General features: G+C 59.7%; 50 protein-coding genes and 1 pseudogene (2 of these 51 running past the window's edge). 25 read left to right on the top strand and 26 right to left on the bottom strand.

The window, feature by feature from the left end; all coding sequences use genetic code 11:
- Positions 1–820, bottom strand: the 5' portion of a protein-coding gene (locus ACM6IQ_RS19915; RefSeq protein WP_414879611.1) for a DUF748 domain-containing protein. It extends 257 nt beyond the left edge of the window; only the first 820 of its 1,077 coding nucleotides appear in the window; it begins with the start codon at positions 818–820; its stop codon lies beyond the left edge, outside the window.
- Between the two features lie 127 nt (positions 821–947).
- Between ACM6IQ_RS19915 and cysK the strand changes: the two genes are divergently transcribed.
- From cysK to ACM6IQ_RS19935, 4 genes are all read left to right on the top strand, one after another.
- On the top strand, positions 948–1,922 hold the full coding sequence (gene cysK / locus ACM6IQ_RS19920) for a cysteine synthase A (protein ID WP_017337010.1): 975 nt from the start codon (positions 948–950) through the stop codon (positions 1,920–1,922).
- Between the two features lie 220 nt (positions 1,923–2,142).
- The gene (locus ACM6IQ_RS19925; RefSeq protein ID WP_017337011.1) at positions 2,143–3,081 is read left to right on the top strand and encodes an aspartyl/asparaginyl beta-hydroxylase domain-containing protein; all 939 of its coding nucleotides are present in this window, start codon (positions 2,143–2,145) and stop codon (positions 3,079–3,081) included.
- Between the two features lie 212 nt (positions 3,082–3,293).
- Positions 3,294–3,458: a hypothetical protein gene (locus ACM6IQ_RS19930; protein ID WP_193393006.1), complete on the top strand. Its 165-nt coding sequence runs from the start codon at positions 3,294–3,296 to the stop codon at positions 3,456–3,458.
- Between the two features lie 100 nt (positions 3,459–3,558).
- Positions 3,559–4,422: a DMT family transporter gene (locus ACM6IQ_RS19935; protein WP_017337012.1), complete on the top strand. Its 864-nt coding sequence runs from the start codon at positions 3,559–3,561 to the stop codon at positions 4,420–4,422.
- A 405-nt stretch (positions 4,423–4,827) separates the two neighbouring features.
- On the opposite strand, the gene ACM6IQ_RS19940 is transcribed toward ACM6IQ_RS19935, so the two are convergent.
- From ACM6IQ_RS19940 to ACM6IQ_RS19955, 4 genes are all read right to left on the bottom strand, one after another.
- Positions 4,828–5,769 (bottom strand): LysR family transcriptional regulator, encoded by a 942-nt coding sequence (locus ACM6IQ_RS19940; RefSeq protein WP_017337013.1) that lies wholly within the window; start codon positions 5,767–5,769, stop codon positions 4,828–4,830.
- 69 nt (positions 5,770–5,838) lie between these two features.
- Entirely contained in the window at positions 5,839–7,368 is a 1,530-nt protein-coding gene (locus ACM6IQ_RS19945; RefSeq protein WP_414879612.1) for a tripartite tricarboxylate transporter permease, read from the bottom strand.
- Positions 7,365–7,898, bottom strand: coding sequence for a tripartite tricarboxylate transporter TctB family protein (locus tag ACM6IQ_RS19950; RefSeq protein WP_017337015.1), 534 nt, complete (start codon positions 7,896–7,898; stop codon positions 7,365–7,367). Before ACM6IQ_RS19950 ends, ACM6IQ_RS19945 begins: the two co-directional genes overlap by 4 nt.
- A gap of 52 nt (positions 7,899–7,950) precedes the next feature.
- Positions 7,951–8,967 carry a Bug family tripartite tricarboxylate transporter substrate binding protein gene (locus tag ACM6IQ_RS19955; RefSeq protein WP_017337016.1) on the bottom strand — a complete coding sequence of 339 codons (1,017 nt, stop codon included), beginning with the start codon at positions 8,965–8,967 and terminating at the stop codon, positions 7,951–7,953.
- Positions 8,968–9,346: 379 nt separating this feature from the next.
- On the opposite strand from ACM6IQ_RS19955, the gene ACM6IQ_RS19960 reads away from it, so the two are divergent.
- The 6 genes from ACM6IQ_RS19960 to ACM6IQ_RS19985 all read left to right on the top strand — a co-directional run bounded on the left by ACM6IQ_RS19960 (position 9,347) and on the right by ACM6IQ_RS19985 (position 16,780).
- Positions 9,347–10,687: an MFS transporter gene (locus ACM6IQ_RS19960; protein ID WP_414879613.1), complete on the top strand. Its 1,341-nt coding sequence runs from the start codon at positions 9,347–9,349 to the stop codon at positions 10,685–10,687.
- Positions 10,680–11,636: an amidohydrolase family protein gene (locus tag ACM6IQ_RS19965; protein ID WP_017337018.1), complete on the top strand. Its 957-nt coding sequence runs from the start codon at positions 10,680–10,682 to the stop codon at positions 11,634–11,636. Before ACM6IQ_RS19960 ends, ACM6IQ_RS19965 begins: the two co-directional genes overlap by 8 nt.
- On the top strand, positions 11,633–12,637 hold the full coding sequence (locus ACM6IQ_RS19970) for a 4-hydroxythreonine-4-phosphate dehydrogenase PdxA (RefSeq protein WP_414879614.1): 1,005 nt from the start codon (positions 11,633–11,635) through the stop codon (positions 12,635–12,637). The genes ACM6IQ_RS19965 and ACM6IQ_RS19970 overlap by 4 nt, the downstream gene beginning before the upstream one ends.
- 317 nt (positions 12,638–12,954) lie before the next feature.
- Positions 12,955–14,130, top strand: a complete 1,176-nt coding sequence (locus tag ACM6IQ_RS19975) for an L-rhamnonate dehydratase (RefSeq protein ID WP_414879615.1) — start codon at positions 12,955–12,957, stop codon at positions 14,128–14,130.
- Positions 14,131–14,160: 30 nt separating this feature from the next.
- Positions 14,161–15,156 carry an AraD1 family protein gene (gene araD1 / locus ACM6IQ_RS19980; RefSeq protein WP_414879616.1) on the top strand — a complete coding sequence of 332 codons (996 nt, stop codon included), beginning with the start codon at positions 14,161–14,163 and terminating at the stop codon, positions 15,154–15,156.
- 43 nt (positions 15,157–15,199) lie between these two features.
- Positions 15,200–16,780, top strand: a complete 1,581-nt coding sequence (locus ACM6IQ_RS19985) for an aldehyde dehydrogenase (NADP(+)) (RefSeq protein ID WP_414879617.1) — start codon at positions 15,200–15,202, stop codon at positions 16,778–16,780.
- A 59-nt stretch (positions 16,781–16,839) separates the two neighbouring features.
- On the opposite strand, the gene ACM6IQ_RS19990 is transcribed toward ACM6IQ_RS19985, so the two are convergent.
- The gene (locus ACM6IQ_RS19990) at positions 16,840–17,748 is read right to left on the bottom strand and encodes a DMT family transporter (protein ID WP_017337023.1); all 909 of its coding nucleotides are present in this window, start codon (positions 17,746–17,748) and stop codon (positions 16,840–16,842) included.
- A 175-nt stretch (positions 17,749–17,923) separates the two neighbouring features.
- Entirely contained in the window at positions 17,924–19,549 is a 1,626-nt protein-coding gene (locus ACM6IQ_RS19995; RefSeq protein ID WP_414879618.1) for a methyl-accepting chemotaxis protein, read from the bottom strand.
- 411 nt (positions 19,550–19,960) lie between these two features.
- On the opposite strand from ACM6IQ_RS19995, the gene aceK reads away from it, so the two are divergent.
- The 3 genes from aceK to ACM6IQ_RS20010 all read left to right on the top strand — a co-directional run bounded on the left by aceK (position 19,961) and on the right by ACM6IQ_RS20010 (position 27,279).
- Positions 19,961–21,679 (top strand): bifunctional isocitrate dehydrogenase kinase/phosphatase, encoded by a 1,719-nt coding sequence (gene aceK, locus ACM6IQ_RS20000; RefSeq protein WP_414879619.1) that lies wholly within the window; start codon positions 19,961–19,963, stop codon positions 21,677–21,679.
- Positions 21,680–21,867: 188 nt separating this feature from the next.
- Entirely contained in the window at positions 21,868–25,779 is a 3,912-nt protein-coding gene (hrpA, locus tag ACM6IQ_RS20005; RefSeq protein WP_414879620.1) for an ATP-dependent RNA helicase HrpA, read from the top strand.
- A 378-nt stretch (positions 25,780–26,157) separates the two neighbouring features.
- Positions 26,158–27,279, top strand: coding sequence for a beta-ketoacyl-ACP synthase III (locus ACM6IQ_RS20010; protein ID WP_017337027.1), 1,122 nt, complete (start codon positions 26,158–26,160; stop codon positions 27,277–27,279).
- Positions 27,280–27,475: 196 nt separating this feature from the next.
- Here the strand turns inward: ACM6IQ_RS20010 and ACM6IQ_RS20015 are convergent, their stop codons facing one another.
- A complete protein-coding gene (locus ACM6IQ_RS20015; RefSeq protein WP_017337028.1) occupies positions 27,476–28,792 on the bottom strand; it encodes a putative porin in 1,317 nt (438 codons plus the stop codon).
- A gap of 285 nt (positions 28,793–29,077) precedes the next feature.
- On the opposite strand from ACM6IQ_RS20015, the gene ACM6IQ_RS20020 reads away from it, so the two are divergent.
- Positions 29,078–30,202: a GNAT family N-acetyltransferase gene (locus ACM6IQ_RS20020; RefSeq protein ID WP_414879621.1), complete on the top strand. Its 1,125-nt coding sequence runs from the start codon at positions 29,078–29,080 to the stop codon at positions 30,200–30,202.
- Between the two features lie 16 nt (positions 30,203–30,218).
- Here the strand turns inward: ACM6IQ_RS20020 and aqpZ are convergent, their stop codons facing one another.
- The 5 genes and pseudogenes from aqpZ to ACM6IQ_RS20045 form a co-directional block, all read right to left on the bottom strand.
- Positions 30,219–30,914, bottom strand: coding sequence for an aquaporin Z (aqpZ, locus tag ACM6IQ_RS20025; RefSeq protein ID WP_414879622.1), 696 nt, complete (start codon positions 30,912–30,914; stop codon positions 30,219–30,221).
- 238 nt (positions 30,915–31,152) lie between these two features.
- A complete protein-coding gene (locus ACM6IQ_RS20030; protein WP_017337031.1) occupies positions 31,153–32,985 on the bottom strand; it encodes an ABC transporter ATP-binding protein in 1,833 nt (610 codons plus the stop codon).
- A gap of 91 nt (positions 32,986–33,076) precedes the next feature.
- Positions 33,077–33,634, bottom strand: a complete 558-nt coding sequence (locus ACM6IQ_RS20035; protein WP_017337032.1) for a peptidylprolyl isomerase A — start codon at positions 33,632–33,634, stop codon at positions 33,077–33,079.
- 3 nt (positions 33,635–33,637) lie between these two features.
- A pseudogene (locus ACM6IQ_RS20040) lies at positions 33,638–34,443 on the bottom strand (alpha/beta fold hydrolase).
- A gap of 14 nt (positions 34,444–34,457) precedes the next feature.
- Positions 34,458–35,381, bottom strand: a complete 924-nt coding sequence (locus tag ACM6IQ_RS20045) for a LysR family transcriptional regulator (RefSeq protein WP_017337034.1) — start codon at positions 35,379–35,381, stop codon at positions 34,458–34,460.
- Between the two features lie 49 nt (positions 35,382–35,430).
- Here ACM6IQ_RS20045 and ACM6IQ_RS20050 point away from each other — a divergent pair, with 49 nt between their 5' ends.
- From ACM6IQ_RS20050 to ACM6IQ_RS20060, 3 genes are all read left to right on the top strand, one after another.
- The gene (locus ACM6IQ_RS20050; RefSeq protein ID WP_017337035.1) at positions 35,431–35,745 is read left to right on the top strand and encodes a hypothetical protein; all 315 of its coding nucleotides are present in this window, start codon (positions 35,431–35,433) and stop codon (positions 35,743–35,745) included.
- Between the two features lie 164 nt (positions 35,746–35,909).
- Complete coding sequence (locus ACM6IQ_RS20055; RefSeq protein WP_414879623.1) at positions 35,910–36,509, top strand: FMN-dependent NADH-azoreductase; 600 nt, start codon at positions 35,910–35,912, stop codon at positions 36,507–36,509.
- A 264-nt stretch (positions 36,510–36,773) separates the two neighbouring features.
- Positions 36,774–37,640: a carboxylate/amino acid/amine transporter gene (locus ACM6IQ_RS20060; protein ID WP_017337037.1), complete on the top strand. Its 867-nt coding sequence runs from the start codon at positions 36,774–36,776 to the stop codon at positions 37,638–37,640.
- Positions 37,641–37,688: 48 nt separating this feature from the next.
- Here the strand turns inward: ACM6IQ_RS20060 and ACM6IQ_RS20065 are convergent, their stop codons facing one another.
- Positions 37,689–38,987: a mechanosensitive ion channel family protein gene (locus tag ACM6IQ_RS20065; protein ID WP_414879624.1), complete on the bottom strand. Its 1,299-nt coding sequence runs from the start codon at positions 38,985–38,987 to the stop codon at positions 37,689–37,691.
- A gap of 192 nt (positions 38,988–39,179) precedes the next feature.
- On the opposite strand from ACM6IQ_RS20065, the gene ACM6IQ_RS20070 reads away from it, so the two are divergent.
- Positions 39,180–40,526, top strand: coding sequence for a DEAD/DEAH box helicase (locus tag ACM6IQ_RS20070; protein ID WP_084323398.1), 1,347 nt, complete (start codon positions 39,180–39,182; stop codon positions 40,524–40,526).
- A 162-nt stretch (positions 40,527–40,688) separates the two neighbouring features.
- On the opposite strand, the gene ACM6IQ_RS20075 is transcribed toward ACM6IQ_RS20070, so the two are convergent.
- Positions 40,689–40,964 carry a hypothetical protein gene (locus ACM6IQ_RS20075; RefSeq protein WP_017337090.1) on the bottom strand — a complete coding sequence of 92 codons (276 nt, stop codon included), beginning with the start codon at positions 40,962–40,964 and terminating at the stop codon, positions 40,689–40,691.
- Between the two features lie 188 nt (positions 40,965–41,152).
- Between ACM6IQ_RS20075 and ACM6IQ_RS20080 the strand changes: the two genes are divergently transcribed.
- The gene (locus ACM6IQ_RS20080) at positions 41,153–41,581 is read left to right on the top strand and encodes an Sbal_3080 family lipoprotein (protein ID WP_414879625.1); all 429 of its coding nucleotides are present in this window, start codon (positions 41,153–41,155) and stop codon (positions 41,579–41,581) included.
- 8 nt (positions 41,582–41,589) lie between these two features.
- Positions 41,590–42,009, top strand: coding sequence for a DUF2846 domain-containing protein (locus ACM6IQ_RS20085; protein WP_414879626.1), 420 nt, complete (start codon positions 41,590–41,592; stop codon positions 42,007–42,009).
- 156 nt (positions 42,010–42,165) lie between these two features.
- On the opposite strand, the gene ACM6IQ_RS20090 is transcribed toward ACM6IQ_RS20085, so the two are convergent.
- A complete protein-coding gene (locus ACM6IQ_RS20090) occupies positions 42,166–42,900 on the bottom strand; it encodes a DUF899 domain-containing protein (protein ID WP_017337093.1) in 735 nt (244 codons plus the stop codon).
- Positions 42,901–43,077: 177 nt separating this feature from the next.
- Here ACM6IQ_RS20090 and ACM6IQ_RS20095 point away from each other — a divergent pair, with 177 nt between their 5' ends.
- On the top strand, positions 43,078–43,467 hold the full coding sequence (locus ACM6IQ_RS20095; RefSeq protein ID WP_414879627.1) for a transcriptional regulator: 390 nt from the start codon (positions 43,078–43,080) through the stop codon (positions 43,465–43,467).
- 96 nt (positions 43,468–43,563) lie between these two features.
- On the opposite strand, the gene ACM6IQ_RS20100 is transcribed toward ACM6IQ_RS20095, so the two are convergent.
- The 3 genes from ACM6IQ_RS20100 to ACM6IQ_RS20110 form a co-directional block, all read right to left on the bottom strand.
- Positions 43,564–44,433: a DUF6279 family lipoprotein gene (locus ACM6IQ_RS20100; protein WP_017337095.1), complete on the bottom strand. Its 870-nt coding sequence runs from the start codon at positions 44,431–44,433 to the stop codon at positions 43,564–43,566.
- Between the two features lie 65 nt (positions 44,434–44,498).
- Positions 44,499–45,215, bottom strand: coding sequence for a TorF family putative porin (locus ACM6IQ_RS20105; RefSeq protein ID WP_017337096.1), 717 nt, complete (start codon positions 45,213–45,215; stop codon positions 44,499–44,501).
- A gap of 218 nt (positions 45,216–45,433) precedes the next feature.
- Complete coding sequence (locus ACM6IQ_RS20110) at positions 45,434–45,622, bottom strand: hypothetical protein (RefSeq protein WP_017337097.1); 189 nt, start codon at positions 45,620–45,622, stop codon at positions 45,434–45,436.
- A 352-nt stretch (positions 45,623–45,974) separates the two neighbouring features.
- On the opposite strand from ACM6IQ_RS20110, the gene ACM6IQ_RS20115 reads away from it, so the two are divergent.
- Positions 45,975–46,811 carry a S1 RNA-binding domain-containing protein gene (locus ACM6IQ_RS20115; RefSeq protein ID WP_084323383.1) on the top strand — a complete coding sequence of 279 codons (837 nt, stop codon included), beginning with the start codon at positions 45,975–45,977 and terminating at the stop codon, positions 46,809–46,811.
- Between the two features lie 65 nt (positions 46,812–46,876).
- The gene (locus ACM6IQ_RS20120) at positions 46,877–47,809 is read left to right on the top strand and encodes a DMT family transporter (protein WP_017337099.1); all 933 of its coding nucleotides are present in this window, start codon (positions 46,877–46,879) and stop codon (positions 47,807–47,809) included.
- On the opposite strand, the gene ACM6IQ_RS20125 is transcribed toward ACM6IQ_RS20120, so the two are convergent.
- Complete coding sequence (locus ACM6IQ_RS20125; RefSeq protein ID WP_017337100.1) at positions 47,754–48,935, bottom strand: MFS transporter; 1,182 nt, start codon at positions 48,933–48,935, stop codon at positions 47,754–47,756. The two genes, ACM6IQ_RS20120 and ACM6IQ_RS20125, sit on opposite strands and share 56 nt — an antisense overlap.
- A 103-nt stretch (positions 48,936–49,038) precedes the next feature.
- Here ACM6IQ_RS20125 and ptrR point away from each other — a divergent pair, with 103 nt between their 5' ends.
- Complete coding sequence (gene ptrR / locus ACM6IQ_RS20130) at positions 49,039–49,932, top strand: putrescine utilization regulator PtrR (RefSeq protein WP_414879628.1); 894 nt, start codon at positions 49,039–49,041, stop codon at positions 49,930–49,932.
- A gap of 139 nt (positions 49,933–50,071) precedes the next feature.
- Positions 50,072–50,200: a PA1414 family protein gene (locus ACM6IQ_RS20135; RefSeq protein WP_003184145.1), complete on the top strand. Its 129-nt coding sequence runs from the start codon at positions 50,072–50,074 to the stop codon at positions 50,198–50,200.
- 190 nt (positions 50,201–50,390) lie between these two features.
- On the opposite strand, the gene ACM6IQ_RS20140 is transcribed toward ACM6IQ_RS20135, so the two are convergent.
- From ACM6IQ_RS20140 to speB, 6 genes are all read right to left on the bottom strand, one after another.
- The gene (locus ACM6IQ_RS20140) at positions 50,391–50,642 is read right to left on the bottom strand and encodes a phosphopantetheine-binding protein (RefSeq protein ID WP_017337102.1); all 252 of its coding nucleotides are present in this window, start codon (positions 50,640–50,642) and stop codon (positions 50,391–50,393) included.
- A gap of 55 nt (positions 50,643–50,697) precedes the next feature.
- Entirely contained in the window at positions 50,698–51,423 is a 726-nt protein-coding gene (locus ACM6IQ_RS20145; protein ID WP_414879629.1) for an MBL fold metallo-hydrolase, read from the bottom strand.
- An 85-nt stretch (positions 51,424–51,508) separates the two neighbouring features.
- A complete protein-coding gene (locus ACM6IQ_RS20150; RefSeq protein WP_017337104.1) occupies positions 51,509–52,888 on the bottom strand; it encodes a sodium:solute symporter in 1,380 nt (459 codons plus the stop codon).
- Positions 52,889–53,015: 127 nt separating this feature from the next.
- Positions 53,016–54,527, bottom strand: a complete 1,512-nt coding sequence (locus tag ACM6IQ_RS20155; protein ID WP_414879630.1) for a purine-cytosine permease family protein — start codon at positions 54,525–54,527, stop codon at positions 53,016–53,018.
- Positions 54,528–54,581: 54 nt separating this feature from the next.
- Positions 54,582–55,004 (bottom strand): YybH family protein, encoded by a 423-nt coding sequence (locus tag ACM6IQ_RS20160; RefSeq protein ID WP_414879631.1) that lies wholly within the window; start codon positions 55,002–55,004, stop codon positions 54,582–54,584.
- 9 nt (positions 55,005–55,013) lie between these two features.
- Positions 55,014–55,953 carry the 3' portion of an agmatinase gene (gene speB, locus ACM6IQ_RS20165; RefSeq protein WP_017337107.1) on the bottom strand. 11 nt of this gene lie beyond the right edge of the window, so only the last 940 of its 951 coding nucleotides appear in the window; its start codon lies beyond the right edge, outside the window; its stop codon occupies positions 55,014–55,016.

Raw genomic sequence — 55,953 nt, forward strand, 5'->3', positions numbered from 1 at the left:
CAACATCCTTCAGGAGCGGTTTGATGTAGCCGGTCAATTGGGCCTTTTTCGCTTGCGCTTCAATCACCACATCACCGTGCCCGGCATTGAAATCGAACTTGCCATAGGCCGAGGCGAAGTCGTTCATGCGTTTGAGTTCAATGTCCCTGGCGCGCAGGCGGAACTGGAAGTCTTCGAAATTGCTCAGCGGGTCGAAGGTCGCGGTGGTTTCCAATGGGGCGTGACCCAGCAGCAGCGCTTTGCCATCGAAGCGTGCGTCGCGCTTGCCTTCCTTGTCGACGACGTTGGTCAGGTTGTAAATGCTGGCGTTGACCTGGGTCGCATTCATGTTGACGGGGGGCTTTGAATTGAAATTTCTGAAGCTGATCTTGCCGTCGAAGATACGAACTTCGTCCAGGGTGATGGGGGCCAGTTTGCTCAATTGCGCGCGCCAGTCGGTGCCCTGGCCGGTCTGCGAGTTTTGCTTGTTGGCGCCACCATCGACGAAGTTCACCTCGGGGTTGAAGAACTGCACCTTGGCCACCACCGCGTGGTCGTACAGGAGCGAGTGCCAGCTCACGGCAAGGTCGATCAACGGCGCATTGACGAAGGGCACCGGGACCTTGCCATCGACCTTGACGATTTTCAGCCCGTTGATTTTGTAGGCGCCGCGCCACAGTGCCAGGTCAACGTCGGTGATCTGTCCACGGTAGTCGCCCATGTCGGCGAGCTTGTCATTCAGGTAGTCGCGCACCATGTAGGGCAGGGCCACATGCAAGGTAATCAGTAGCACAACGAGGCCGACGAGGATCCACAAGGGCCAGCTGTATCGACGTTTCATGATGGCAAATCTCCGGCGATGTAAGACCATTGACTGCGGTGGTCACCGGACGTTCGACCCGACTGGACGACCACGGGCAACAGGCATACCGTGAAGGGCTAATTCAACGCTGCATAAGGACCCAGCCATGAGCCGTATTTTTGCTGACAACGCCCATTCCATCGGCAATACGCCGCTGGTGCAGATCAACCGCATCGCACCGCGTGGCGTGACCATCCTGGCCAAGATCGAGGGGCGCAATCCAGGTTATTCGGTCAAGTGCCGGATCGGGGCGAACATGATCTGGGACGCCGAAAGCACCGGCAAACTCAAGCCTGGCATGACCATCGTCGAGCCCACCTCTGGCAATACCGGCATTGGTCTGGCGTTTGTTGCCGCTGCACGGGGCTACAAGCTGATGTTGACCATGCCGGCGTCCATGAGCATTGAGCGTCGCAAAGTGCTCAAGGCACTCGGCGCCGAACTGGTGCTGACCGAACCGGCCAAGGGCATGAAAGGCGCGATCGAAAAGGCTGCTGAAATTGTTGCCAGCGACCCGTCCACCTATTTCATGCCCGCACAATTCGAGAATCCGGCCAACCCGGCCATTCACGAGAAAACCACCGGTCCGGAAATCTGGAACGACACCGACGGCGCGGTCGATGTGCTGGTGGCGGGCGTAGGAACGGGTGGAACCATTACCGGCGTTTCGCGGTATATAAAGAATACCCAGGGCAAACCGATTCTTTCCGTGGCGGTTGAACCGGTGGTTTCGCCGGTGATTACGCAGAAGCTGGCCGGGGAAGAAATCAAACCGAGCCCGCACAAGATCCAGGGCATCGGCGCCGGTTTTGTACCGAAGAACCTGGACCTGTCGATGGTGGACCGTGTCGAGCTGGTGACCGACGATGAATCCAAGGCCATGGCCCTGCGCTTGATGCAGGAAGAGGGCATTTTGTGCGGCATCTCTTGCGGAGCTGCCATGGCTGTGGCGGTACGCCTGGCGGAAACCCCGGAAATGCAGGGCAAGACGATCGTGGTGATCCTGCCCGATTCTGGCGAGCGCTACCTGTCGAGCATGCTGTTCAGTGACCTGTTTACCGAACAGGAGAATCAGCAATAGACGTTGCCGAAGCCGTGATTATTTGATCGTGGGGTGGGGGGTTGATTCAGATCAGCCCCCGTTCAGGAACGCTATGGTAAGAAGTGCTTTATTGCATAATTCTTAACAGTGAATGTTGAGTTAGACGGGTTTTTCCCGTGGCCGGTAATGTTTATCATGGCCGGTCGCAACGTCGGGTAAATGGCGTTGTGCAGAGTTGTTTTTTCTCAAGGAGTTGTTGATGACCTTTTCCTTTGCCGCGAAGGCGTCGCTGTTGCTGCTGTTCCTGGGCAGTACTCTTTATGTGCATTTGCGCGGCAAGGCGCGTTTGCCGGCCTTGCGTCAGTTCGTCAACCACTCCGCGCTCTTCGCGCCTTATAACGCCTTGATGTACCTGTTCTCCAGCGTGCCGTCCAAACCTTATCTGGACCGCAGCAAGTTCCCGGAGCTGGATGTGCTCAAGGACAACTGGGAAGTCATCCGCGACGAAGCGATGCACCTGTTCGACGAGGGCTACATCCGCGCCGCCGAAAAAAACAACGACGCCGGTTTTGGTTCGTTCTTCAAGAAAGGCTGGAAGCGTTTCTACCTCAAGTGGTACGACAAACCCCTGCCATCGGCCGAAGCGCTGTGTCCGAAAACCGTGGCCCTGGTCAGCAGTATTCCCAACGTCAAAGGCGCCATGTTCGCGCTACTGCCGGGCGGCAGCCACCTCAACCCGCACCGCGATCCGTTTGCCGGTTCCCTGCGTTATCACCTGGGTCTGTCGACCCCGAACTCCGATGATTGCCGCATTTTCGTCGACGGTCAGGTGTATGCCTGGCGCGACGGTGAAGATGTGATGTTCGATGAGACGTATGTGCACTGGGTGAAGAACGAAACCGAGAAAACCCGGGTCATTTTGTTCTGCGACATCGAACGTCCGCTGAGCAACCGCGTCATGACCCGCCTCAACCGTTGGGTCAGTGGCTTGCTCGGTCGCGCAACGGCGCCGCAGAATCTCGACGACGAACGGGTTGGCGGAATCAACAAGGCTTACGCCTGGAGCAAGAAGTCCAGTGACAGGGTCAGCGGTGTGGTCAAGCAGTGGAAGCGTCGCAACCCCAAGGCTTACCGCGTGTTGCGGCCGGTGCTGGCGGTGGTGGTGTTGACGTTGTTGGGGTATTGGTTGTTTGGGTGATTCCGGGCAAGAAATGAAAAACCGCTCATTGAAGCGGTTTTTTTTTCGCCGATGTAAGGGTCGCCCGACATTTATCTCGAAGGTAGTTTCGGCGCGACAGCTTTCGTTACTGGCCCTTTGTCCAAGTCATTGCAATCCAGGTCGCCCGCTGGTTATAGTCGGCGCTCGGTGTTATCCAACCCACCGTCCACTTCATCAAAAAAGATCAGCCCATGCCTGCATCCCTCATCAACGCGGTAGTCGATTCAGCGGTCAACGCTGGCGTCGTGCCGTGCGGGAATCAGCAGCCTGCGCAGATCAGTCATTACCCCCCACCTGTCCGTAGCACGCCGGTGTACGCAGTCGTATCACCGCCGGGCGTTGGCGTTTCGGGCTGATCAGTTTCTAGCTAGTTGCTGTTACCCGCGCCTGCCTGAAAAAACTACTGGATTTCAGCTTCGGCTGAGTTGGCTTTTTGCCTGACTACAGGTGGTCTTCATGTTTGTCCTTTCGAAAAAATCCGCGCTCGCGGCGGCGTCCACGAGCCTGTTCGTTCTGCTGTGGAGCAGCGGGGCGATCTTCTCCAAATGGGGCCTGGCCCATGCGTCACCCTTCGCTTTTCTGCTGATCCGCTTTGCTATCGCTCTGTGTGGGTTGGTACTGCTGGTGCCGTTGCTCAAGTTGAAACGGCCCAAGGGCGGTAAGCCGATGTTGTATGCGATGGCCACGGGCGTGGTGTTGCTGGGGGCTTATCAGATTTTCTATCTGCTGGCCCTGGACCTGAAAGTCACGCCGGGTGTGATGGCCACAATCATGGGCGTGCAGCCGATTCTCACGGTAGTGATCATGGAGCGGCAGCGTTCAGCCAGCCGAATGTTCGGGCTGACCCTGGGCCTGGTCGGTCTGGTCATGGTGGTTTACCAGGGCATCGGTCTGGCGGGTATGTCGCTGGCGGGGATGCTCTTCGGTTTGCTGGCGTTGGCGAGCATGACGTTCGGTTCGATCATGCAGAAGCGCATTACCGATAATCCCCTTGGCACGTTGCCGGTGCAGTACCTCGCGGGGTTGTTGCTGTGCGGGATCTTTGTGCCGTTCCAGCCGTTTCATTTCGAACACAGCAGCGGTTTTATCGTGCCGGTGTTGTGGATGGGGCTGGTGGTGTCGGTGCTGGCGACGCTGTTGCTTTATCGGCTTATCGCTCGGGGTAATTTGGTGAACGTCACCAGTTTGTTTTACCTGGTGCCGGCGGTGACCGCGGTGATGGATTACCTGTTTTTCGGCAACAGACTGGCGGGGTTGAGCATGCTTGGGATGGTGCTGATTATTGTTGGTTTGGGGTTTGTGTTTCGTAAGACAGGGTGACGCGGTTGGGAACCTATCCGTTTCTGCGGTAATGGCTTCTGGCGGTTTCGCTTTTACAGCGAGTCACTTGGAAAAGCCCCGAGTGAACAACCTACAGAGAGATCACAGCTAGCCTGCTAGCGATGGACTTCAACGATAACGCGTGCTGTCTGAATGAACGTGTTGTCCGGACTTCCATCGCTAGCAGGCTAGCTCCCACAGGGGGGGAGGGGGACATGACATTGGTGTTCAGCGCCGATGATCCTGACGGACTTCAGGCAGGCTCTCAGGTCGCCTCGCCTTGGCTTTTGATCTTGATCTGCCCCGTCGGAAGGCCGTACGTCAGGGGCGTCAGGGCGGAACCAATAGTCGCCGTTACCCAAGAAACGGATATACACCAAAAAACCAGACCTCCATCCGGCCCTGTTACTTGGTCAACGCATGCTCCGCCCGCACCGAATTCATAAACGCCTGCATCGCCGACGATTGAATTCGATGACGCCGGGTAATCAACCCATACGGCGGCAGCCGCGCTTCAAACTTGATCGGCAACACCGCCAGCAAATCCCGCCCCGGATAATCCTCGACCACCGACACCGGCGTAACGCCAAGCATGTCAGTCTGCTGGATCAACGAGAGCAAGGTCATGATCGAGGTGGTTTCAACGATGCTGCTGGGGATGTCGACCCGTGCATTGTGGAACACCTGATTGATGATCGCGCGCATCGGGCTCGGTTGCTGTTGCAGCACCCAGGTCATGTTCTGCAATTCCGCCCAGCTCAGGTGTTTCTCCTGCGCCAACGGATTCTGCGCGCCGGCAATGACGCACAACGCCTCTTCGCCGAGGCTGTCGAACAGCAGTTCTTCGGCCCTCGCACCGGCCGGAATCCGCCCCAGCACGATGTCGAGTTGATCCTGCAGCAGTGCCTGTACCAAAACGTCACTGGTATCGACCTGAATGCTCATCGACAACCGTGGATGGCTTTGCTTCAAGGTGGCGATGGTGCGGGTCAACAACCCCGAGGCCAACGCCGGAATCGCGCCGACGGCGACCCGCCCGAGGTTGCCGGATTCCAGTGCGACCAGTTCTTCACGCATGCCGCTGAGTTCGGCAAACACCATGCGCGCATAGTAGATGACGGTTTCCCCGAACGGGGTCGAGCGCATGCCACGGGGCAGGCGTTCGAACAGCTCGACGCCGAGCAAGTCCTCGGCCTCATGGAGCATCTTGGTCGCTGCCGGTTGGGTCATGCCGATGTGATCGGCGGCGCGACGCAGCGAGCCGAATTCCTGCAATGCCAGCATCAACCGCAATTGGCGCAGACGCAGTCGACTGTGGATTACATTGGCATCAGGAATTCGGGTCATGGGCCGCGCTCGCAGAAAAGACTGCGGCAAGCCTGACAACAAATGTCAGGCGTTGCCAGCATTGCTGTGTCACAGCACCGATTTGGTCTTGGCGACGGTCGGTTTGCGCAGGCCCGTCAGGGCGCCCAGTGCCTTGGAAATCAGCGGCCAGAACAGCATCAGCAGCGCTGCCGTAGTCAGGCAACCCACCAACGGGTTGGACCAGAAAATCCCCAACTGCCCGTCAGAAAACAGCATCGATTGACGGAACGCATCTTCAGCCTTGTCCCCTAGGACCGCGGCCAATACCAGTGGTGCAATCGGGTAACCGAGCTTCTTGAACAGGTAACCCAGCGCGCCGAAGCCCAGCATCAGCACCACGTCGAAGAACGAGTTGTGCACCGAGTACGCACCGATGGCGCAGACCATGATGATGATTGGCGCAATGATCGAGAACGGAATGCGCAGGATCGAGGCGAACAGCGGCACGGTGGCCAACACCACAATCAGACTCACCACGTTGCCCAGGTACATGCTCGCAATCAGGCCCCAGACAAAATCGTGTTGCTCGACAAACAGCGTCGGGCCAGGGTGCAAGCCCCAGATCATCAACCCGCCGAGCATCACTGCCGCCGTGGCAGAACCGGGAATCCCGAGGGTCAGCATCGGCAGCAGGGCGCTGGTGCCGGCGGCGTGGTCAGCGGTTTCCGGGGCGATCACGCCTTCGAGTTCACCCTTGCCGAAGTTCTCGCGATTCTTCGAGAAACGCCGCGCCAGGCTGTAGCTCATGAACGAGGCCGCCGTCGGGCCGCCGGGCGTGATGCCCATCCAGCAACCGACCAGGGTGCTGCGCACGATCGTCCACCAGTAACGCGGCAACTTGGCCCAGGTGCGCAGAATTACCATCGGCGTAATGCGTGCATGTTCGCCACGGAACACCAGGCCTTCCTCGACGGTGCAGAGGATCTCGCCGATACCGAACAGCCCGATGACTGCCACTTCAAAACTGATCCCGGTCATCAGGATCGGCTGGTCGAAGGTCAGGCGCAGGTTGCCGGACACGGTGTCCATGCCAACCGCTGCCATGGCGAAACCGATCATCATCGCCACCACGGTTTTCAGTGGTGGGTTCTTGCTCATGCCGATGAAGGTGCAGAACGCCAACAGGTACACCGCAAAGAACTCCGGTGAGCTGAACGACATGGCAAATGCGGCGATCTTGGTCGACAGGAAGGTCAGCAACAACACCCCGGCCAGTGCGCCGATCAATGCCGAGCTGAACGCCGCTGTCAGGGCTTCGGCGGCGCGGCCTTCGCGGGCCATCGGGTAGCCGTCAAACGTCGTCGCCACCGATGAGGGTTCGCCGGGTATGTTGAACAGGATCGAGGTGATCGAGCCGCCAAACAGCGCGCCCCAATACATGCACGACAGCAGGATGATCGCCGACACCGGCGACATGGTGAACGTCAGCGGCAGCAGCAACGCCACGCCATTGGGGGCGCCGAGGCCGGGCAATACGCCGACCAGAATGCCCAGCAGCACGCCGATCACCATCAGGCCGATATGGCCCGGGGTCAGGATCAGGTTCATGCCTTGCAGCAGGGAATCGAACTCACTCATTTGAAATTTCTCCCGGCCAGGGCAATCCAGTCGCCCATCGGACCGGCATCCAGCGGGACCTTGAACCACAGCGCGAAAATCAGGTAACTGGCAAGCACCGCGCCGAGGGATACGCTGGCGATCATCAATTTGCCGTAAGGCTTGGTGCGGACCTTGTCACGCCACATGAACCAGGCGATGAAACAGGCTGACGCCACATAGATGCCGGTGAACGGCATGGCGCCAACGAACAGCGCAATCGGAATGAACACTGACAGCACCTGTTTGAACGCGCTGCGGCTGACGAATGAAAGGCTCAGGGCTTTCCAGCGCACCATCGTCCATACGCCGTTGGCCACGCTCGCGGCGCTCAGCATCAGGCCTATGTAGAAGGGGAAATAACCCGGCTCAGGGCCGGAATCGCCCCAGCCGATACCTTGTTCGACACTGCCGAACATCACCACCACGCCGATCAGCGCGGTGAAGACAGCCAGACCGAGTTCGACCCAGCGGGTACCGACCAGCGCCGGTGAATCCGAAGAATGGGACATGAAGACACCTCCAGAGGTGACGGCCGTGCGCAGGCGGACGGCCGTCGGCAACTCAGTTTTTCAGCCAGCCGGCTTCTTTGAACACCGGGGTGACGCGGGCGGTGTCTTTCTCAATGTAGGCAGTCAGCGGCTCGCCTTCGAGGAAGGTCGGCACCAGCGCGTTCTGCTTGACGTAGGCCTTGAACTCCGGGGTCTCGGTGACTTTACGCATCAGTTCGACATAGAACGCCCGCTGCTCGGCGGTGACTTCGCCGGGCATGAACACCGTGCGCGGAAAGCGATACTGATCTATGCCCAGGCCTTGCTCGTGGCAGGTCGGCACATCGGCCCAGGATTTTTCGCCGGCGACCTTGTCGGTATAGCTCATGCGCTCCTTGCTGAACACGCAGAGTGGCTCGACCTGATCACCGCGCCATTGGCTGATGCTTTCGCTGGGGTTGTTGACGTTGGCGGCGATGTGTTTGCCGGCCAGTTGGGTCGCGGCTTCACTGCCGCTCTTGAACGGGATGTACACCAGTTTGCTGTTGTTGGTCTGGTTCAGCAGCAGGGTCAGGGTCTGGTCGACATCCTTGGACTGGCTGCCGCCCATGCGCAGTTTAGACGGATCAGCCTTGGCAGCTTCGTAGAAGCCTTTGGCGTCTTTCCAGGGGGCATCCTTGTAACTCCAGAGGATAAAGTCGTCCTCGGCCACGGCCGCCACGGGAGTCAGCTCCTGCCATTGATAACCGAGCTTGGACACCAGTGGCAGCAGGTAAATGTTGTTGGTGCCAATCACCAGTTTTTCCGGATCGCCCTTGTTCATTTTCAGGTCGAGGAAGGCTTCGGCACCATTGCCGCCACCCTTGTTGAGGACGATGGTATTCACATCGAGAAACTTGTGGGTGGTGATGATCGACTGGATCAGGCGGCCGAGTTGATCGGTGCCGCCACCAGGGCCGCCAGCGACGACGATTTCGACGTTCTTGTCCGGTTGCCAGGCGGCGTGAGCGAGAGTGGGAAGGGTTCCGGCGGCGATCAGCGTGCAGCCAAGAAACAGACGGGATGTGCGACGGAGGAATGCATTTCGCATGATGGAAGGCCTCGTTTTTGTAGTTGTTATGAGTGACTTGTCGGTGTTCAAAAGCTGCAAGCCTGGCCTGAGTGTGGGAAGCCTCCGTCCTCGCGTCTAGTCAAAACAATACATACACCGATAGCCTGCGGTTATAGGTCTGAAGGGCCAATATCGCCATGATCGCCAAGGCCGTTGCGCCAGAGCGGTTTGATAGGAAAGTCAGGCAGGTACTGCCTATTGAAAGCCCACTGAAAGCATGGCGTGACATAACCCGAGGCTATCGCCGTATTTCAAGTTTTGATTAGACGGTTATCACTGGGCCTTCGATAGTGCTCACCAACGCCGCCTGAAGCGGCAATGCTGCATCTCACAAAAATAATAAATCGAGGTACGCACCATGGCTCGTCCCAGTGCTTCCCTGCAGCTGCCCGACGCAGTTGCCCAGCCTGTCGCAGCGGCCACTCCGCTGACCGGCACGAACAAGGCCAGCAGTGTGCGCTGGCGGATCTTCGCGATCATCTTCGCGCTGACCATGGTCAACCTGATCGATCGGGTGTCGCTGTCGATAGCGATGCCAACCATCGCCCATGAATTTTCCCTGTCGCCGAGCATGCAAGGGCTGATCCTCAGCAGCTTTTTCTGGGCTTATGCATTGCTGCAGATTCCTGGCGGCTGGATGATCGATCGCTTCGGGCCGCACCGGGTCATCAGTTGGTCCACCGGGTTGTGGGGCACGTTTCAAGTGCTGGCGGCGTTTGCCACCGGCGGGTTGTCGTTACTGTTCGCCCGGGTTGCGCTGGGCGCTGCCGAGGCGCCGTTGTTCCCTTCGGGCGGCAAGCTGATTTCCCTGTGGCTGGCGCCGAGCGAGCGCAGTCGCGGCGCCGTGCTGATGGACAGTGGCAGCCCGTTGGGCGTGGCGCTCGGCGGGTTGATCATTGCCTACCTGATTGCTTCGCTGGACTCCTGGCGCCTGGCATTCGTGATCGCCGGTATCGCGACGCTGGTACTGGCCTGGCTGGCGCGGCGTTATCTGCGCGATGACCCGGCCAGTCACCCGCAAGTGAATGCCGAAGAACTGGAGAAGATCAACGCCGGGCGCGCGACGCCTGCTGCCGAAGCGGCGCGAGTGCCGGTCAAGGGCCTCGGCATCGCCGCCCGTTCCCTGAGTGGTTTGCTCATCGGACGCGCCAGTTGGGCGATGGTGTATTTCGGGTTGCTGACCTGGGGCCCCAGTTATCTGGCGCAGGCCCGAGGCTTCGATATCAAAGGCATTGGCGCGGCGACGTTCGTGATTTTCGTCTGCGGCGCGCTGGGTTCGTTGACCGGTGGTTTCCTCTGCGACGGGTTGATCCGCAAAGGCGTCAGTCGCGGTGTCGCGGTCAAGAGCCTGCTGGCATTTTCCGGTGTGATCGCCCTCGGCGCGTTCCTGTTGCTGCCGACCCTGACTGACCCGTTTGCCGCCGTGGCGCTGTTGGCCATGACTGCGTTTTTCCTGATGTGGGGCAGCCTCTACTGGAGCTTCCCGGCATTGCTGGCGGCACCGGCACGGGTCGGGTTGATCGGCGGGGTGATGAACATGGCCGGCAGCACCGGCGGGATTGCAGTCCCGATCCTGGTCGGCGTGATCCTGCAAATGGCCGGTGGCTTTGCGCCGGTGCTGGGGTTCTTCGCCGCCTGTTCGGCCGTCTTCGTGCTGGCCACATTGTTCATCAGTCTCGACGAGGTGCGGCATGACTAAGGTGTATGACGGTCCGATCATCGACGCCCATCACCACTTCTGGGATCCGACGATCAATCACCATCCATGGCTGGCACCCGAAGCCGACATCCCGTTTCGCTACGGCGATTACAGCGCGATCAAGCGGCGCTATTTTCCCGATGACTACTTCGCCGATGCCGGCTCGCATAACGTCGTGCAAACGGTGTACATCGAGACCGAATGGGACCCGCAAGACCCGATCGGCGAAACCCGCTTCATCGAAAGTCTGGCCGCGCGTTACGGCGTCCCCAATGCCATCGTCGCCCAGGCCTGGCTGGATCATCCGGATGCCATCGCGGTGCTCACCGAACAGGCGAGTTTCAAGGGGGTACGCAGCGTGCGCCACAAACCCGGCGGACCGACCTCGACCGCACAGGTCGGGCATCTGCGCAGTCTGATGAGCGATGAACATTGGCGGCGCAGTTACGCCGCGCTGCAAGGGTTGGGGCTGCATTTCGATTTGCAGACACCCTGGTGGAACCTGTTCGAAGCCGAGCGGCTGGCCCGGGACTTTCCCGGCACCACCCTGATTCTCAACCACGCCGGTTTGCCCAATGACCGCAGTGCCGAAGGCCTGGCCGGCTGGCGTCTGGCAATGGCGCGGCTGGCCGAGTGGCCGAACGTGCAGGTGAAGATTTCCGGCCTGGGCGTGGCGGGGCGGGCATGGCGTGCAAAGGACAACGCGTGGATCGTGCGCGAAGTGATCGCCATGTTCGGCACCCATCGAGTGATGTTCGCCAGCAACTTCCCCGTGGACAGCCTGTGCGGCTCGTTCGACGACATCTACAGCGGTTTCAAATCCATCGTTGCTGATCTGCCTGGCGCCGATCAGCAGCGACTGTTCTACGGCAACGCGCAGCGGGTCTATCGCTGCGAGCCTTGCGCCATTGACCGGACACGGCCCGAACCCTTGAGGAGTGAAGCATGAACAAGACAACCATCGCCATGGTCCTGGGCGACCCGGCGGGCATCGGCCCGGAACTGATCGCACGCCTGCTCGCGGAACCTCAGGTCCGCAGCCAGGCCAACGTGATCCTGATTGCCGACGAGGCGGAAATGCGTCGCGGCATGCGCATCGCCGGGGTGGATTTTCCTTACCGTCGTGTGGAGTCGTTGGAGCAGCTGTCGTTTGTCGATGACACGCCGCTGTTCTATGACTTTCGCGGCGACACCCTCGGTGAATTCCCGCGCAGCGAAGCCAGTGTCATTGGCGGTCGCTACAGCCTCGACACCTTGGAAAAAGCCCTGCGCCTGACTGAGGCCGGCATCACCGATGCCATTCTGTTCGGGCCACTGAACAAGACCTCGCTGCACATGGCCGGCATGGCCCACAACGATGAGCTGCACTGGTTCGCCGAACTGCTGGATTTCCATGGGCCGTTCTGCGAGTTCAACGTGCTCGACAATCTATGGACGTCTCGAGTGACGTCCCACGTGGCACTGGCCGAGGTGCCGGGCATGTTGACTCAAGCGCGGGTGGTGGAAGCGATCCAGCTGATCGACACCGCGCTCAAGCGCAATGGCCTGGAAAAGCCGCGCATCGGCGTCTGTGGCTTGAACCCCCACAACGGCGACAACGGCTCGTTCGGGCGCGAAGAACTCGACATCATCGGGCCGGCGGTGCGCTCGGCTCAAACGTTGGGGATTGCGGCAGAAGGTCCGTACCCGGGCGACACGATTTTCCTCAAGGTTCAGGGGGATGCCAGCGCCTTCGACGCGGTGGTGACCATGTACCACGACCAGGGACAGATCGCGATCAAGTTGATGGGCTTCTCCCGTGGGGTGACGGTGCAGGGCGGCTTGCCGATTCCGATTACCACGCCGGCCCACGGCACCGCGTTTGATATCTCGGGCCAGGGCAAGGCCAACGTCGGCGCGATCCGCCAGGCCTTCGAGATCGCGTGCCGGATGGGCGGCAACACCTACTGACTCACCGCAATACCCCTGTGGGAGCGCGCCTGCTCGCGATGACGGCATGACAGACACCCTTGAAGTGACTGTCAGATCGCTATCGCGAGCAGGCTCGCTCCCACCTTTTTTTTGTGATGGCTGATAACCCGATCTAACGGATATCCGCTTTTTCCTATCACCCCAGGTTATCGACGGATGTGCATAAGTGATTATCCGCCGCCCCCAAGCGCTGGCTAAAGTCGCTCCATCGAATGACCAGCGCCGATCACCCGAACGGCTCTGCGCACACGACTCAAACAACTACAAAAAGCCGGCAGCGCAAGGAATCCGTACCCATGAAAATCAAAGCAATCCGTACCCGCGTTTTCGAGTGGAAAGGTAAAGTCGTCCCGCCTCAAGCGCACTTCTGCACCAACGCCAGCGACATCCTGTTCGAGCGCGGTGACGCCATGGGCTCGTTCCGTTTCCACGGCTGGCTGGTGGTGGAAGTCGAGACCGACACCGGTCTCGTCGGTATCGGCAACTGTGCGCTGGCGCCACGTGTGGCCAAGGAAATCATCGACACTTACCTGGCGCCGATCGCCATCGGTGAAGACCCGTTCGACAACGAATACATCTGGCAGAAGATGTACCGCCAGAGCCACGCCTGGGGCCGCAAAGGCATCGGCATGGCGGCGATCTCGGCGATCGACATCGCGATCTGGGACATCATGGGCAAAGCGGTCAACAAGCCAGTGTTCAAGCTGCTTGGCGGGCGGACCAAGGAAAAGATCTGGACCTACGCTTCCAAGCTCTACGCCAACGACAACCTCGACCTGTTTCTCGAAGAAGCCCAGGGTTATCTGAACCAGGGTTTCACCGCGCTGAAAATGCGTTTCGGCTACGGCCCGAAAGACGGCCCGGCGGGCATGCGCAAGAACATTGAACAAGTGCGCGCCCTGCGTGAACTGGCCGGCCCGGACATCGACATCATGCTCGAATGCTACATGGGCTGGACCCTCGAATATGCGCGTCGCATGTTGCCGAAACTGGCCGAGTTCGAACCGCGATGGCTGGAAGAGCCGGTGATTGCCGACGACATCGAGGGCTACATCGAGCTGAAAAAAATGGGGATCATGCCGATCTCCGGCGGCGAGCATGAGTTCACTTCCTACGGCTTCAAAGACTTGCTCGAACGCCGCGCCGTCGACGTGATCCAGTACGACACCAACCGCGTCGGCGGCATCACCGCCGCGCGCAAGATCAACGCCATGGCCGAAGCCTGGTCGGTGCCGGTGATCCCCCACGCCGGGCAGATGCACAACTATCACCTGACCATGTCCACCACTGCCTCGCCGATGGCCGAGTTCTTCCCGGTGTTCGATGTCGAGGTCGGCAACGAACTTTTCTACTACGTGTTCAAGGGCGAGCCGCAACCGGTCAACGGCTACATCCAGCTCGACGACAACACGCCAGGTTTGGGCCTGGAAATCTCCGATGAATTTTTGAGCGACTTCAACATCATCGAGTGACCCCAATCCCCGACTTTATGGAGGGCCGTCATGCGCCTGATTCAATTTGAAAATTCTGTCGGTGAGCGCCAGGTCGGCGTTGTCGAAGGCTCACAGGTCCAGGTGCTGAAAGGCACCTGCAGCACCCGTGAACTGGCACTCGCGGCGATCCGCGCCCAACGCAGCCTGCAAGAAGAAGTCGCTTCACGCGGCACCGAGCCTGGCCCGGATTACGCGCAGCTGTTGCAGCAGGGCCAGGTCCTGCCGCCGCTGGACCACGAAGACCCGGCCCATTGCCTGATCAGCGGCACCGGCCTGACCCATCTGGGCAGCGCCTCGGCACGGGACAAGATGCACCAGCAGGACGGCGCCGTTGAAGCCGGCATGACCGATACCATGCGCATTTTCAAGTGGGGCCTGGAGGGCGGAAAACCTGCCGCCGGCCAGGTCGGCGCGCAACCGGAATGGTTCTACAAAGGCGACGGCAGCATCGTCGTGCGCCCCGGCGCGGACTTCCCGGTGCCGCCGTTTGCCGAAGACGCCGGAGAGGAACCTGAGCTGACCGGCCTCTACGTGATCGGCGACGACGGCCTGCCATATCGCGTCGGTTATGCGCTGGGCAACGAGTTTTCCGACCATGTCATGGAGCGGCGCAATTACCTCTACCTCGCGCACTCGAAATTGCGTTTCTGCGCCTACGGTCCGGAACTGCGCGTCGGTGAATTGCCCCGGCATCTGGCGGGCACCAGTCGCATCATCCGCAACGGCGAAACCCTCTGGGAAAAAGAGTTTCTCAGCGGCGAAGACAACATGTGCCACAGCCTTGCCAACCTCGAATTCCATCACTTCAAGTACGCGCAGTTTCTGCGGCCCGGCGATGTCCACGTGCATTACTTCGGCACCGCCACACTGTCATTTGCCGACGGGGTGAAAACCCAACCGGGCGATCGCTTCCAGATCAGCCTCGATGCGTTCGGCGCACCGCTGGAAAACGGCATCGGCGAAAGCGCCCGGCCGTTGGCCATCGGCCAGGTTCGTTCGCTTTAAGCTTTCAACCTCCGGCGCTTGTCAGCCGGCCAAGGAATCACTCATGACCACACTTACAGGACACAACTACATCGGCGGTCGTCGCAGCGCCAACGGTACGTTGCAGCTGCAAAGTCTCGACGCGACCACCGGTGAACCGTTGCCCGGCCGCTTCTTCCAGGCCACTGAAGCCGAAGTGGATGCCGCCGCCAAAGCCGCCGCCGCGGCGTACCCGGTCTACCGCAACCTGAGCGCGGAAAAACGCGCGACCTTCCTCGACGCCATCGCCGATGAAATCGATGCGCTGGGTGATGAGTTCGTCGCCACTGTCTGCCGTGAAACCGCATTGCCGGCCGGTCGTATTCAGGGTGAGCGCGGACGTACCAGCGGTCAGATGCGGTTGTTCGCCAAAGTCCTGCGGCGCGGCGATTTCTACGGCGCACGGATTGACCGCGCATTGCCGGATCGTCAGCCGTTGCCGCGTCCGGATCTGCGCCAGTACCGCATCGCCATCGGCCCGGTTGCGGTGTTTGGCGCCAGCAACTTCCCGCTCGCATTCTCGACGGCGGGCGGCGACACCGCCTCGGCGCTGGCCGCCGGTTGCCCGGTGGTGTTCAAGGCGCACAGCGGGCACATGGCGACCGCCGAGTGGGTGGCGGACGCGATCATCCGCGCAGCCGAGCGCACCGAAATGCCGGCCGGGGTGTTCAACATGATTTATGGCGGTGGTGTCGGTGAGTGGCTGGTCAAGCACCCGGCGATCCAGGCGGTGGGCTTCACCGGTTCGCTCAAGGGCGGCAATGCCCTGAGCCACATGGCCGCGACCCGGCCGCAACCGATCCCGGTGTTTGCCGAGATGTCGAGCATCAACCCGGTGTTCCTGTTGCCTGAAGCCCTCAAGGTGCGTGGCGAGCAGATCGCTGCGCAACTCGCCGGTTCGGTGACGCTGGGTTGTGGCCAGTTCTGCACCAATCCGGGTCTGGTCATCGGTTTGCGCTCGCCGCAGTTCAGCACTTTCCTCGAAACGTTGTGCGCCAGCATGAACCAGCAACCGGCGCAAACCATGCTCAACGCCGGCGCACTCGTCAGCTACAGCAAAGGCCTGGGCGAACTGCACGAACATCCGGGACTGACGCACCTGGCGGGCAAACCGCAGCAGGGCAATCAGGCGCAGCCACAGGTGTTCAGGGCGGATGTCAGCCTGTTGCTCAAGGGCGATGAACTGCTTCAGGAAGAGGTGTTCGGGCCGACCACCATCGTCATTGAAGTCGAAGACCAGGCGCAACTCGCGGCCGCGCTGCACGGTTTGCGCGGGCAACTGACGGCAACGCTGATCGGCGAGGCCGAGGAGCTGCTGGAATACCGCTGGCTGGCCGAGTCGCTGCAGGAAAAGGTCGGGCGGATTTTGCTCAATGGCTATCCGACCGGGGTCGAGGTGTGTGAGGCGATGGTGCATGGCGGGCCGTATCCGGCGACGTCGGATTCGCGGGGCACGTCGGTGGGGACGCTGGCGATTGATCGATTCCTGCGGCCGGTGTGCTTCCAGAATTATCCGGATGCGTTGTTGCCCGAGGCGTTGCAAAACGCGAATACGCTGGGGATTCGGCGGCTGGTGGATGGGGAGGTGAGTCAGTCAGCTTTGTAGTGCCTGAGCAGGCGCCTTCGCGGGCAAGCCCGCGATGGCGTCATCAGCATCACCACAAATCACTTGGCAGCCACCGCCGCAACCTTCTTCACCGAAGTCTTCAACACCAACCACAACGCTGCAGCAATCAAAACTCCGCCATAAATGTGCGCCATCGACAGCGGCTCATCCAGCAACAACGCCCCCCATAACACCCCGAACGGCGGAATCAGGAAGGTCGTGGTCATCGACTTTACCGGCCCGACCGAGCTGAGCAGGCGGAAGTAAATAATGTACGCCAACGCGGTACATACCAGCCCCAACCCCAGCAACGACAGCCAGACACTCCAGCCGCCCCAGCTCGCCGGCGGCTGGCTGATCACGCTGTAACCGAACAGCGGCAACAGGAATAATGTCGCGCCAAGCATACTGCCCACTGCCGAAAGACGACTGTCGAGACCACCCGCCTGATCGAGCCAGCGGCGGGCAAGGAAGCCGGCGAAGCCATAACAGGTGGTGGCGAGCAGGCAGGCGAGGGCGCCCATCAGCAGTTGCAGGTCGAACGCCACCGGGCCTGCACGGGTCAGGATGCCGACGCCGAACAGACCGAGGAACACCCCGCCCAGCTTGGCGGCGGTGAGTCGTTCACTGAAGAACAGACCGCCAATCAATACGCCCATCAATGGCGTGGTGGCGTTGAAGATGGCCGAGTAACCGGCCGGAAGCACCTGGGCCGCCACGGAATAGAGGGTCGCCGGGATCCCGGAGTTGATCACCCCGAGCAGCATCACCGTTTTCAACTTGCCCTTGAAATCCCAGCTGATACGCATCAACCCGAGAATCACCAGCAACCCCGCCGCCGCAATCGACACGCGAAAAAACGCCGTGGGAATCGAGCCGATCACCGGGGCAATGATGCGCATGAACAGGAAACTCGCGCCCCAGATGGCCGCCAGCGACAGTAAACGAACGATATCGACAGGGCTCACGACGCACTCCTTCCTTGATGGGGACGAGAGTGTTGCCGAGAGCCTTGCCTATGGCAACCGAAAAACCGGCACTCAATTCTTGTGGCGAGGGAGCTTGCTCCCGCCGGGCCGCGCAACGGCTCCGCAAACCGGTGAGCGCTGTGCACTCAAGCGCGAGCAAGCTCCCTCGCCACCGTTATAGTTGAAAGCGAGTGACCAGCCCGTTGAGGTCGACTGCCAGCCGCGACAGTTCCTGGCTGGCGGCGGAAGTCTGGGTGGCACCTGCGGCGGTCTGGGTCGAGAGGTCGCGAATGTTCACCAGGTTCTGATCGACTTCCCGGGCCACCAGCGCCTGCTGCTCGGCCGCGCTGGCGATGACCAGGTTGCGCTCGTTGATCTGCGAGATCGACGCGGTGATTTTCTCCAGGGCCTGGCCCGCGCCGTTGGCCCGGCGCAAGGTCTGGCTGGCATGTTCGGCGCTGCTTTGCAACGCGATGACCGTGGCCCCGGTACCTTGCTGGATATTGTTGATCATCAGCTCGATTTCTTCGGTGGAGTTCTGAGTGCGTTGCGCCAGCGAACGCACTTCATCGGCCACCACCGCAAAGCCCCGTCCGGCTTCACCGGCGCGAGCGGCTTCGATGGCCGCGTTGAGCGCCAGCAGGTTGGTCTGCCCGGCGATTGCGCGAATCACTTCCAGGACTTTACTGATGTCCTGCGCCTGAACCGCCAACCCCTCGGCTTGTTCCGACGCGCTGAGCACTTCGCTGACCAGTCCCTGAATCGAGTTGATGGTTTCACTGACCTGCACGTGCCCGTGCTTGCTGTCCTCGTTCGACGCCTGGGAAGCTTCGGCGCTGGACACGGCGTTCGCGGCGACTTCGTCCACCGCAGTGCTCATCTCGGTGACCGCGGTGGCGGCCATCTCGATCTGGTCGTTCTGTTGTTGCAGGCCTCGGGTACTTTCCTCCATCACCGAGCTCATTTCCTCGGCAGCCGACGCCAGTTGCCGCGCCGAGTCGCTGATGCCGCGAATGGTGGTGCGCAGGTTGCCTTGCATCTCGTCGAGGGCGTTGAGCAATTGCGCGGCTTCGTCCTTGCCGCTGATGTCTATCGGTGCGCTGAGGTCGCCCGAGGCAATCCGGCGTGCAACGTTCAGGGCCTGGTTGATCGGCGCGGTGATGCTGCGCGTCAGCAGCCAGGCCAGGAGCAATGTGGCGAACAGCGCGGCGACGATGATTGCGCCGACGACCCATTGCGCACGCTGGTACATCAACGCGGCTGCGTCCGCGGCGGTATCGGCGCCTTGCTGATTGAAACTGATCATCGCCTCCAGGGATTTATCCAGCACGCTGCCCTGCGGGGCCAGTTCATTGTTGAGGCGGGCGTAGGCCTGGTCATTCTGGCCCGCATCGATCTGCGCGAGGATCTGGTCGAGGATCGCCAGGTACTTGGCCACGGCCGCGTTCAGACTGTCGAGCATCACCCGTTCCTGATCACTGGACAGCATCGTCTTGTGGTCATCGAGGCGCTTGAGCAGCTCCTGGCGTTGGGCGCTGAGAATGCCTTTACTCTTTTCCCGCACGGCGCTCTGGCTGTTGGCGATCAGCCGCAACGATTCGAGACGGAGGGTGGCGATGTTGGCCGCGCTGTCATGGATGCTCTCGATGCTCGGCATCCACGACTCCTCGATGACCGCCGCACTTTCGCGCAGGGTCGCCATCTGGCCCAGTCCGAACAGCCCGACCAGTACCAGAAGACTGGCCAATACGGCAAAACTCAAGCTCGCGCGCAAACCTATGCGCATGTTCCTTATCGGCATCTAAAGTGCTCCTTGGGCATTTTGGGAGGTAGCCCTCGTGGACCGAGGATCTTGTTTTTAGGCGGGTGAGAGCGAGCTATATATCAAAGTGCCATCATTTTGGTAAGACCAATCCGCATGCGTTTTTCGATTGGCTGGCTTCAGGGAAAAAGCAGGATACCCGGCGTCTGGCGATTGGCCTGAGCGTGGATTGGATCCGAACGCCTGATAATCAGAGGGCTGTAGGTGAATCGATTAAGTGCAGAGAGGATGACTATAAAGATTGATTACTGACCGAACGGTCAATTAAAAAATGTCTGAAAAAACTGTGCTCCCGAGTGATTCATTCGTTGTCGGACCGAAATTAGGCTTCTCCTGCACCCGGTTCACTGGCTAAGCTCAGGCCTTCCGAATTCCCGCAGAGGTCTCACCATGCCGCAGCAATGGCCAGCCGCCGACATCGCCCGAATGATCCTCGATGGCTTTGACGATTACCGCGAGCATTTCCGGCAAATCACCGATGGTGCCCGAGCGCGCTTCGAGCAGGCCAAGTGGCAGGAGGCGCAAGTCGCCTCGGCGGCGCGGATCAACCTCTACGAAGAGAAAGTCAGCGAAACGGTCGAGCGCCTGCACGTCGCGTTCGACGCCGACACGCTGGATGTCAGCTGCTGGCCATTGGTCAAAAGCGCCTACATCAGCCTGATCGACCTGCGCTTCGACGATGAGCTGTCGGAGACCTGGTACAACTCGATCTTCTGCGGGCTGTTCAGTCATGACCTGATCAGCGACGGCTGCATGTTCATCCACACCACCCGGCCGAGCCTGCGGCGGGCACGCGCCGCACAGACCCGTACCTACAAGCCCCAGGGCAAGCTGTCCGACATGCTGGCGAGCATTTTTGCCGACTACCGCTTCAGCGAGGATTACGCCGACCTGGCGGGCGATCTGCATCGTCTCGAAGCGCAACTGCGCGAGAACCTGCCGGACTGGGTGTGCAAAGACCCGGAACTGAGCGTCGAACTGTTTTCCTCGGTGCTTTACCGCAACAAGGGCGCGTACCTGGTGGGGCGCATCTACACCCGGGACGAGCAGTGGCCGCTGGTGATTCCGCTGCTGCACCGCGAAGGGCGGGGGATTCAGATCGATGCGTTGATCACCGATGAAGCCGATGTGTCGATCATCTTCTCGTTCACCCGTTCGTACTTCATGGTCGACGTGCCGGTACCGGCGGAGTTCATCGGTTTCCTGAGGCGCATTCTGCCGGGCAAACACATCGCCGAGCTGTACACCTCGATCGGTTTCTACAAGCACGGTAAATCCGAGTTCTATCGGGCGCTGATCAACCACCTGGCCAACACCGACGACCAGTTCATCATGGCCCCCGGTGTGCGCGGCATGGTCATGAGCGTGTTCACCCTGCCGGGGTTCAACACCGTATTCAAAATCATCAAGGACCGTTTCTCACCGTCGAAAAACGTCGACCGCGCGACGGTGATCGAGAAGTACCGACTGGTTAAAAGTGTCGACCGCGTCGGGCGCATGGCCGATACCCAGGAGTTTGCCGATTTCCGTTTCCCGCTGAGCAAGTTCGACCCGGCGTGCCTGGAAGAATTGCTGGAGGTGGCCGCGTCCACCGTTTCGTTGGAGGGCGACACGGTGTTGATCCGCCACTGCTGGACCGAGCGGCGGATGACGCCGTTGAACCTCTACCTGGAAAACGCCAACGAGGCGCAGGTGCGCGAAGCGCTGGAAGATTACGGTCTGGCGATCAAGCAACTGGCGGCGGCGAACATCTTTCCCGGCGACATGCTGCTGAAAAACTTCGGCGTCACCCGTCACGGTCGCGTGGTGTTTTATGACTACGACGAGATCTGCTTCCTGACCGAAGCCAACTTCCGCCACATCCCGCAACCGCGCACGCCGGAAGATGAGATGGCGTCCGAACCCTGGTATTCGATCGGGCCGCTGGATGTGTTCCCCGAGGAGTTTCCGCCGTTTCTTTTCGCCGATGCCGGGCAGCGCAAGTTGTTCGATCAGTTGCATGGCGAGTTGTACAACGCCGATTACTGGAAGAGCCTGCAAGAGGCGATTCGTGGCGGCAAAATAATCGATGTGTTCCCGTATCGGCGCAAGGGCCTGGATAACGAGTAGTTCTCTGCGTCCGCTGCGCAGCCGAATCGCGAGCAGGCTCGCTCCCACTTTTGAACGCGGTGCCGCCGATTCTGGGGGCGCCGCAGAGCCCGTGTGGGAGCGAGCCTGCTCGCGATTCGGCCGCGCAGCGGTCGTAAAATCTGCGACAATCCGCCCCCTGCGCCACTAGACGACTTATTGCGTACCTGATGACTGACGAATCGCCTTCCATCGACAAACTGCTGAAAAACCTCGATCACGCCATGCTCGCCGACCGCCACCGGCTGCGGCGGCAGTTGCTTGAGCTGCGCAAGAAGCCCGACGAGGCCAAGCTGGCCCAGTGGGTGACGCGTATGCAGGCGTCCTGTGATCAGGTGCTGGCGCGGCGTGCCAGCCTGCCGGTGATTCGTTACGACGACAGCCTGCCGATCGCCGCCAAGCGCGACGAAATCAAGGAAGCGTTGCTCAAGCATCAGGTGCTGATCATTGCCGGCGAAACCGGTTCGGGTAAAACCACCCAGTTGCCGAAAATCTGCCTGGAAATCGGTCGCGGTCAACATGGCCTGATCGGCCACACCCAACCGCGTCGAATCGCCGCCCGCAGCGTCGCGAGCCGGGTTGCTGAAGAATTGGCGACGCCGCTGGGTGCACTGGTCGGCTATCAGGTACGGTTCGAGGATCAGAGCGATTCCAATACCCTGATCAAACTGATGACCGACGGCATCCTGCTGGCGGAAACCCAGAACGACCGTTACCTCGAGCGCTACGACACGATCATCGTCGACGAAGCCCACGAGCGCAGCCTCAACATCGACTTCCTGCTCGGTTACCTGAAAACCCTGCTGCCCCGTCGTCCGGACCTGAAGGTCATTATCACGTCGGCGACCATCGACCTGGAGCGCTTCTCCAAGCACTTCGACGATGCACCGATTGTCGAGGTCTCCGGTCGCACCTTCCCGGTGGAAACCTGGTACCGCCCGCTGACCCTGGAACAGGACGAAGAGGGCAACCGCGTCGAAGACGATCTGACCGTGGACCAGGCGATTCTCGCCACCCTCGACGAAATCGCCGCGTTCGAACGCAGCGAACGCAAGAGCCCTGGCGATGTGCTGGTGTTCCTGCCCGGCGAGCGCGAGATTCGCGACGCCGCCGACATGCTGCGCAAAGCCCAGCTCAAACACACTGAAATCCTGCCGCTGTACGCACGGCTTTCGCCGGCTGAACAGCAGCGGATTTTCCAGTCGCACCCGGGTCGTCGCGTGGTCCTGGCGACCAACGTCGCGGAAACTTCGCTGACCGTGCCGGGCATTCGTTACGTGATCGACAGCGGCACCGCGCGCATCAGCCGTTACAGCTACCGCGCCAAGGTCCAGCGCCTGCCCATCGAAGCGATTTCCCAGGCCAGCGCCAACCAGCGTAAAGGCCGTTGCGGGCGGGTCGAACCGGGCATCTGCGTGCGGTTGTTCAGTGAAGAAGATTTCCTCGGTCGCCCCGAATTTACCGACCCGGAAATCCTGCGGACCAACCTCGCGGCGGTGATTTTGCAGATGCTCCATCTGCGCCTCGGCGAAATCACCGATTTCCCGTTTATCGAGCCGCCGGATGGCAAGGCCATCAGCGACGGTTTTAATCTGCTGCAAGAACTCTCGGCGGTGGACCGCAACAGCCAGCTCACTCCGCTCGGTCGCCAATTGGCGCGGCTGCCGGTGGACCCGCGCATGGGCCGCATGTTGCTGGAAGCGGCGAAACTCGGCAGCTTGCAGGAAGTGCTGATCGTCGCCAGCGCCATGTCGATCCAGGACCCGCGCGAACGTCCGCCGGAGCGTCAACAAGCGGCGGATCAGGCCCACGCCCAATGGAAAGACGTGGACTCGGACTTCGCCGGGCTGGTCAATCTGTGGCGTGGTTTTGAAGAGCAGCGCCAGGCGCTGACGGCGAGTCCGCTGCGTAACTGGTGCCGCAAGAACTTCCTGAATTACCTGCGACTGCGTGAGTGGCGCGACTCTCATCGTCAATTGAGCCTGATCTGCCGCGACATGCAGTTGAGCCTCAACAAAGAGCCGGCGGATTACCCGAAACTGCACAAAGCCGTGCTGTCCGGATTGCTCAGCCAGATCGGGCAGAAAACCGAGGACGGCGATTACCTCGGCGCCCGTCAACGGCGTTTCTGGATTCACCCGTCATCGGGTCTCGGCAAGAAGCGTCCGCAATGGCTGATGACCGCCGAACTGGTGGAAACCACCAAGCTCTACGCGCGCATGGTCGCCAAGATCGACGCCGACTGGATCGAGCCGCTCGCCGGGCACCTGATCAAGAAAAACCACTTCGAACCCCATTGGGAGAAGAAGCGCGGACAGGTCGTTGCGTTCGAGCAGATCACCTTGTTCGGGCTGATCGTGGTCGGTCGCCGGCCGGTGCATTACGGGCCGGTCGATCCGGTGGTCTCCCGCGAGTTGTTCATTCGTGAAGGGCTGGTGCGTGGCGAGATTCAGTCAAAGGCCAAATGCCTGACCGCCAACAAACAACTGCTGGAACAACTCGACGAACTGGAAGCCAAGGCCCGTCGCCGTGACATTCTGGCCGACGAAGAAACCCTGTTCGCCTTCTACGACGCACGGCTGCCGGCGGAGATTCATCAGACCGCGACGTTCGACAGCTGGTACCGGGTCAACAGCCAGAAAGATCCGCAGCTGCTGATCATGCGCGAAGAAGACGTGCTGGCCCGCGAGGCCAGTGAAGTCACCGCCGCACATTACCCGGACACCTTGCACATTGGTGATCTGGAACTGTCATTGAGTTACCACTTCGAACCGAACCATCCGCGTGATGGCGTGACGCTGCGGGTGCCGGCGCCACTGTTGCCGATGTTGCCGCCGGAGCGTCTGGAGTGGCTGGTGCCGGGTGTGATCGAGGCCAAGTGCATCGCGCTGGTGCGCAACCTGCCCAAGGCGCTGCGCAAGAATTTCGTGCCGGTGCCGGACTTCGTCAAAGCCGCGTTGCAGCGCATGACCTTTGCCGAGGGCTCGTTGCCTCAGGCGCTGGGTCGCGAACTGCTGCGCATGACGGGGGCGCGGGTCAGTGATGAAGCCTGGGCCGAAGCGGCGCAGCAAGTCGAAAGCCATTTGCGGATGAACCTGGAAATCGTCGATGGCCAGGGCAAGTTCCTGGGCGAAGGACGGGATCTGGCGGAACTGACCGCACGATTCGCTGAAGCGAGCCAGGCGGCTTTGGCCGTTCCGCAAACGGCGAAAAGTCAGCAGCCGGTGGAGGCGAAAGTCTTCGCGGCGGTGGCGGAAAAAACCCAACAGAAGATTGCCGGGCTGTCGATGACGGTGTATCCGGCGCTGGTGGAAGAGGCCGGCACGGTCAAGGAAGGGCGGTTCTCGACGCCGGCCGAAGCCGAATTCCAGCATCGCCGTGCCTTGCAGCGCTTGCTCATGCAACAGCTGGCCGAGCCGGCGAAATTCCTGCGCGGCAAGTTGCCGGGGCTGACCGAGTTGGGTTTGATGTACCGCGACATGGGGCGCGTCGACAGTCTGGTGGAAGACATTCTGCTGGCCAGTCTCGACAGTTGTATCCTCGACGGCGAAGACCCGCTGCCGCGTGATGGCGCCGGGCTGGCGGCGTTGGCCGAGCGCAAACGCGGCGGCTGGACCGAGCACGCCGAGCGGCTGGCCAAATTGACGCTGGAGATTCTGAAGCTCTGGCACGGCCTGCAAAAACGCTTCAAGGGCAAGATCGATCTGGCGCAGGCCGTGGCCCTGAATGACATCAAGCAGCAGCTCAGTCATTTGGTGTATCCGGGTTTTGTCCGCGAAACGCCGATGCAGTGGCTCAAGGAACTGCCGCGTTACCTGAAAGCCATCGAGCAACGCTTCGAGAAACTCGGGGCGCAGGTGCAGAAGGACCGGGTGTGGAGTGGCGAGTTGTCCGGTCTCTGGACCCAATACCAGGCCCGCGCCAGCAAACACGCCCAGGAAGGCAAGCGCGATCCGCAGCTTGAGCTGTACCGCTGGTGGCTGGAGGAATACCGGGTTTCGCTGTTTGCCCAACAGTTGGGGACCAAAGTGCCGATATCCGACAAGCGCCTGAACAAACAATGGACCCAGGTCGAACCGTAGGCCCTGTGGGAGAGGACTTTGTGGCGAGGGGATTTATCCCCGTTGGGTGGCGAAGCCGCCCTGAAATCAGCGCACTCGATGTATCAGTTACACCGAGTGCGCTGGTTTTGCGACTGCTTCGCAGCCGAACGGGGATAAATCCCCTCGCCACAAAAGGCTGACAGAGATACGCCGCTACTTCGCAAAAGGCGCCAAAACCCAACGTTTATGGCAAACTTCGCGCCTATAAACGCCGGCCCCGCGGTTTTGAGCCTCCACAGGTTCGGGCGGAACGGAATAAAGCGATGCCAGGTTTGATTCCTCTCACGGGAACAGACCCTTTGTGTATTGGTACGTCGGTGCCAATGCTTTCTGCCTGAACAGATTAGAGAAACGACCATGCATAACGTCGTCATCAGCGGCACCGGCCTGTACACCCCGGCCAACAGCATTTCCAACGAAGAGCTGGTGCAGTCTTTCAACGCTTACGTCGCGCAGTTCAACGCCGACAACGCCGATGCCATCGCCCGTGGCGAAATCGAAGCGTTGACCGAGTCCAACGCAGCGTTTATCGAAAAAGCTTCCGGCATCAAAAGCCGCTTCGTCATGGACAAGGACGGCATTCTTGACCCGCAACGAATGGCGCCACGCCTGCCGGAGCGCTCGAACGACGAGTGGTCGGTCCTCTGCCAGATGGCCATCGGCGCGGCCGAACAAGCCTTGCAGCGCGCCGGCAAAACCGCCGCCGACATCGACGGCGTGATCGTTGCCTGCTCCAACCTGCAACGCGCGTACCCGGCCATCGCCATCGAAGTCCAGGAAGCGCTGGGCATCCAGGGTTTCGGTTTCGACATGAACGTCGCCTGCTCCTCGGCGACTTTCGGTATTCAGGCGGCCGCCAACAGCGTGCAACTGGGCCAGGCCCGGGCCGTCCTGATGGTCAACCCGGAAGTCTGTACCGGACACCTGAACTTCCGTGACCGCGACAGCCACTTCATCTTCGGCGACGCGGCCACCGCGGTGATCATCGAGCGCGCCGACCTGGCGACGTCCAAGTATCAGTTCGACGTGGTCAGCACCAAGCTGTTGACCAAGTTCTCCAACAACATCCGCAACAACTTCGGCTTCCTCAACCGCGCGGCGGAAGAGGGCATCGGTGCCAGGGACAAACTGTTCGTGCAGGAAGGCCGCAAGGTGTTCAAGGAAGTCTGCCCGATGGTTGCCGAGCTGATCGGTGCGCACCTGGAAGAGAACCAGCTCAATGTTGGCGACGTGAAGCGCTTCTGGCTGCACCAGGCCAACCTCAGCATGAACCACTTGATCGTCAGGAAACTGCTGGGTCGCGAAGCCACCGAAGAAGAAGCGCCGGTGATTCTCGACACCTACGCCAACACCAGCTCCGCCGGTTCGGTGATTGCGTTTCACAAGAACCAGGACGATCTGGCCGCCGGTTCGCTGGCCGTGCTCAGCTCGTTTGGCGCCGGTTACTCGATTGGCAGCGTGATTCTGCGCAAGCGCTGAGTTCGCTTTAAAAGATCGCAGCCTGCGGCAGCTCCTACTGGGTTACGTAATCCCATGCAGGAGCTGCCGCAGGCTGCGATCTTTTTTTGCACAAAAAAACTCGCGTTGCAGTATCGGACGGATGATGGGGACCGATACTGCAACGCGAGTTTGTAAAAGCAGTCCGGGCTTCCTTGCCCGGGCCGTGTAGCAGTGATCAGAACTTGGCTTCAGCATCCAGTTGCAGGGTGTTGATTTTCGAGTCCCGCAGCGTGGCGTTGGTGTAGTCGGAATCAGCCATGAAGTAGGTCGCGCCGAGGGCGAAGTTCTTGTCGATCTCGTAGCTCACTTTCAACTTGCTGCCGCGCGAACCGGTGAAACCGTTGGCGAAGTCGGAGTCGGTGAAGGCGCCGACCACCGCGTTACGCTGTACGTCGCGATAGTTGTAGTCCACGCCGAAGCCGAAGACGTTGGTCTTGACACCGGCCAGCCAGCCCATGTCCTGATCGTTGCTGGCATCGTCGTTGTTGACGACTTGACCGTAGATCGACAGCGGCATTGGCAGGCCGCCGATGTCGAGCTGACCAAAGCCTTCGTACAGTTTGAACTGCTCGTTCGCCGTGTTGCCGTTAATGGCCAGGCGGCAGGTGTTCGCCGCACAGGTGTTGTTGATGTCGTTGTCGTTGTCGTAAGCGTAGAGACTGCCACCCAGGGTCATTTTCAGGTTGTCAGTGATCGCGAAACGAGCGCCCAACTGGCCTGCGTACAGACGCAGGTCGTGACGGAACTGCTTGCCTTCGCCGTCGACGTTGTCCTTGAGGGTGTAGTGGCCGGCGCTGCCGAACAGCTCGGTGCTGCCGCCCAACGGGTATTTGTAAGTCAGTGCCAGACCTTCCGGGCTGATGTCGCTATCCCAGATGATGTCGCCCATGCTCACCCATTGCTGTGGCATCTTGCCGCCAACGAGGTGCAGGTTCTTGATGGCATCAGGGTGGTAGTCGACGTAACCCTGGTCCAGCCAGATATCCTTCTTGGTGAAGTTGCCATCCAGGCTCTGGTTGGTGGAACGAGAGTCGTTGTCGCTGCCAGTGGCGATACGGATGCCGGTGTCCACTTGCGGGTTGATTGCCGTGTAGGCACCCAGGCGGACACGGATACGTTGACGATCCTGGTCGCCGGTGTTCGATACGCCATCGTTCTTGACCGTCTCCTGACGGAAACGCACGTCACCCTTGAACTGGGTCTTGGCAGCCCACGCCAGCTTCTGGTCGAAGGTGCTCAGTGCTTCGGTTTTCTTCGCGGTAGCCGCGATCTGCTCGTTGGTCTCTTGTTGAGCCTGACGGGCGATTTGCTGTTCTTTCTGATCCCGGGCCAGTTCGGCTTGCAGTTCGCTGTACTGCGCGTTGGTAATCGAACCGTTAGCCTTCAGCATGTCGAGCAGTTTGCCGTCGACTGCGGCGCTGGCCGGAACACTCATGGCCAGCAGCAGGCCGCCACACAGGGCCGCCGCAGTTTTCGTGGAAGCAAGACGCATATCAATCTCCGAAGATGAGAGGGGATGACTGAGCCATCCGGGGCACAACCGGCCGCAAAGGGACGGAAAACAGTGGCCGGGTGCTATAACCCGGCGCTCTAAAAACAGGCGCCAGTATCGCGATGGTTTATGACAAAGCAGTGGCAATGTGATGGCGTCTCGATGACGATACAAAATCGGAATGAACTTTCTATTCCGGGCTCTGTCGGCGAATCGCGGGTGTGGATTGCGACGCTATAGGCGATACTCGCGAGGCTTTTACGCCAAGAAGTGGGGAAGGAAGTGATGCCGTTGCAACGTCTGGAAAGTCTGTCCGATATAGCGCCGCACACCTGGGATGCCCTGGTGCCGGATGATCAGCCGTTTCTGCGTCATGCCTTTCTCAGCGCACTGGAGGACAGCGGCAGCGTCGGTCCGCATTCCGGGTGGCAGCCCGAGCATTTGCTGCATATGGAAGGTGATCGGTTGATCGCCGCGCTGCCCAGCTACCGCAAATGGCACTCCTACGGCGAGTACGTGTTCGATCACGCCTGGGCCGATGCATGCGAGCGTGCCGGCATCGACTATTACCCCAAACTGCTGACTGCCGTGCCCTTCAGCCCGGTCAGCGGCCCGCGTTTGCTGGCCGCCACGGTTGAAGACGGTTTCGAACTGCTGAAGAGTTTGCCCGGCTACCTTGAGATCGAAGAGCTCTCCAGCGCTCACATCAACTTCACGGACCCGTTCACCGACGCGGCACTGGCCGAACACCCTGGCTGGCTGCAACGCATCGGCTGTCAGTACCACTGGCAGAATCGCGGATATCGGGATTTTCAGGACTTTCTCGACGCCCTCAGTTCACGCAAACGCAAGCAGATGCGCAAAGAACGCGAGCAGGTGGCGGGGCAGGGCTTCGAATTCGAATGGCTGGAAGGCCGGCAACTGGATCAGGCGCAGTGGGATTTCGTTTACGCCTGTTACGCCAACACCTACGCAGTGCGTAGGCAACGACCTTATCTGACGCGGGAATTTTTCAGCCTGTTGGCCGAACGCATGCCGGAGTCCATTCGCGTGGTGCTGGCCAGACAAGGCTCACGCCCGGTGGCCATGGCCTTCAGCCTCGTCGGTGGCGACAGTTTTTACGGCCGTTACTGGGGCTGTCTGGCGGAGTTCGACCGGCTGCACTTCGAGACGTGTTTCTATCAAGGCATGGACTACGCGATTGCCAACGGCTTTCAGCGTTTCGATGCCGGTGCTCAGGGTGAACACAAATTGATTCGCGGGTTTGAACCGGTGATCACCCATTCCTGGCACAACTTGCGTCATCCCGGCCTGAAAGCGGCGGTAAAGGACTTCCTGCAGCAGGAACGTCTCGGCGTGCTGGCGTATGCCGAGGAAGCGAGGACCGCCTTGCCTTATCGGCAAGGCTGATCCTTCTCCGTTGGGCTCAAGTGCCTTCCTTGCCCAGCCATCGATAGGTCGCGCCACCGATCACCGCACCGAGTAGCGGCGCCACCCAGAACATCCACAATTGCGCGATGGCCCAGCCGCCGACAATCAGTGCCGGGCCGGTGCTGCGGGCCGGGTTGACCGAGGTGTTGGTGATGGGGATCGAGATCAGGTGGATCAGCGTCAGGGCCAGGCCGATGGCGATCGGTGCCAGCCCGGCGGGTGCACGTTTATCGGTGGCGCCGAGGATGATCAGCACGAACATCGCCGTCATCACCAGCTCACAGACAAAGCCTGCGGCCATCGAGTATTTGCCGGGGGAGTGTTCGCCGTAGCCGTTGGAGGCCAGGCCTGCTGAGAGGTCGAAGCCTTCCTTGCCATTGGCGATGTAGTAGATCAGCGCGGCGGCGATGATCCCGCCGATGACTTGCGCAACGATGTAAGCCGGCAGTTCCCTGGCCGGGAAACGACCACCGACGAACAAACCGACTGATACGGCGGGGTTGAGATGGCAACCGGAGATGTGGCCGATGGCGAAGGCCATGGTCAGCACGGTCAGGCCAAACGCGATGGCCACACCGAGCACGCCGATTCCCAGCGGAGACGACGCGGCCAGGACCGCACTGCCGCAACCTCCCAACACCAGCCAGAACGTACCTAACAACTCAGTGACTGAACGTTTGAACAGAGACATGAGATCTTCCTTGATAGGCGAGCTATCGAGTCTGAATCGAGTGACGCATCCTGCGGGTTTACGACAGGTTCATCTTCAGGACCTTGGGTGAGTACAGCAGGGTTTTTCTGGAATTCCAGTGCGGATGGGGAAAGTGCCAGAGCTTGTGGTTGGTGGGGTATGGCGGTTTATTGGGTTGGCTTGGGATTGGGGGCATATCCGTTGTTTTGGTAACGGATATTCACCCGACAAAACAGCCTCAATCGATCCCGACAAACCCCCCAGTCTGATGCTGCCACAATCGCGCATACAACCCGCCCTGCGCCAGCAGTTCAGCATGGGTCCCCGTCTCGGCAATCTGGCCTTTCTCAAGCACCACCAACCGGTCCATCCGCGCAATGGTCGAAAGCCGGTGGGCGATGGCAATCACGGTTTTACCCTGCATCAGGGTTTCGAGACTTTCCTGGATCGCCGCTTCGACTTCCGAGTCCAGCGCGGAGGTGGCTTCGTCCATGATCAGGATCGGCGCATCCTTGAGCAGCACCCGTGCGATGGCGATCCGCTGACGCTGGCCGCCAGAAAGTTTCACCCCGCGCTCACCCACATGCGCATCAAACCCGGTGCGCCCTTCGGCGTCCGACAGCAACGGAATGAACTCGTCGGCACGGGCTTTGTGCACCGCTTCCCAGAGTTCGGCGTCGGTGGCATCGGGTTTGCCGTAAAGCAGGTTGTCGCGGATCGATCGATGCAGCAGCGACGTGTCCTGGGTGATCATGCCGATGCGCTCGCGCAGGCTCTCCTGAGCGACGTCAGCGATGTTCTGGCCGTCGATCAGGATTTGCCCGCCCTGCACGTCATAGAGGCGCAACAGCAGGTTGACCAGGGTCGATTTGCCGGCGCCGGACGGGCCGATCAAGCCGATTTTCTCACCGGGTTTGATCGTCAGGTTGAGGTCGCCGATGATCCCGCTTTTCTTGCCGTAGTGAAAATCCACGTGCTCGAAGCGCACTTCACCACGGGTAACGGCCAACGGTTTTGCCGCTTCACGGTCGGTGACGCTGACCGGTTGCGAGATGGTCTGCAAACCGTCCTGGACCATGCCGATATTTTCGAAAATGCCGGTGACCACCCACATGATCCAGCCAGACATGTTGACGATCCTGATCACCAGGCCGGTGGCCAGGGCGATGGCGCCAACGGTGATCAGCGACTGGGTCCACAGCCACAACGCCAGGCCGGTGGTGGTGACGATCAGCAAGCCGTTCATGCTGGTGATGACCACGTCCATGCTGGTGACCACGCGGCCGGCCAGTTGGGCTTTTACGGTCTGTTCTTCGATGGCTTCCTTGGCGTATTGCTGTTCGAAGTTGGTGTGGGCGAACAGCTTCAGCGTGGTGATGTTGGTATAGCCGTCGACGATCCGCCCCATGAGTTTGGAACGCGCATCCGAAGACACCACGGAGCGTTCTTTCACCCGTGGCACGAAGTAGCAGAGGGCGCCGATGTAGGCGGCGATCCAGGTCAGCAGCGGGATCATCAGGCGCCAGTCGGCTTCGGCGAACAGCACCAGCGAACTGATCGCGTAGATCAGCACATGCCACAGCGCGTCCACCGCTTGCACGGCCGAATCGCGCAGCGAGTTGCCGGTTTGCATGATGCGTTGGGCGATGCGCCCGGCGAAGTCGTTCTGGAAGAAATTCAGGCTCTGCTTGAGCACGTAGCTGTGATTCTGCCAGCGGATCATGCTGGTCATGCTCGGGCTCAGGGTCTGGTGCACCAGCATGTCATGCAAGGCGAGAAACAGCGGACGCAGAATCAGCGCAACCACTGCCATCCAGGCCAGTTCCACGCCGTGGATCTTGAAGAAGTCGACGTTGGGTGTGCCTTGAGTCAAATCGATGATGCGACTCAGGTAGCTGAACAGCGCCACCTCGATCAGCGCACCGAACAGGCCGACGATCAGCAACACCGCAAACATTGGCCAGACTTGCTTCAGGTAATAGGTATAGAAGGGGAGAACACGATCGGGCGGAGCCGCCGTCGGGGCGTCACGGAATATGTCGATCAGTTTTTCAAAACGGCGATAAAGCATTTGTTCTCCGCCCGCGTGCGGGCTCTCCTTTAAACGATTTGAACGGCGCCGGATACCGGCGGCCGCTCAACACTCCCTGTGCGTTTTGGACTTAGTCGATGCGCTTGGCCGACTTGATGAACACAGGATCGGCAGGCACATCTTTCATGCCGCCACGGGTGGTGGTTTGCGAGTTGACGATGACGTCCACGACATCCATGCCTTTCACGACTTTACCGAAGACAGCATAGCCATCGCCCTGGTCCAGGAAGTCGTTGTCCTTGACGTTGATAAAGAACTGGCTGGTGGCCGAATCCGGCACGGAGGTACGGGCCATGGACAGCGTGCCACGCACGTTATGCAGGCCGTTTTTGGACTCGTTCTTGATCGGTGCCTTGGTTTCTTTTTGCTGCATTTGTTGGGTGAAACCACCGCCCTGGACCATAAAGCCCGGAATCACGCGGTGAAAAATCGTGTTGTTGTAGAAACCGCTGTCGACGTACTCAAGAAAGTTCTTGGTACTGATCGGCGCCTTGACCGGGTCCAGTTCGATTTCGATCTGACCGTTGGTGGTTTCCAGCAGCACGTGCGGTGCCTTGGCGGGCGTGGCGGCCATCAGGTTGGCGGCAAACAGAACGGAGCCAGCGACGAGGGCGATTTTTTTCAGCATGGGTCAGTGATCCTGAGTGTAGTGGTGTCGACTGCAGTGAGAAACTCGAGCAGGGTTTGGTTGAAGTGTTCGGGTTGATCCAGCGGGGTGGCGTGACGCGAATCGGCGATTACCACCAGCCGCGCATCAGGCAGCAGTTTTACGTAAGTCTCCTTCAGCGACACCGGTGTGTAGTCACGGTCGGCGCTGACGATGAGGGTTGGACAGGACACTTTGGAAAGTCGTTCCTGAACGCCCCAGCCAATGATCGCGTCGAAGCTGGCGAGATAAGCATGTTTGTCGTTTTTTGCCCAGCGTTCGGCCATCTTTTGACGCAATTCGGCCTGCTCCGGTTTCGGGAACAGCTTGGCGCCCAAGGCTTTGCCAATGGCGCCCAGACTGAGCGCGCGCATCAGGCTCCAGCGCTTGAACCACTGCCAATAATCGTCGCGACTGCGCAATTTGACCTCGGGCGCGCTGTTGACGATGCACAGGCTTTTGAGCAGTTGCGGCTGATCCACCGCCAGTTGAAAGCCGATCATGCCGCCCATCGACAGGCCCACATAATGCGTCGGGCCAAGGTTCAAATGCTCGATCAAGGCGACCAGGTCGGCGCTGAATCCGGCGATGCTGTATCGCTCGCGGGGTTTGTCCGAGCGACCGTGGCCGCGTACATCCGGCACGATCACTCGGTAGCGGGCGGACAGCGCCGGGATCTGCTTTTCCCAGTCCAAGGTACTGGAACCCAGCCCGTGGACCAGCAGCAACGGCGTGCCGTGGCCATATTCCTCGTAGTGCAGGTTGCAACCTTCGTGTTCGAAATAGGCCATGGGTTCACTCCGTGTCAGGCTTGTTCAGGGGCGGCGAAGGGCGCATCCAGCGGCGCGGTGTCGAACGTGCGCAGCAGTTCGATGAGGATCTGTGTCGCCGGGCCCAGCGGTTTGTCCTTGTTCGAATACAGGTAGAAGCTCGGGTTACGGCTGCCGCCCTGGTCCAACGGTAGCAGCTTGAGCGTCCCTTCCTTCAGTTCGCGTTCGATCATGTGCCGGGGCAACCAGGCGAAACCCAGCCCGCTGCCGACAAATGTCGCGGCGGTGGCGAGGCTGCCGACGGTCCAGCGCTGTTCGGCGCCGAGCCAGCCGACATCCCGTGGCTGTTGACGGCCGGAGTCGCGGATCACCACTTGCATCTGGCTTTCCAGGTCCTGGAAATTCAGTTCGCGGTTCAGGCGGTGCAGGGCGTGTTCGGGGTGGGCGACGGCGACGAATTCGACGTCGCTCAATTCCGCGCCCAGGTAACCGGGAATGCTGAAGCCGGTGATTGCCAGATCGGCCACACCTTCGAGCAGGACTTCCTCCACGCCCGACAACACTTCTTCGCGCAGCCGCACCCGGCAGCCGCGGCTTTGCGGCATGAACGCGGTCAGGGCGCGGACGAGGCGGGCACTCGGGTAGGCTGCGTCGACCACCAGCCGCACTTCCGCTTCCCAGCCTTGCTCCATGTGATGCGCCAGGTCTTCCAGTTGGCTGGCCTGTTTCACCAGTTGGCGCGAGCGGCGCAGCAACACGCCCCCGGCTTCGGTCAGCACGGCTTTGCGGCCGTCGATGCGCAGCAACGGCACACCGAGCTGGTCCTGCATGCGCGCCACGGTGTAGCTGACTGACGATTGCGAGCGGTGCAGCGCTTCGGCGGCCTGGGCGAAACCGCCGTGGTCGACCACGGCCTGCAGCGTTCGCCATTGATCAAGGGTCACGCGGGGCGCTTTCATGTTGAGCTCCTCTTGTCCTAAGCTGGCAGTCCTTATTGGAGACTGCCGAATGAAAAAATTCTGTTGTGTGGTGTTGGCGATGCTGCCGCTGACTGCCTTTGCTTACCCGATCGACGTACAAAAACAGTTGAACGGCTTGAGCATCGACTACAACACGTATGACACGGATACCGACATCGCCTCCATTCAGGTGAACAACTACGGCAGCACCGATGCAGTCTGTAAGGTGGTTTTCAATAACGGTCCGGAAGCGCCGCGCACCCGCAATATCGAAGTGGCTGCCGGCAAGCACAAAAATGCCACCGCCAAGTTCAACCGGACCATCATCAAGATGCGCATCAATCTGACCTGCACCCCGAAATAAGCACCAAAATCCTGTGGGAGCGAGCCTGCTCCCTCAGGGTGTATCCAGCTTATAAACGAATTTATTGATGGGTTATAGCAATTATTTGCGCTTTTTCATCGATATGACTCTGTTTAACCTTCACTCCATCGACTTACAGCATTCTCAGATGGAGCCTACATCCCATGTCCCGCGTTCTGATCATCGAAAGCAGCGCCCGTCAGCAAGACTCGGTGTCCCGTCAACTGACCCAGACCTTCATCAACCAGTGGAAAGCCGCCCACCCCAACGATCAGATCACCGTGCGTGACCTGGCCGTCAATCCGGTGCCGCACCTGGACATCAACCTGTTGGGCGGCTGGATGAAACCCGCAGAGCAGCGCAGCGACATCGAACAGGCTTCCCTGGAGCGCTCCAACCAGTTGACCGATGAATTGCTGGCCGCCGACGTGCTGGTCATGGCCGCTCCCATGTACAACTTCGCGATCCCGAGCACGCTGAAAGCCTGGCTGGACCACGTGCTGCGTGCCGGCGTGACCTTCAAGTACACCGAGACCGGCCCGCAAGGCCTGCTCAGTGGCAAGCGCGCTTACGTGTTGACCGCTCGCGGCGGGATCTACGCCGGTAGCACCGCGGATCATCAGGAACCCTACCTGCGCCAGGTCATGGGCTTCATCGGCATTCACGACGTGACTTTCATCCACGCCGAAGGCATGAACCTGGGCGGCGACTTCCAGGAGAAGGGACTGAACCAGGCCAACGCCAAGCTTTCCCAGGTCGCCTGACCCGTTAATCGCCAGATAATCGCTGGATGGTCTAGTGACCTGGCGCAACCCTTCAAGCCTGTACGCGCATCGACCTCCCTTTGCACTTGTTGCTCCTGAGTGCTGTAGCCCGATTGAACGCTTTAGCGAGATCGGGCTTTTTTTTGTCTGCGGTTTGATGGCGGACACAGATCCCTGTGTGCGGGCTTGCCCGCAGGTTTATGTGTGTTCTCGCGATCGCCGGCAAAACCCGCTATCGTCGCCGCCATTCAAAACGAGGCGAGCATGGGCTATCTACTTTTTGTCACGCTGATCCAGGCGTTTTCCTTCAGTCTGATCGGCGAATACCTGGCCGGTCATGTCGACAGTTACTTCGCAGTGCTGGTGCGGGTGTTGCTGGCGGGTTTGGTGTTTATTCCGCTGACGCGCTGGCGTTCGGTCGAACCGGCGTTCATGCGCGGCATGCTGCTGATCGGCGCGTTGCAGTTTGGCGTGACCTACGTCTGCCTGTATCTGAGCTTCCGGGTGCTGACGGTGCCGGAAGTCTTGCTGTTCACCATCCTCACGCCACTGCATGTGACGTTGATTGAAGATGCGCTTAACCGGCGTTTCAATCCATGGGCGCTGGTCGCAGCGCTGGTGGCAGTGCTCGGCGCAGCGGTGATCCGCTTTGACCGGATCAACCCGGATTTCTTCATGGGATTCCTGCTGCTGCAACTGGCCAACTTCACCTATGCCGCCGGGCAGGTGCTTTATAAGCATCTGGTGGCGCGTCATCCGAGCGATCTGCCGCATTACCGGCGCTTCGGCTTTTTCTATCTCGGCGCATTGGCGGTGGCGTTGCCGGCCTTTCTGCTGTTCGGCAAACAGAATTTCCTGCCCGAAGCACCGCTGCAATGGGGCGTGCTGGTGTTCCTCGGCCTGGTCTCGACCGCGTTGGGGTTGTACTGGTGGAACAAGGGCGCGTGCCTGGTGAATGGCGGGACGCTGGCGGTGATGAACAACCTGCATGTGCCGGTGGGGTTGCTGATCAATCTGCTGATCTGGAATCAGCATGAGGAGCTGGGGCGCTTGTTTTTGGGTGGTTCGGTGATTTTGATGGCGGTGTGGATTAGCCGGTTGGGTATACGCCAACCGGCAGTCGCGCACTAAACCCTTGTGGGAGCGAGCAGGCTCGCTCCCACAAGGGGAGACCTGAAGTTACATGACGTGTTTTTCAGGCTCTGGAATGTGGCTGGCGCCCAGCATGGCCGGGAGCAACCCGGCCCTGAGATCCCCGCCACTCGGCTGCTGATAAAGGCTTAACCCGAACTCCGGCAGCACCGCCAGCAAGTAATCGAAAATATCCCCCTGAATCCGCTCGTAATCCGCCCACGCCGTGGTGCGGGTGAAGCAGTAGATTTCCAGCGGAATCCCCTGCGCCGTGGTTTGCATCTGCCGGACCATGCAGGTCATGTTCGGCTGAATCTCCGTGTGGCTCTTCAAATACGCCAGCGCATAGGCGCGGAAGGTCCCGATGTTGGTCATCCGCCGCCGGTTGGCCGACATGGCCGCGACGTTACCCTGAGCCTCGTTCCACGCCTTGAGTTCAGCCTGTTTGCGGCTGATGTAATCGGTCAGCAGGTGCACCTGGGACAGCTTCTGCTCTTCATCATCACGGATGAATCGCACACCGCTTGCGTCGATGAACAGGCTGCGTTTGATCCGTCGCCCACCCGACTGCTGCATGCCGCGCCAGTTCTTGAACGACTCGGACATCAGGCGCCAGGTCGGAATCGAAACGATGGTCTTGTCGAAGTTCTGCACCTTGACCGTGTGCAGCGTGATGTCCACCACATCGCCATCGGCGCCGACTTGCGGCATCTCGATCCAGTCGCCGACCCGCAGCATGTCGTTGCTGGTCAGCTGCACGCTGGCGACGAACGACAACAGGGTGTCCTTGTAGACCAACAGAATGACCGCCGACATGGCGCCCAGGCCCGACAGTAGCAACAGCGGCGAGCGGTCGATCAGTGTGGCGACGATGATGATCGCCCCGAACACGTACAAGACCATCTTCGCCAGTTGCACGTAGCCTTTGATCGAGCGGGTTCGGGCATGCTCCGTGCGCGCATAGATGTCCAGCAACGCGTTGAGCAGGGCGCTGATGGCCAGCACCAGGAACAGAATGGTGAAGGCCAGCGCCACGTTGCCGAGGAAGATCAGGCTGGTTTTGCTCAGTTCCGGCACCAGGTGCAGGCCGAACTGGATCACCAGCGACGGCGTCATCTGCGCCAGGCGATGAAACACCTTGTTCTGCCGAAAGTCATTGACCCAGTGCAACGCCGGTTGACGGCCCAGCATTTTGGTCGCATGAAGAATGAGATAGCGCGCCACTCGTCCGAGGGCCAGTGCCACCAGCAGCAACAAAAGCAGCCCGAGGCTGGAATGCAGTAGAGGATGCTGGTCGAGAGCACCCCAAAGGTCTTGGACGTTGAGCCAGAGCTGTTTGATATCCATGGGTAAAACCGTTCTTCTATAGGACGCGTCGGGGCGATTAGAGCATTTAAGACGCTTTGGATGACGTTTGAGGACAAAAGAGGCAACAAAAAAGCCACTGTTTACGGTCGTTTGCATAAAGAAACTCGGCCTCGGCGCTCGAAACCGTTACCCTATGCAGCTGTTTTTTTGTATTTCTTCGAGGTAGCACCCGTGTTTTCCCAATTCGCCCTGCACGAACGCCTGCTCAAAGCCGTGGCCGAGCTTAAATTTGTCGAGCCAACGCCTGTGCAAGCAGCGGCTATTCCGCTGGCGCTCCAAGGGCGTGACCTGCGGGTGACAGCGCAAACCGGCAGCGGCAAGACCGCCGCCTTCGTCTTGCCGATCCTCAACCGTCTGATCGGCCCGGCGAAAATCCGCGTCAGCATCAAGACCCTGATCCTGCTGCCCACCCGCGAGCTGGCCCAGCAGACCATCAAGGAAGTCGAGCGCTTCGCTCAGTTCACGTTCATCAAGTCCGGTTTGATCACCGGCGGTGAAGACTTCAAGGTCCAGGCCGCCATGCTGCGCAAGGTGCCGGACATCCTGATCGGGACGCCGGGGCGGATGATTGAACAACTGAACGCCGGCAACCTCGACTTGAAAGAAGTTGAAGTGCTGGTGCTCGACGAAGCCGACCGCATGCTCGACATGGGTTTCGCCGAAGACGTGCAGCGTCTGGTGGAAGAGTGCACCAATCGCCAGCAGACCATGCTGTTCTCCGCCACCACTGGCGGTTCGGGCCTGCGCGAGATGGTCGCCAAGGTCCTGAACAACCCGGAACACCTGCAGCTGAACAACGTCAGCGATCTGAACGCGACCACCCGTCAGCAGATCATCACCGCTGACCACAACCAGCACAAAGAACAGATCGTGAACTGGCTGCTGGCCAACGAGACCTATCAGAAGGCCATCGTGTTCACCAACACCCGTGCCATGGCCGACCGCATCTACGGCCGCCTGGTGGCGCAGGAATACAAAGCGTTCGTCCTGCACGGCGACAAGGACCAGAAAGACCGCAAGCTCGCGATCGATCGCCTGAAACAGGGCGGTGTGAAAATCCTGGTTGCCACCGACGTTGCCGCCCGTGGCCTCGACGTTGACGGCCTCGACCTGGTGATCAACTTCGACATGCCGCGCAGTGGCGATGAATACGTTCACCGTATCGGTCGCACCGGTCGTGCCGGCAACGATGGGCTGGCCATCTCACTGATCTGCCATGGCGACTGGAACCTGATGTCGAGCATCGAGCGCTACCTCAAGCAGAGCTTCGAGCGCCGCACCATCAAGGAAGTCAAAGGCACCTACGGCGGGCCGAAAAAGGTCAAGGCCTCGGGCAAAGCCGTTGGCGTGAAGAAGAAAAAGGTCGACGCCAAGGGCGAGAAGAAGAAAACCGGCGCCAAGGCACCGACCAAGCGCAAAATTGCCAACCGCCCGAAGACCGACGCCCTGTCGCTGGTCAGCAAGGACGGCATGGCCCCGCTGAAGCGCCGCAAGCCGGAAGCGCCGGCTGCTGAATAAGGCGCGGTAGCGATCCAGTAAAAACCCGGACATTGTCCGGGTTTTTTTTCGTCCAAAGATCGCAGGCTTCGCCAGCTCCTGCATGAAGCGTGTGCGGCCTGGTATTCCGAGTGCACCTGAATCCTCGGAACTGTCGCGCGAAGCGAGGCTACGATCTTCTCTTCAACCCTCGGCTTTTTTCTCCGCCGATCCCAACTCCTTCAAACGCTGATCGATCAACTGACACTTGTCCGGTAGATCGGCGCTGGCCGTATCCAGATCCATCTTCTGCAACTCATCGTTGATCTCTTTGGCTTTCTTCGGATTCTGCTCCGTGAGCCTGGCGACTTCCTTGGCCAGCTGTTCACGTTTGGCGGTGGCTTCCTCCGGCGTGCAGGCCCAGGCGGGGAGGGCGCAAGCGAGGGTGGCGGCGAGGGTGAGTTTCAGCAGGGTTTTCATGGGGGTGGGCCTCGGTTCCGGTTAAGGCGGGTTATCCGGTTGAGGGTTGAGGTCAGGGGAAAGTTCAGCACGCTGGCATCTTTTGTTCACGCAGCTGGCTGATAGCGAATCCGTCAATTGACCGAAAAAGGACGCCGATCTAGTAGGCTGGTAGCATTGTGCTATCACTCGAAAATCAGGGATCGACCATGCTGTTCAGGGTCGTCACGGCAAGCCTTCTACTGGCATTGACCGGTTGCACCAACGTCAACGTCGAGCCAGTTGCTCCTCAATACAAAATCTCTCAGCTCTGCATCGAAGAGAACCCGAAAGTGGTGGTGGGCGATTTCGTCGATGGTCTGCAAACGCTTTTGCGCAAGCACAACATCGAAAGTCGCTTGTACGCCGCCCCCATTCCGAGCAGTTGCGAATACCGTCTGACCTACACCGCCATCCGTTCCTGGGACTTTTCCCCGTACTTGTCCGATGCCAGTGTCCGGCTCTTCAAGGGCGATCAACAAATCGGCTTTGGTCAATACCACCTGACCGGTGAGGGCGGCTTCGATCCGTCGAAAGTCGCGCCGGTCGAGGAAAAAATGGGGCCGGTGATCAACCAGTTACTGGGGCAAAACAAATGAGCGCAGCCATGAAAAGTATTCCGGTTCTATTGCTCATGCTGTTGTTGACCGGATGCGGTCATACCAGCCCCAGCCAGCCGTATTTCGAGCCGCCGGCGCCACCGCAGGGCAAAGCGCTGGTTTACATGATGCGGACCCAGGTCATTCAAGGCAGTTTTTATGACAGCGTGTTCAGCATCAATGACAGCGCCGTGGTGGGGCTCAATGACAAAAACTATTCCTGGGTTCTGGTGAGCCCGGGCTTGCATAAGGTCTCAGCCGGACCGCGCCCGCATCCCCGAAACGTGTACTTGAACCTGCAGGTCGAGCCGGGCAAGGAATACTTCGTTGAATACACGCAAGAGTACGCGGCCGAGATGGTCCGGGTGCGGGACGCCAAGGAAGGGAAAGCCATGGTGAAGGGGTATTCGTATATTCCGGTGAAGTAGTCGCACGGGGTAAATGAGTGATCCATCGCCAATCAAAACATTTGATTGGCATGCCTGAGTTAGCGCTTTTCAGCACGTGTCTGCACATACGCAAAAGGGCGACCAACAGGTTGCCCTTTTTATTTGCTCACAGCATTTGCTTGCAAACAATGCGCTCTATCCCCCATGGCAGCAGCTCGAAGAAGCCTTGTCTTCATAGCGATCGTGATGCCTTACCCATTCCATGATTTCTTCTTCATTGCGCCCCTTGGGCGTGAGGTCGAGGTAATTGTAGGCTCCCACCAACATGTCCAATCCTCGGGCATAGGTGGAGTAGGTGTGGAAAATATCGCCAGCTTCGTTGCGATAAAACACGCTCAGGCCGGGGAGTTCTTCCTCGGCACCGTCGGATTTTTCGTAGTTGTAGGTTGCCTTGCCGGCAGCGACATCTTCTGCTCGGGCCGAGACGCCAAAGTCGTAGTTGAAATCGCTGCCTGCTGACGACACCCAATCGAACTTCCAGCCCATGCGCCGTTTGAATGCCTGGAATTCGGCGAATGGCGCGTGGGAAACGGCCACTACGGCCACGTCGTGATGGGCGAGGTGCTGGTTTGCGCCGTCGATGTGGTCGGACAGGAAGGAGCAACCGGGACAACCTTCGTCCCAGCCGTCGGCGAACATGAAGTGGTAAATGACCAACTGGCTGCGACCGCCGAACAGATTGGCCATTTTCAGTTCGCCGTTGGGGCCCTGGAAGCGATAGTCCTGGTCAATTTTCACCCAGGGCAGGGCGCGACGTTCGGCGCTGAGTTTGTCCCGTTCTTTGGTGAAGGCTTTTTCGTGGGCCAAGTGTTGTTTGCGGGCCACGAGCCATTCTTCTCGCGACACGATTTGATGGTTCTGAACGTTCATCGGGTTTTCTCCTGCGCAATGCTGGGAGGTGACTGACACAAGCTTGTCGTTTGACCTGTGCCGAATTCGACATACCGCCGGTCAGCGCCGTTCAAAACCTAAGCTGAACGGCTGCGCGCGCTGCCGGTCACAACCTATGAAGGCCATCACACTCACCGGCTTTGGAGGTTGAACAGGATGACGACTTATAACTGGGATCTGATCGAGCGCTTGCTGCACGAAGTACAAAACGCAGCACCCAGCTTCACGCCACGGCCCTATGCCGAACAGTACGCCGCGGAGAAAGCCACGGAGGGTGAGCAGACTGAAAACCTGGATCACCTGAAAGAGGTGGCCGGCGAGTACGAAAAGTTACTGCTGGAGCGGGGATATATCGAACCTCGGCCTGAAGAGCAGGGTGGGACCGGTTCGAACTACATGCTGACGCCACGGGGTTCGAGTTTATTGAGCCTGATCGACAGCAGCATTCCTGGCAATGATCATCCACGGCAGGTCCTGGATGAGCAGGAAGACGCGCTCGATGCAGTGACGTTTGATGTGGTGGCGTCCAAGGCGCAGATCGCCTGATTGCGTGGTGAAAGCAAAAGATCGCAGCCTTCGGCAACTCCTGCCTGTATACACAGAACTCTGTAGGAGCTGCCGAAGGCTGCGATCTTTTGATTCTTAGCTCTGTTTCGCGGCCTTGAGGCACTTCAAATCATTGAAGTCCTTGCGAACCCCTTCGATTTTCTTCAACAACCGCTCACGCTGGGTCGGCTTGCTCTCGGCCATCAAATCCGCGAACAGGCTTAGCGCCTGTGCTTCTGTGTTGGCGTAAGCCTTGCGGTAATCGGCCGTCCATAAACTCTCGCGATTCACCAGAAGTGTCTCGATTCGCTGTGGGAATTCCGGACTCTGACGTTGCGCCACTGCGGCACTGAACTGCTTCTGCCAATGGGCGCGGTTGGCGATCCATTGCGTGTTCTGGTCACCCAAGGCATTCGACCAGGCGACGACACGTTGTCGCTGGGTTGGACTGAGCGGGCCGAGCCAGTCTTTCAAACGTTTTTCCATGCGCTCGCCGCGCTCCTTGATCTGCTGATCGAGGGACGGTTTCAGGTAATCCTGCTGGCGTTTGCGCTGGTCCTTGGCAAAGGCGTCGTTCATCTCCGCGACTTGCTTGTCATCCAGCCCCTGCAACAACTCGATGGCCGACGGGGTGATTTCCCGTGCGGTCTGGGCGATGGCTTGTTTGGCTTCCTGGGTGCGGGTTTGCAGTGCGGTGTCGGTCACCTGATTGGTCTCCACCATCACCTGCAAACGGTCGAGCCAGTCGAGGTAACCCGGCAGTTGCGTGGTGCAGTGCCAGCTCAGGTGCTCTTTCAGGCGCTCGTTGAACCAGCCTTTTTGCTCGCCGTTCATGTCCAGGTAATCGCTGAGGGTCCACGGAATGATCACGTCGAGGTTGCGATAGGCCAGGCCCACGCGGCTGCAGGCGCCGAGGGCGAGACTGAGGGTGAGGGCGACGGCAATACACTTTAACCAGCGCGACATGGGCGAGTCCTTGCGAAAGCGTAGGTTCTCATGTGAACGCAGGATGAGCCCGCCAGTTCAGCCGATCAATAGAACGCGTGTTCGGCTTTGAGGGTGACGAGTCCGTCGCACTGACTGTTGTGCCCGGAGTAGGCGGAGCAATCGCTGCCGCTGAGGCTTGAGTCGCTGTAGATCAGGTCCAGGTCGATGCCCATGAACGGCCGGGACAGCGTCAACGACCAGTCGGTGAAACTGCCTACATACCCGCCGTCCACCGACACCGGGGTGTTGAGCTGGTGGGTGGTGTATTTCATGCTGATCCCGACGCCGAATGGCTGATTGCCGCCCAGGTCGGCGAACACGGTGCTGTTCTGTTTGTCCGGGTCGTTGCTGAAGGCTGCGCCGAAACGGCTGCCCAGCAGGGTCAGGCCGCCGAAGAGTTCCTGGGTGTCGAGGGTGTCCACCTTCGGATAGCTGTAGCGGATCATGCCGACTTCGTATCCGAGGGTTTGGTCGAAGGGTTGTTTAAAACCCATGTAGGAATCGACTTCGAGGTTGTTCCCCTGGCTCAATCCCATGCTCGGTGACCATTGGCCGAAGTAGAAGCCGCTGTCATGGCTCAGGTCGAGGCCGCCGTGAAAGGAGCCGATGGTCGAGGGTTTGACCAGCCCCTGGGCCATGCTGCGACTGGGGGTGGTGCCCAACTTGAGATCGAAGTCCCCCAGTTCACGCTGGAAGATTTGCGCGTTGGCGACCGAAGATGACAGCAGGCCGCTGAGCAAAAACAGAAAGGGTTTGAGCATGCGTCACTCCATGACAGCGAGGAGCAGAAACGAAAAACTGCTGAAACGCTTAATCCAGACGTGTGCAAGCATACCGGCGAATGCTCGGCATCGATGGCCGTTCGTCGATTTTTGAAATATTGATGTATTTATCGGGGGTGTTGCGAGAGGGTTCCAGTCCAAGCGCTTCGAAGCTCAAAGCGCTTACGGACCAGGTGACGCGAGGATCTGTAACGGTGTTACTTTTTGCCGAGCGTGATCTGCTTGGACGGGCCGAACGTCTGGCCGCTGACGCCTTTGGCAATTTGCTGGATCTCGCCACCGGACTTGAGGAACGCAGCAATCTGGTTGTTGATCGATTCGCTGGTTTCAACGGCTGGAGCTGGCTTTGCTTTGCTGTTGGATGCTTTTACACGCATGGCGGCCATTAACCTGTAGAAAATTAACTTGGCCACGCATCGTACAGGAAATACTTGACAATTGCTTGGTAAATATCCCCCTGAAATACACATCACAAAAGCAGGATACGTCGCAAGTTATTATTCGAAATACCCCCGTAACCTGCTGTTTTGAATAAGAACATCAGTGCGTATAAATGGATTTTTGCCTGGCTGGAAGGGACGAAAATCCGCTGATCGGCCTGACGAATGGCCGGACGCGACCGACAAGTCCCTGGAAAATTAAGACCTTCACAGGATTTTTCTCGAGCCTCTTGGCCGGGCGTCGAACGCCGCGTGCAAAAACGGGTAGAATGCCGCCCACGCAATGAGGGTATTGGACATGGCTTTAGTCGGGCGTTACAACAGTTTGCAAGTGGTTAAACACACTAACTTCGGTTTATATCTGGACGGTGGCGCGGATGGCGAAATCCTTCTGCCTAATCGTTATATTCCCAAAGATATTCCCAGCGAAGATGAAGACTGGCTCAACGTTTTTATTTATCTGGACAGCGATGACAAACTTATCGCAACTACCGAAAAGCCGAAAGTTCAAGTCGGTGAATTCGCCAGTTTGAAAGTCGTTGAAGTCAACAGCATCGGTGTTTTCCTGGATTGGGGTTTGCCGAAGGATCTGTTGCTGCCATATTCCGAAGAAAAGCGTCAGATGACTGCTGGCGAGTATGTCGTGGTGCACGTCTACCTCGACAAGCACACCCGTCGCATCACTGCGACCGCGCGTCTGGACCGTTATCTGGACAAGACCCCGGCCAATTACACACCCGGCCAGGAAGTTGATCTGCTGGTTGCCGAAGCCACCGACATGGGCTTCAAGGCAATCATCAACAACAAGCATTGGGGCCTGATCCACAAGAACGAAATCTTCAAGTTCATGCGCGCCGGCAAGGAAGAGAAGGGCTTCATCAAAGAAGTCCGGGCCGACGGCAAGATCAGCCTGAGCCTGCAACCGGTGGGTGAAGAAGCGGCCACTAGCCTCAACTCGAAGATCCTCGCCAAGTTGCGTGAAAACAACGGCACGCTGCCGGTGAGCGACAAGAGTGACCCGACAGTGATCACCAGCATGTTTGGCGTCAGCAAGGGCAACTTCAAAAAAGCCATTGGTGCGCTGTACAAGAATGGCCAGATCGTTATTCACGCCGATCGCATTGAACTGAGCTGATCCCACGCCGGCCTTTGCTTTAACTGTCGAGTCATTGCCATGGATTGTGTTGACGAGGTGATCCAGTGAGCGCCACTCGGCGTAGCGCCGATGCGTTTGCCCTGCAAGTGATGATGGGGTTGTGCCTGATCTGGGGCGTGCAGCAGGTGATGATCAAGTGGGCGGCGCCTGACATCGCGCCGGTCATGCAGGCTGCGGGGCGGTCGGGTATTTCTGCGTTGCTTGTAGGATTGCTGATCTGTTGGAAGGGCGGCTGGGATCAGGTAGGCAAGACGTGGCGCGGTGGACTGCTGGCCGGAGCGCTGTTTGGACTGGAGTTCTTCTTCATTTCCGAAGGCCTGCAATTGACCACGGCCGCGCACATGTCGGTGTTCCTTTACACGGCGCCGATCTTCACCGCGCTGGGCGTGCACTGGCTGTTGCCGAGCGAACGCTTGAGGCCCGTCCAGTGGTTGGGCATTTTTCTTGCCTTTATCGGGATTGCCATCGCGTTTGCCGGTGGCGTGTCGTGGGACAACCTCGATCGCCGCATGTTGATGGGCGATGCGCTTGGCGTATTGGCTGGCGCCGCTTGGGGCGCAACCACCGTCGTGGTGCGCGCTTCGCGCTTGTCGGAAGCACCGGTGACGCTCACGTTGTTCTACCAACTGATTGTCGGTTTCGTCGGTTTGCTGCTGATCGCGATGCTCAGTGGCCAGGTCACCCACGTCAGCCTGACCACCGTGGCGGTGGCCAGTGTGCTGTTCCAGGGACTGGTGGTGTCGTTCTTCAGCTACCTGACCTGGTTCTGGTTGCTGCGTCGCTATCTGGCGGCGAACCTGGCGGTGTTTTCGTTCATGACGCCGTTGTTCGGCGTCACGTTCGGCGTGGTATTGCTGGGCGAAGCGCTGAGCCTCAACTTCGTCATCGGTGCCGTGCTGGTGCTGCTCGGCATCACGTTTGTCAGCGCTGAACAGTGGGTGCGCCGTCGTTTGCGCAAAGCCCTCGGCCAGCGCTGACCGGACGGAGCAACAGACCACCAGCGATAAGCAGACCGCTGCCCGCCACGATCAGCGCCGGCTGCAAACCGCCGCTGAAATGGCTGCTCAATGCGGCCAGCAACGGTCCGGCAAGTTGACCCACGGCGAAACACGCGGTCAGCAGTCCTGCGTTGCGCTGGGTGGCGTGGGGCGCCAGTTCCCGCGAGCGTTGCATCACCAGTTGCATGCAGGCCAGGAACGGCGTGCCACACAGCAATACACCCAGCGCCAGGCCTGACCCGCTGCCCAACAGACACGCGAACACACCAGCGGCTTGCAGCCACAACGTAGCCATCAGCCAATGACGGGTGGCGTTCGGGTTGTGCCGACGAAGACTCACCAGCACCACACCGATGGCCGACGCCAGACCAAAGCAGGGCCAGAACAGATCGGCTTGCCACTGGCCATGGAACTGCGCGTTGGCCATCTGCGAGAGGAAAGTGGCCGGAATGATGTAGCCCAGACCGTACAAGCAGTAGATCCCCCCCAAACGGCCGATCCCCTGGTCGCCCGAACCGGCAGCGCTGGCGGCGACTGCCACGGAGGCGGACGGTTGCGGCAGGAAAGGCAAAATCCCCAACAGCATCACCAGTGCGACGCCGGCGTATACCAGCCACAAGGTTGCAGAGGTCTGACCCAACAGATTCGAGCCCAACGCCAACAATCCTGTGAGAAAGATCCCCAGACCCGGTCCGGCAAATACCACTGCGCCAAGCCGAGGTCGACCGGCTGCCGCGGCCAGTGGCTGGCTCAATGCGGTGATCATCACCAGCACCCAGGCGCTGGCCACGCCCGTGCCGAAACGCAGCAGCAGATGCGACCAGAAGCCATTGGCCCAGAACGAGGCGAGGGTGAGTAATACGCACAACCACAACCCGCCCAGCAACCGCTGCCGGACTTGCTCGGGACGTCGGCAGAACATTGCGTCCACGGCGCCGACGAAGTACCCAAGGTAGTTGGCTGCGGCAATCAGACCAGCGGCCGTGAGGTCGACCTGACCTTCGCTGAGCAGGTGTGGCAATTGCGGGGTGAGGGCGAATCGCCCGATGCCCATGGCCATCATGAGCGCGATAAAACTGGCGAGTAAGCGAATCAGCGGGGACATAGTCTGAGTTCCGGCAGGGGATCAATGACCGTCAGGCTAGGACTGTTTGACTTTCTTTAGAAATGAATAATAGTGAGTAACTTGTTCTGATTTGGAGAATGTCGTGGAATTCAGCCAACTGCGGATCTTCCAGGCGGTGGCGGAAGAGGGCTCGATTACCCGTGCTGCCGAACGACTGCATAGGGTGCCGTCGAATCTGTCGACCCGCCTTAAACAGCTTGAGGAGCAGCTCGGCGTAGAACTTTTCTTGCGCGAGCGTCAGCGTTTGCAGTTGTCTCCTGCGGGAAAAGTGTTGCTGGACTACACCGCGAAGCTGTTCAACCTGCGCAACGAAGCGCAAGCGGCGGTGCAGGGCGGGCAACCGGCGGGCGATTTCGTGCTGGGTACGATGTACAGCACCGCGGCCATTTACCTTCCACAACTGTTGGCCCGGTATCACCGCGCTTACCCGGCGGTGAACCTGCAAGTCCAGTCCGGGCCCAGCGGAGAGCTGCTGGAGGGCTTGCTCACCGGTCGCCTCGATGCGGCGCTGGTGGATGGCCCGCTGGAGTTGGCCGGGCTCGATGGCGTGCCCTTTCGCGAAGAGCGCCTGGTGCTGATCAGCGAAGCCGATCATCCGCCGGTGCGCAGCGCGCTGGATGTGCAGGGGCGCTCGGTGTTTACCTTTCGCCAGGGCTGTTCTTACCGGACGCGTCTGGAAGCCTGGTTCGCCCATGATCACGCGGCCATGGGGCGGGCGATGGAAATCGAATCCTACCCCGGAATGCTCGCCTGCGTGATTGCCGGTTCGGGGGTGGCGCTGATGTCGGAGTCGATGCTGGCCAGCCTGCCGGGTCGTGAAAGTGTGGCGGTGCACCCATTGGCCGAGCCCTTCGCCACGGCGACGACCTGGCTGATGTGGCGCAAAGGCATGGTCGGGGCCAATCTTAATGCGTGGATCGAGCAGCAACAGGCGGTCTATCCGACGGAGGTAACGCCGGCCCGAGCAATTGCCTGAACGAATGGTCAGGTATTTGGATCAATTCAGTAACAGATCATTGTGGATTTTGCCGAGCATTAGGTAGGACTTAGGACTATTATCAGAGCGAAGGGGCTACAGAATTTCAGCCGCTCGGCACTACCCTGAAGGGGGCACCATGAAAGAGAAAATCCAAAACTGGCTGCATGACCTGGGTGTCGCACTCGGTTTAATCGAACCGCCTCTGCAACCTGTGCCTATTCGCACCGACGACGAACAGCGTCGCCGCCAGCCGCGCCGCCGGTAACGAAGGGCCGAAGGGCTGTTGTGGCGAGGGGATTTATCCCCGTTGGGCTGCGGAGCAGCCCTAAGACCGTTCAACCGGGTTATATCTGGCGGACCATCTCAGGCGGATTACGACTGCTTCGCAGCCGAACGGGGATAAATCCCCTCGCCACAATCTTGTTTGCCAATTGGGGCGCGTTTGCGAACCCGACTCAATCCCGCGCGATCTCCATCAAAAACCGACTCAAATCGTTCGCCGTCCTGGCGGTCGTGAGCATCCGGTCTTCCTCCGCCGTAAACGCCGTCAACCCAAACTCATCTTCCAGATGGAAGATCAGGTCTTCGATGTCCGCTTTATCCAACCCTAATTCCATCAGGCTGGCGTGATCGTCGACGTCATCCTGGCGCTCCAGCAGGCGGCTGATGAAACAATGCACAGCGGCACGTACGTCGGCTCTATTCATGAGGGTTCTTCAAGGGTGTTGGTATTGTTGTTCCCTGCGCTGAGTACAGCAGGCTTCAGGCGTGCGAGCGCTGCCACTCGTCAATCATGTTGCGCAAATGTTCCCCGGAAAAACTCCCGAAATGACCGCCATGCACGGTGCGGATCGGCAATTCGTGCAAGCGTTGCAGGCTTCGCGCGTAGTCATTGAGGTCGGAGTGGTAGGCGTCCTCGATCAGCGGCCCGTCGTAGATAATGTCGCCACTGAACAGTGTCTCGGTTGCCGCCTCATACAGGCTGATGCCACCCGGTGAATGCCCGGGTGTGTGCAGCACCTGCAACACGCGATTGCCCAGATCCAGTACATCCCCATCCTCAATCATCCCCGTGGCCGGTGCGGCTTTCACCCGGTATTCGGCGTAGCACAGCGGGCAATCGGGATGAGCCTCGAACATGTCGTCGCCGACGAATGCCCGGCTCAAATCGTTTTCGCCGTCAGGTGCCTCAAGGATATCGGCCTCGGCGGGATGCACCAGGCGTTCGGCAAATTCGTGATGGCCGGCGATGTGGTCGAAATGGCAATGACTGGCCACGGCCACCAGCGGCCGTTCGGTAATCCACGGCAATTGCTCGCGCAGGCTCACCAGCCCGGAGCCGCTGTCCAGCAGCAGGTCCTTGTCGCGGCCCTGAATGTGCCAGAGGTTGCAGCGGTAGAAAGGACGGATGTAAGGCTCGTGGATCAGGCGGATGCTGTCGCTGAGCTGTTTGACCTCGAACCACTGATCGCGAGAAACAATCTTCATCAAAGGTTTTCTCCAGGCGAAAAAAAACGGGTGTGGCAACCGACGCCACACCCGTCGAAGAAAGCATCAAGTCGTTATGTTCAGTTTAGGCGGCGCTGGCCGCCACTGCCGGGCGACGGGACAGCAAGCTGACCAGCACGAAGCTCACCAGACTCACGCCGAGGCTGTAGTAGATCGGGGTGTTGGCGTCCATGCCATCCTTGATCATGAACAACAGCGCGGTGGCGAAGCCCATGCCCATGCTGGCGATCGCGCCAGCGGTGGTTGCGCGTTTCCAGAAGATTGCACCCATCAGCGGAATCAGCATGCCGCCCACCAACAGGTTGTAGGCCAGGGTCAATGCGCTGATTACATCGTTGACTACCAAAGCGATGCCGAGTACCGCAATGCCGGTCAGCAGGGTAAACAGGCGGTTAACGTTCATGTTGGATTGTTTGCCACCACGCAGTTTCGGCAGCAGGTCTTCGGTCAGGGTGGTGGATGCGGCAAGCAGGCCGGCGCTGGCGGTGGACATCATGGCAGCCAGGGCTGCAGCGATCACCAAGCCACGGATGCCGTCCGGCAGCGAGACTTTGACGATAGCGGCAAAAGCGTTGTTGACGTTGTCCAGATCCGGGATCAGTACGTGAGCGGCCATGCCGATCAGTGCACAGACCAGACCGTAGATGATGCAGTAGATGCCCGCGGAGGTACCGGCATACTTCGCAACTTTTTCGCTTCGTGCGGTGAACACCCGTTGCCAGATGTCCTGGCCGATCAGGATGCCGAAGAAGTAAATCATGAAGTAGGTGATGATGGTGTCCCAGCCGATGCTGGTGAAGCTGAAGCTGGCCGCCGGCAATTGTGCAACCAGTTGATCCCAGCCACCCACTCGGTACAAGCAGATGGGCAGCAACAGGAACATCAGGCCGACGGTCTGGATACCGAACTGGACGATGTCGGTCAGTGTCAGCGACCACATGCCGCCGATGGTCGAGTAGATCACCACCACACCACCGCCGAGAATCACCGACAACCAGAACGGAAGGCCGAACAACACTTGCAGTACGGTGCCGATTGCCAGGATCGAGGTCACACCGATCATCAGCGCATAGGCCAGCATGATGCTCGCGCTTGCGGTACGAGCCATCGGGTTATAGCGCTTTTCCAGCACTTGGGTAACGGTGAATACCTTCAGCTTCAGCAGCGGCTTGGCGAGGAACAGATTCAGCGCCACGATCCCGCAGCCCAGTGCGGCGCAGAGCCAGAAACCGGAGATGCCATGAACATAACCCAGACGCACGGTGCCCACGGTGGATGCGCCGCCCAGAACGGTGGCAGCCATGGTGCCCATGTACAGGGTCGGGCCGAGGTTGCGACCGGCGACCAAGTAGTCTTCGTTGGTCTTGGCCTTGCGCATGCCGAAGTAGCCGAGTACCAGCATCGCGGCGGCGTATATGAGAACGACGAATAAATCCAATGCCATGATGGCGTGTCTCCGATTGTCTTTTTTATGGTGAGGCGAAAATCAATGTGGCAATCAGGCCGCTTTTTGTGGCGAGGGAGCTTGCTCCCTCGCCACAGAGGTTCCGTTGATCACCGTTTGTGTCGAATCAGGCGGCTTGTCGCAACGCCGGTTTACCGAGCGAATCCGTGTCCTTGCTGCGTGGATCATTCGGCCCGAACACCGCAGCCGGTTCCGGGAACAGGCTCAGCAGCGCCAGGTACACCACCGAGGCCAGGCCAAGGGTCACCGGCAGGCTGATGTCGATGCCACCCGCCAGGTTGCCGAGTACACCCACGAACTGCCCTGGCAGGTTCACAAAGCACAGACCGACCAAGGCACTCGGGATCCAGGCACCCAGCCCACGCCAGTTCCAGCCATGGGTGAACCAGTAACGACCGCCTTTCTCGCCGCGGGTGAACACTTGCAGGTCATCCGGGCAATAGAAGCCGCGACGCACCAGCAGACCGATGATCATGATCACCATCCATGGGGTGGTGCAGGTGATGATCAGCACGGCGAAGGTCGACACGCTCTGCACCAGGTTCGCCGCAAAGCGTCCGATGAAGATGAAGGCAATCGACATCACACCGATCAACAGGGTGGCCTTGACTCGCGACAGCACCCGCGGGAACACGCTGGACATGTCCAGCCCGGTGCCATACAGCGAGGTGGTGCCCGTGGACATGCCGCCGATCACCGCGATCAGGCACACCGGCAGGAAGAACCAGCTCGGTGAGACGGCCAGCAGGCCACCGACGTAGTTGTTCGCCGCGATGTAGTCCGGCGCCTTGATCGCGACGATGGTCGCGGTGGCGAGGCCGAACAGGAAGGGGATGAACGTTGCGATCTGCGAGATCACCACGGCAGCCATGATCCGGCGCTTGGAGGTGTCACGCGGGATGTAGCGCGACCAGTCACCGAGGAACGCGCCGAAGGAAATCGGGTTGCTCATCGCCACCAGCGCGGCGCCGATAAAGGCGGCCCAGAAGCCCGGTTGACCCATGCTCACGGTGCCGGCGTAATTCGCATCGAAAGGACCGGCGAACGCGAAGAGCCCCAACAGGAACAACAGGCTGGCGCTCCATACCGCGATCTTGTTGACCCACAACAGGAAGCGGAAACCGTAGATGCACACCGTCAGCACCAGGATCGCGAACAGACCGTAGGCCAGGCCCAGGGTCAGGTCGGTTTCCGGCAGGCCGATCAGGCGTTTGGCACCACCGATCAGCGCATCACCCGAACTCCACACCGAGAGCGAGAAGAAGGCGATGGCGGTCAGCAGCGACAGAAACGACCCGACGATCCGCCCGTGCACGCCGAAGTGTGCACCGGAAGACACGGCATTGTTGGTGCCGTTGATCGGGCCGAACAGGCCCATGGGCGCGAGGATCAGCGAACCCAGCAACACGCCCAGCACAATCGCGCAGACGCCCGCCTGAAAGGACAGGCCGAACAGCACCGGGAAACTGCCGAGCACGGCGGTGGCAAAGGTGTTGGAACCGCCGAAGATCATCCGGAACAAGTCCGTCGGGCCTGCGGTGCGTTCAGTGTCCGGGATCTGTTCGACCCCGTAGGTTTCAATATGCGTAAGGCTTTGGTCGTTGTTGTTGTTATTCATGATCTGCTCCGATCATAAAGGCGCGCTCATCGTGTGTGAGCGTCACCTGTTTGGCTAAGGGATTGGCAGCCCTTCCGGCATCGCGGACAAATGTTCGTGGCAGGCCAGCCATGGGCCTTGTTGTTCTTGGCCAGACGCTTGTTTCTTGAAAACAATCGTCTCGCGCTCCTGGCTGAAGTGTTGCTCCCCTTGCATGCGCAGCTCGGTGGCCACGTCATGGATGAAAATCGCCACGTCACCCTGCAGGCTGACGAAGGCGTTGCTCGAGGTGCACGACAGCACCTCGAAGCCATCCTCCGAACGCCAGGTGTCCCACAACGCCTGATAGGCATCGCGCGACAGCAGCGGCTGCTCGAGGGTGTAGAAGACGAAGCTGGCATCGGCGCTGAACGCGCCGAAGTAGGCTTCGCGATCGTTACGGGCAAAGGCGGACACCAGATCGGCGGCGGCCTTCAAAACCTGATCACGTTCGTTCATGACCGATCCTCAGCGGTGGACCACGCCAGGCAGTACGCAGAGCATTTCGTACAGCAGGTTGGCGGCCAGCAGCGAGGTGTTGCCGGTGGTGTCATAAGCGGGCGAGACTTCTACCAGATCGCAACCGACCAGGTCGAGGCCTTGGCAGCCGCGAACGATCTCGATCGCCTGAATGGTCGTCAGACCACCGATTTCCGGGGTGCCGGTCCCCGGTGCCCAGGCCGGGTCGATGCCATCGATGTCGAAACTCAGGTACACCGGCCCGCCGCCGACTTTCTCGCGCACTTCGGCCATCAATGGTGCCAGGGATTTGTGCCAGCACTCTTCGGCCTGAACCACACGGAAACCCTGGTTACGGCTCCAGTTGAAGTCGTCAGCGGTGTAGCCCTGCGCACGCAGACCGATTTGCACGACGCGGTCCGGGTCCAGAAGACCTTCTTCGACGGCGCGACGGAAGGTGGTGCCATGGGCGATCTTCTCGCCAAACATGTGATCGTTCACATCGGCGTGGGCGTCGATGTGCACCAGGCCGACCTTGCCATGCTTCTTGTGGATGGCACGCAGGATCGGCAGGGTGATCGTGTGGTCGCCGCCCAGGGTCAGGGGGATTACATCGTGTTCGAGGATTTTGTGGTAGGACTCTTCGATGATCCGTACGGCATCCAGCAGGTTGAAGGTGTTGATGGCCACGTCGCCGATGTCGGCAACCGACAGTGAATCGAACGGCGCTGCGCCGGTCGCCATGTTGTACGGGCGGATCATCACGGATTCGGCGCGGATGTCACGCGGTCCGAAACGGGTGCCGGGACGCAGGGAAGTACCGATGTCCAGCGGCACGCCTACGAAGGCAGCGTCCAGACCGGCAGCGGTCGGTACATGGGGGAGTCGGAGCATGGTGGCGATGCCGCCGAAGCGCGGCATTTCGTTGCCGCCCAGTGGTTGGTGAAGA

Origin of the sequence: Pseudomonas sp. IT-P100 (genome assembly GCF_949767185.1) — a bacterium.
GTDB classification, from domain to species: Bacteria; Pseudomonadota; Gammaproteobacteria; order Pseudomonadales; family Pseudomonadaceae; genus Aquipseudomonas; species Aquipseudomonas fluorescens_B.

What these genes read in the sequence shown, in the direction of transcription:
- cysK (WP_017337010.1), top strand. Translation starts at nt 948, where the DNA reads ATGAGCCGTATTTTTGCTGACAACGCCCATTCCATCGGCAATACGCCG.
- ACM6IQ_RS19925 (WP_017337011.1), top strand. Translation starts at nt 2,143, where the DNA reads ATGACCTTTTCCTTTGCCGCGAAGGCGTCGCTGTTGCTGCTGTTCCTG.
- ACM6IQ_RS19930 (WP_193393006.1), top strand. Translation starts at nt 3,294, where the DNA reads ATGCCTGCATCCCTCATCAACGCGGTAGTCGATTCAGCGGTCAACGCT.
- ACM6IQ_RS19935 (WP_017337012.1), top strand. Translation starts at nt 3,559, where the DNA reads ATGTTTGTCCTTTCGAAAAAATCCGCGCTCGCGGCGGCGTCCACGAGC.
- ACM6IQ_RS19940 (WP_017337013.1), bottom strand. Translation starts at nt 5,769, where the DNA reads ATGACCCGAATTCCTGATGCCAATGTAATCCACAGTCGACTGCGTCTG.
- ACM6IQ_RS19945 (WP_414879612.1), bottom strand. Translation starts at nt 7,368, where the DNA reads ATGAGTGAGTTCGATTCCCTGCTGCAAGGCATGAACCTGATCCTGACC.
- ACM6IQ_RS19950 (WP_017337015.1), bottom strand. Translation starts at nt 7,898, where the DNA reads ATGTCCCATTCTTCGGATTCACCGGCGCTGGTCGGTACCCGCTGGGTC.
- ACM6IQ_RS19955 (WP_017337016.1), bottom strand. Translation starts at nt 8,967, where the DNA reads ATGCGAAATGCATTCCTCCGTCGCACATCCCGTCTGTTTCTTGGCTGC.
- ACM6IQ_RS19960 (WP_414879613.1), top strand. Translation starts at nt 9,347, where the DNA reads ATGGCTCGTCCCAGTGCTTCCCTGCAGCTGCCCGACGCAGTTGCCCAG.
- ACM6IQ_RS19965 (WP_017337018.1), top strand. Translation starts at nt 10,680, where the DNA reads ATGACTAAGGTGTATGACGGTCCGATCATCGACGCCCATCACCACTTC.
- ACM6IQ_RS19970 (WP_414879614.1), top strand. Translation starts at nt 11,633, where the DNA reads ATGAACAAGACAACCATCGCCATGGTCCTGGGCGACCCGGCGGGCATC.
- ACM6IQ_RS19975 (WP_414879615.1), top strand. Translation starts at nt 12,955, where the DNA reads ATGAAAATCAAAGCAATCCGTACCCGCGTTTTCGAGTGGAAAGGTAAA.
- araD1 (WP_414879616.1), top strand. Translation starts at nt 14,161, where the DNA reads ATGCGCCTGATTCAATTTGAAAATTCTGTCGGTGAGCGCCAGGTCGGC.
- ACM6IQ_RS19985 (WP_414879617.1), top strand. Translation starts at nt 15,200, where the DNA reads ATGACCACACTTACAGGACACAACTACATCGGCGGTCGTCGCAGCGCC.
- ACM6IQ_RS19995 (WP_414879618.1), bottom strand. Translation starts at nt 19,549, where the DNA reads ATGCCGATAAGGAACATGCGCATAGGTTTGCGCGCGAGCTTGAGTTTT.
- aceK (WP_414879619.1), top strand. Translation starts at nt 19,961, where the DNA reads ATGCCGCAGCAATGGCCAGCCGCCGACATCGCCCGAATGATCCTCGAT.
- hrpA (WP_414879620.1), top strand. Translation starts at nt 21,868, where the DNA reads ATGACTGACGAATCGCCTTCCATCGACAAACTGCTGAAAAACCTCGAT.
- ACM6IQ_RS20010 (WP_017337027.1), top strand. Translation starts at nt 26,158, where the DNA reads ATGCATAACGTCGTCATCAGCGGCACCGGCCTGTACACCCCGGCCAAC.
- ACM6IQ_RS20015 (WP_017337028.1), bottom strand. Translation starts at nt 28,792, where the DNA reads ATGCGTCTTGCTTCCACGAAAACTGCGGCGGCCCTGTGTGGCGGCCTG.
- ACM6IQ_RS20020 (WP_414879621.1), top strand. Translation starts at nt 29,078, where the DNA reads ATGCCGTTGCAACGTCTGGAAAGTCTGTCCGATATAGCGCCGCACACC.
- aqpZ (WP_414879622.1), bottom strand. Translation starts at nt 30,914, where the DNA reads ATGTCTCTGTTCAAACGTTCAGTCACTGAGTTGTTAGGTACGTTCTGG.
- ACM6IQ_RS20030 (WP_017337031.1), bottom strand. Translation starts at nt 32,985, where the DNA reads ATGCTTTATCGCCGTTTTGAAAAACTGATCGACATATTCCGTGACGCC.
- ACM6IQ_RS20035 (WP_017337032.1), bottom strand. Translation starts at nt 33,634, where the DNA reads ATGCTGAAAAAAATCGCCCTCGTCGCTGGCTCCGTTCTGTTTGCCGCC.
- ACM6IQ_RS20045 (WP_017337034.1), bottom strand. Translation starts at nt 35,381, where the DNA reads ATGAAAGCGCCCCGCGTGACCCTTGATCAATGGCGAACGCTGCAGGCC.
- ACM6IQ_RS20050 (WP_017337035.1), top strand. Translation starts at nt 35,431, where the DNA reads ATGAAAAAATTCTGTTGTGTGGTGTTGGCGATGCTGCCGCTGACTGCC.
- ACM6IQ_RS20055 (WP_414879623.1), top strand. Translation starts at nt 35,910, where the DNA reads ATGTCCCGCGTTCTGATCATCGAAAGCAGCGCCCGTCAGCAAGACTCG.
- ACM6IQ_RS20060 (WP_017337037.1), top strand. Translation starts at nt 36,774, where the DNA reads ATGGGCTATCTACTTTTTGTCACGCTGATCCAGGCGTTTTCCTTCAGT.
- ACM6IQ_RS20065 (WP_414879624.1), bottom strand. Translation starts at nt 38,987, where the DNA reads ATGGATATCAAACAGCTCTGGCTCAACGTCCAAGACCTTTGGGGTGCT.
- ACM6IQ_RS20075 (WP_017337090.1), bottom strand. Translation starts at nt 40,964, where the DNA reads ATGAAAACCCTGCTGAAACTCACCCTCGCCGCCACCCTCGCTTGCGCC.
- ACM6IQ_RS20080 (WP_414879625.1), top strand. Translation starts at nt 41,153, where the DNA reads ATGCTGTTCAGGGTCGTCACGGCAAGCCTTCTACTGGCATTGACCGGT.
- ACM6IQ_RS20085 (WP_414879626.1), top strand. Translation starts at nt 41,590, where the DNA reads ATGAAAAGTATTCCGGTTCTATTGCTCATGCTGTTGTTGACCGGATGC.
- ACM6IQ_RS20090 (WP_017337093.1), bottom strand. Translation starts at nt 42,900, where the DNA reads ATGAACGTTCAGAACCATCAAATCGTGTCGCGAGAAGAATGGCTCGTG.
- ACM6IQ_RS20095 (WP_414879627.1), top strand. Translation starts at nt 43,078, where the DNA reads ATGACGACTTATAACTGGGATCTGATCGAGCGCTTGCTGCACGAAGTA.
- ACM6IQ_RS20100 (WP_017337095.1), bottom strand. Translation starts at nt 44,433, where the DNA reads ATGTCGCGCTGGTTAAAGTGTATTGCCGTCGCCCTCACCCTCAGTCTC.
- ACM6IQ_RS20105 (WP_017337096.1), bottom strand. Translation starts at nt 45,215, where the DNA reads ATGCTCAAACCCTTTCTGTTTTTGCTCAGCGGCCTGCTGTCATCTTCG.
- ACM6IQ_RS20110 (WP_017337097.1), bottom strand. Translation starts at nt 45,622, where the DNA reads ATGGCCGCCATGCGTGTAAAAGCATCCAACAGCAAAGCAAAGCCAGCT.
- ACM6IQ_RS20115 (WP_084323383.1), top strand. Translation starts at nt 45,975, where the DNA reads ATGGCTTTAGTCGGGCGTTACAACAGTTTGCAAGTGGTTAAACACACT.
- ACM6IQ_RS20125 (WP_017337100.1), bottom strand. Translation starts at nt 48,935, where the DNA reads ATGTCCCCGCTGATTCGCTTACTCGCCAGTTTTATCGCGCTCATGATG.
- ACM6IQ_RS20135 (WP_003184145.1), top strand. Translation starts at nt 50,072, where the DNA reads ATGAAAGAGAAAATCCAAAACTGGCTGCATGACCTGGGTGTCGCACTC.
- ACM6IQ_RS20140 (WP_017337102.1), bottom strand. Translation starts at nt 50,642, where the DNA reads ATGAATAGAGCCGACGTACGTGCCGCTGTGCATTGTTTCATCAGCCGC.
- ACM6IQ_RS20145 (WP_414879629.1), bottom strand. Translation starts at nt 51,423, where the DNA reads ATGAAGATTGTTTCTCGCGATCAGTGGTTCGAGGTCAAACAGCTCAGC.
- ACM6IQ_RS20150 (WP_017337104.1), bottom strand. Translation starts at nt 52,888, where the DNA reads ATGGCATTGGATTTATTCGTCGTTCTCATATACGCCGCCGCGATGCTG.
- ACM6IQ_RS20155 (WP_414879630.1), bottom strand. Translation starts at nt 54,527, where the DNA reads ATGAATAACAACAACAACGACCAAAGCCTTACGCATATTGAAACCTAC.
- ACM6IQ_RS20160 (WP_414879631.1), bottom strand. Translation starts at nt 55,004, where the DNA reads ATGAACGAACGTGATCAGGTTTTGAAGGCCGCCGCCGATCTGGTGTCC.